Raw genomic sequence first — 57,169 nt, forward strand, 5'->3', positions numbered from 1 at the left:
GCTTTGCGGAGATGTACTGCCAGGCGCTGGATCACGACCTCGCAGCCGGGGCGCACGGCGCCAAGCCGCCGATGCGGCTGATCTCGGTCCGGTTCGGCAACGTCCTGGCTTCGAACGGCTCGGTGGTTCCGAAATTCAAGGCCCAGATCGAGGCCGGCGGCCCGGTGACGGTGACGCATCCCGACATGGTCCGCTACTTCATGACCATCCGCGAGGCCTGCGATCTCGTCATCACCGCGGCCACGCATGCGCTCGGAACGCACCGTCCCGACGTCTCGGTCTACGTGCTCAACATGGGCCAGCCGGTGAAGATCGTCGATCTCGCCGAGCGCATGATCCGCCTTTCCGGGCTGCAGCCGGGCTACGATATCGAGATCGTGTTCACGGGTATGCGGCCGGGCGAGCGCCTGCACGAGATCCTGTTCGCCACCGAGGAGCCGACCCGCGAGATCGGCGTTGCCGGCATCATGGCCGCGCAGCCGAACGAGCCGCCGATGCAGACGTTGCGCAAATGGATTGCGGCGCTGGAGCAGGCGATCGCGCGCGACGATCGCGCCACCATCAGGACTATCCTGAAGGATGCGGTGCCCGAATTCGGGTCGACCGCGGCCTGACCATGCAGCCTCGGGGCAAGATCGTCGTCGCGAGCCAGCATTATCCGCCGGATACGAGCACGACGGCGGCGATCATGGCCGAGATCGCATGCCGTCTCGCCGCCGAGCACGAGGTGGTCGTGCTCTCGGGCTGGCCGGGCGCGTTGCCGGACTTGCAGACCGGTCCGGGCAAGCCGCGCGTCATCGCAATCAAGAACCGCATGGCGGGCAAGGCGGCGCTGGTGCGGCGCGGGGTCTCGGAGCTGCTGTTCGCGGCGCGCACGTTCTTCGCCTTGCTGCACGAGCTCAAGGCAGGCGACGTCGTGCTCACGGTCACCGCCCCGTTCATGCTGCCTTACGCGGTGGCGGCGGCAGCCAGGCTCAAGGGCGCACGCTCGGCGCTGATCATGCACGACCTCTTTCCCGACGTGCTGGTGATGGCGGGCCTGCTGAAGCCGGGCTCGTTCGTGACGCGGACGATGCGCGCCGCCAACGGCCTGATGTTCCGCGCGCTCAATGCCGTCATCACCATCGGCCGCGACGCGGAGCGGCCGCTGCTGAGCTATGCCGGAATGACGCGGAACAAGATCCGCTTCATCCCGAACTGGGCAACGCTCGTGCCCGCGCCGCGGCCGGTCGATTCGGACAACCCGTTCCGTAAGGTGCTTTCCGCGCGCTTCATCGTCGGCCTGTCGGGCAATCTCGGTTTCACCCACGATCCGGAGATCGTGTTCGAGGCGGCGCGGCTTCTGAAGGACGAGGCCGACATTCACTTCCTTTTGTCCGGCTGGGGCATCGGCTTCGAACGGCTGAAGCAGTTGCAGGCGGCGGCGAACCTGCGCAATGTCTCCTTTGTCGGGCGGGTCGAGGATGCCGAGCTCGAGGCATTCCTGGCGTCCGCCGATCTCTGGATCATTCCATACAGGAAGGACGTTGCGGGGGTGTCGGTGCCGAGCCGGTTCTACAATCTGCTGGCGGTCGGCCGTCCCGTGGTGCTGGTGTCTGAGCCGGAGTCCGAGGCTGCCTTGACGGTGGTGGAGAACGGGCTCGGCTGGGTCGTGACGCCGGGCCGCCCGGACCGGCTCGCCGCGGCGATCCGCGCGGCGTCCCGTTCCAACGACGATGCGATGACGGAGCGCGCGGTGAGGACGGCATTGCGATTCGACCGGACGACGGCGATGAACGCCTATTCCCGTGTGATCGACGAATTGTTGCACACCGCGAACCTTTCGGAGCAACGATGAGCGAGAAGAAACCGGTCGTGCTGGTGACGGGAGCGAGCGGCTTCGTCGGCCGTCATGTCGTGCCGGCGCTCCAGCGCGAGGGATGGTCGGTCCGCCGCGCGGTCCGTCGCGCGGAAGGTGCCGACGACGAGGTGGTGATCGAGACGATCGGTCCCGAGACCGATTGGCAAGCCGCGCTGGAAGGCGTCGACGCCGTCGTCCATCTCGCCGCGCGCGTGCATCACAAGCACGAGGAGCATGCGGTCCAGCTCTACCGCAACGTCAACATCGCCGGCACGCTGCATCTGGCGCTCTGCTCGGCGACGGCCGGCGTGCGCCAGTTCGTCTTCATCAGCACCGTGCTGGTGCACGGCCGCAGTAACGAGGGCCGCGCCCCATTCAGCGAGAGCGATATCCTGACGCCGCGCGGCCTCTACGGCATGTCCAAGGCTGCGGCCGAAGCGGGCTTGAGGACGCTGGCGCGCGACAACGACATGAAGATCTCGGTGATCCGGCCGCCGCTGGTCTATGGCGCGGGCGCCAAGGGCAATTTTGCGCTGCTGACGCGCGCGGTCCAGCTCGGGTTGCCGCTGCCCGTTGCCGCGATCCGCAACCAGCGCGCCTTCCTTGCCGTGCAGAACCTGTCGTCGTTCATCCTGCGCCGGCTCGGCCATCCCGATCCCGCCAGCAATTTCGAGATATTCCTCGTCGCCGATAGGGAGCAGGTCTCGACACCCGAATTCATCACCCGTCTGGCCGAAGCGTCCGGCAAGAGCCTGCGGCTGTTCGGCATGCCGCCGGGCCTGCTCAGCACGCTGCTCAGCGTCATGGGCCGGCAGGATACGCATGACAGCCTGATCGGCTCGCTCGAGCTCAACATCTCCAAGGCGCTCGCGACCGGCTGGCAGCCGCAGGTGTCCCTCGACGAGGGGTTGCGGCTGGCGCTGTCGGCTCAGGATGCCTGAGGGCGGGAGAAGCGCCGCAGCACGAAGGCGACCGCGACCGCGCCCGCGAACAGGGTGACGATCGCGACCGGCATCGAGCCGGCGCGAACGCTGACGATGGCAAGCAGTGCCAGCACGAGATTGAGCGCGAACACCTCGCCGATCACCTGCTTGACCTTAAAGCCGTTGTCGGTGGCGCGCTGATAGAAGTGCGTGCGGTGTGCCGACCAGAATGGTTCGCGCCTGATGATGCGGCGAAACAGCGTGATGGTGGAATCCGCAAGGTAATAGGCCGGCAGCAGCAGCGCCGCAGCGGGCTGTCCGTGCCAGGCGAGCTCCAGCAGGCACCAGCCGAGCAAGAGGCCGATCGGCAGGCTGCCGACATCGCCCAGGAAGACCTTTGCGGCTGGGCGGTTGAACGGCGCAAAGCCAAGCATGGCCCCGCACAGCGCCGTGGCGAGCAGCGCCGCGGATGGCGAGAGGTCGCCATACCATCCGAGCAATCCGAGCGCGGCCGTGACAGGCACCACCTCCGCCACGGTCATGAGGTCGAGCCCGTCCATGAAATTGACGAGGTTCACGAACCAGATGCCGGCGAGCAGGATGAGGCCGCGCTCGAGCGCGAGCGGCAGCGCCGGCACGATGCGCGCGGTCTCCGGTGTCGTGAATACGACGGCGGCCACGGCTCCAGCCTGAAGCACGAGGCGGAGCAGCACGGGCAGGGGCCTGATGTCATCGACAAGTCCGACCATCGCGATCACGACGGCGGAGCCGATCAGAGGCAAGGGAATCGCGCCGTACGTCCAGGCCGCCCAGGACGCAGCCACCAGCAGCGTGGCTGCGACAACCGCGATGCCCGCACCTTGCGGGGTCGGTATCTTGTGCGACGAGCGTGCGTTCGGACGCGCCAGTGCATAACGCTGCAGCAGCGGCATGCTGCACCAGATGATGCAGGCGGAGATCAGTGCAGCCAGCACGGCCGGCGCAAGCGCAAACAGCACCAGCCCGGCCGCATGGTCCGGACCCGCGACGAGGGTTGTCACTCCGGCACTCCGATCGGCGCCGACCCCTGCGCGGCTTTCTCCGCGCTGAGGATCCAGACCAGGCCGCCGAACGCGCCGACGATGAAGGACACGGCGCCGAACAGCAGCGAGACGTTGACGCCCTCGTTGGCGGCCAGGCCGGCGAAGCCGAACGCCAGGCTCATCGTGGCTTCACGCACGCCCCAGCCGGCGATCGAGATCGGCATCATCGTGATCAGCATCACGGGTGGCACCAGCAGGAACACGTCGCTGAAGCGAACCGGGGCCGCAATCGACTGCACGACGCACCAGGCGATGACGACGGCGAGCACGTGAACGAGCACCGACAGGATTGCGATGATCGGTCCGCGGCTGCGGCTGAAGATCACGCGGTTCGCGATCACGGCACAGGCGTGAATGTGATGCGTGGCCCACCAGGTCTTCAGCCAGCGCCATTTCAGCGCGCCGAAAACCAGGAAGCCGAGGCCGCCGGCGAGCGCCAGGAAATCGATGAGCAGCAGCGCCGAGCGCCCGTGCGGATCGGTGATGAGGGTGTAGCTCCAGGGCAGGCTCGCGACGATCAGAATCGCGAGCGCGATCAAGCCGATCGCGCGGTCGACGAAGATCGAGTAGGTCGCCGCACGCCAGCCGGCACCGGCGCGCGCGACCAGCCAGAGCCGGACCGCGTCGCCGCCGATCGCCGACGGCAGGGTCTGGTTGAAGAAGGAGCCGATCACGTTGTAGCGCATGGCGCGGCCGAGCTCGAGCGGCGCGCCGCAGACGGCGCTGATCTCGCGCCAGCGCAGCACGCCGACGAAGATCTGCAGGAAGGTGACCGTGATCGCGGCGCCGATCCAGAACAGGCTGGTCACGGTGAAGCGCGAAAACAATTCGGACAGATCGACCTTGCGCAGCGCCAGATAGAGCAGCGCCGCGGAGATCAGGATTTTGGCCGTCGACAGCAGGATTCGGCGCATCTCGCCCGCATGAACAGGGTTTGCGAAGATTTGAGGCAACCCGACGCGAGCGCCGAATTCGGCCGCTTTGGTATGGTTTTGGCGCCGATCTTGCAATAGCTCTCGTGGGCTCTCGTGGAGGGGCATTATGGAGCGCATGAGCCGCGGCGGGCCTATTGCGATCACCTTGAGGTGACGGCTAAACAGGATCGGGCTAAGGATCCCCGGGGAACAGGATGACGGATCAGGCGATTTTGGTCACCGGGGCCGCCGGCTTTATCGGCTTTCACGTCGCCCGGCAGCTCCTGGGCGAAGGCCGCACCGTCGTCGGGCTCGACAATCTCAACAGCTATTACGATCCAGCACTGAAGCGGGCGCGCCTGGCGCTGTTGCAGAGCGACCCCCGCTTCTCCTTCGTCGAGGCCGATCTTGCCGACCGCGAGACGATGGCGGCGCTGTTTGCGCAACATCGTTTTACGGAGGTCGTGCATCTCGCGGCGCAGGCCGGCGTGCGCTACTCGATCGAGCAGCCGCACGCCTACGCCGATTCCAATCTGGTGGGCTTTCTCAACGTCCTCGAGGGTTGCCGCAACAGCGGTTGTCGTCATCTCGTCTACGCCTCGTCATCCTCCGTTTACGGCGCCAACACAAAATTGCCATTTGCGGTTGCGGACCGCACCGACCATCCCGTGAGCTTCTACGCCGCGACCAAGAAGGCGAACGAGGTGATGGCGCAGTCCTACAGCCATCTCTATCGCCTGCCGGTCACGGGACTGCGCTTCTTTACCATTTACGGGCCATGGGGACGGCCCGACATGGCCATGTTTCTGTTCGTAAACGCCATCATGGCGGGCAAGCCGATCCGGCTGTTTAACCATGGCCGAATGCGTCGCGACTTCACCTATGTTGATGATGTCACACGTGTAGTATCCAAGCTGATCAATCTTGTGCCTGCGGACGATCCGGCTGCCGCAAATGCGCCGTTTAAGCTCTACAATGTCGGCAATCACCATCCGGAGGAACTGATGCACGTCGTCGGGCTTCTGGAGCGGGAGCTGGGCCGGACGGCGATCAAAGAATTGCTGCCGATGCAGCCGGGAGATGTGCTGGAAACGTTCGCGGATGTCGAGGACCTGATGCGCGACACCGGCTTTGCACCGTCAACGCCGATCGAGCATGGGGTCCATAATTTTGTCACCTGGTATCGGGACTACTTCAAGGTTTGAGATGACGATGGACAAACGCATTATCCCCCTGATCATGTGCGGCGGCGCCGGCACGCGGCTGTGGCCGGCTTCGCGCGAGGTGCGGCCAAAACAGTTCCTGCCGCTGTTCGGCACCCGCTCGACCTTCCAGGACACGCTGCTGCGCGTTTCCGATCCCTCCCTGTTCGACCGGCCGATCGTCATCACCAATGCGTCCTATCGCTTCATGGTGCTGGAGCAGCTCGCCGAGATCGGCATCGAGGCCGACGTGATCCTCGAGCCGATGCGTCGCGATTCCGGACCTGCGATCGCGGCCGGCGCGGTGTTCGCGCAGAACCGCGCCAGTGAAGCCATCGTGCTTGCGCTCGCCGCCGACCACGTCGTGCAGGACAATTCCGCTTTCGTTGCCGCCTGCCGCGAGGGCCGTAACGCCGCGAGCACCGGGCGCATCGTCACCTTCGGCGTCAAGCCGGAGCGGCCGGCGACCGAATACGGCTACATCAACCCGGGCGAGGTGATCTCCGGTGAGGTGCATGCGGTCGCGCGCTTCGTCGAGAAGCCGGACGCGGTGAAGGCATCCGACTACGTCAATTCGGGCTATCTCTGGAACAGCGGCAATTTCATGTTCCCGGCCAGCGTGCTGCTCGACGAATATCGCAGGGTCGATGCAGGAAGCGTCGAGGCCGTCACCAACGCGGTCAACAATGCCGGCCGCGATCTCGGCTTCGTCACGCTGGAGCCCGAGGCGTTCGGCGCGGCCAAGGCGATCTCGATCGACTATGCCGTGATGGAGAAGACTTCGCGCGCCGCGGTCGTGCCGGTGTCGTGCGGCTGGTCCGACGTCGGCTCCTGGCACGCGGTGTGGGAGCTCTCCGACAAGGACGCACAAGGCAATGCGTCGCACGGCGCTGCGGTGTTCGAGGATTCCCGCAACTGCAACGTCACCACCGATTCCGCGCTGGTCGCGCTCGAAGGCGTCGACGATCTCGTCGTGGTCGCGACTGCTGATGCGGTTCTGGTCTCGCGCCAGAAGGATGCCAACGGCCTGAAACGTCTCGTCACGAAGCTGAAGTCGGTCGCGCCGAAGGTCACCGAGGAGCATCTCAAGGTGCACCGGCCCTGGGGCAGCTATCAGTCGGTCGACAATGGCGAGCGCCACCAGGTCAAGCGCATCGTGGTGAAGCCGGGCGGGCGACTATCGCTGCAGAAGCACCATCATCGCGCCGAGCACTGGATCGTGGTCCGCGGCGCCGCCCGCGTCACCGTCAACGAGGCCGTGAAGACGGTGCACGAGAACGAGTCGATCTACATCCCGATGGGCGCCGTGCACCGGATGGAGAACCCCGGTAAAATCATGCTGGAACTGATCGAGGTCCAGACTGGAAGCTATCTCGGGGAAGACGACATCATCCGGATTGAAGACGACTATCAAAGGTCGTAACCAGCAAACTCCGAATCACGCGACCCGGGCCAAAGAGGCGATATTTTTCGGCTTAAGGCCCGGGGAACGTGTAACTTTTTGAATCAAATCGTGTCCGGGCCGCCAAGGCGGCATTCGCCACAAATGTGGCGTCCGTGCTAGAAGCGCGCCGGGGATTTGCGTTGAATCGGGGTTTGCTCAAATGAGTTCCAAAGGATCTGCACCGGCAAAGGCCGGCTTGCGCGTTGGCGTCATTGGCGCCGGCGTGATGGGCAGCAACCATGCGCGCGTGCTTGCGGGTCTTCCCGGCGTCAGCCTCGTCGGCGTCGTCGATCCTTCGCCGGCACATCGCACACGCGCGACGGAACTTGCCAATTGCGCGAGTTTCGAGACGCTCGACCAGCTCTTCGCCGAAGGCATCGACGCCGTCACCATCGCAGCTCCCACCCACCTGCATCACGAGGTCGCGCTCGCCTGCATCGCCAAGAACATTCATGTTCTGGTCGAGAAGCCGATCGCATCCACGGTGGAGGAGGGCCGCGAGATCGTCGCTGCCGCGCAAAAGGCCGGCGTCACGCTGATGGTCGGCCATGTCGAGCGCTTCAATCCGGCGGTTGCCGCCGTCAAGCAGGCGATCGCGGGCGAAGACATTCTTTCCATCGCGATCACGCGCGTCGGCCCGTTCCCGCCGCGCATGTCCAATGTCGGCGTCGTCATCGACCTCGCCGTGCACGACATTGACCTGATCCGCTGGTTTACCGAATCCGACATCGTCGAGGTGCAGCCGCAATTGTCGAGCGCCGTCGCCGAGCGCGAGGACATCGCGCTGCTGCAGTTCCGCACCGAGAGCGGCGTGCTCGCGCACATCAACACCAACTGGCTGACGCCGTTCAAGGCGCGCAGCGTCACGGTCGCGACCCGCGGCAAATACGTGATGGGCGATCTGCTCACGCGCCAGGTCACCGAGTGCTTCGGCTTCAAGCCCGACGGCAGCTATTCGATGCGGCATCTGCCGGTCGGACATGACGAGCCGCTCCGCGCCGAGCTGATCGCGTTCCTCAAGGCGGTGCGCAACGGCGAGACGCCGGCGGTCACCGGCGACGAAGGTGTCGCCAGCCTCGAGATCGCGACGCAGTGCCTGGAGACGCCGTCGCGGCCCGCGGCCAAATCGCCCGCCCTCAAAGGCCCGCGCCGCGTCGCCGGCTAAACCCGTCATCCATGTCGACCATTCAAGAAGGCGCCAAGAGCCAGGTCATGAACCAGCATCTGCGTTCCGAACCCATTCCCTTCATCGACGTCGGCTCGCAGCGCCGCCGGCTCGGCGCTTCGCTGGATGCCGCGGTCAAGCGCGTTCTCGACCATTGCCAGTTCGTCAATGGCCCTGAAGTCGCCGAGCTCGAGAAGCAGCTCGCGGCCTACAGTGGTGCCAAGCATGTCATCGGCTGCGCCAGCGGCACCGACGCGCTTCTGATGGTGCTGATGGCAAAGAACGTCGGGCCCGGCGATGCCGTGCTGTGTCCGTCCTTCACCTTCATCGCGACCGCGTCGCCGGCCGCACGGATGGGCGCGACCCCTGTCTACGTCGATGTCGACGAGACGACCTTCAACATGAGCCCTGAGTCCCTGAAGCGCGGCATCGCGACCGCTCGCAAGGCGGGCCTGAGGCCGGTTGCGGTCATTCCGGTCGATCTGTTCGGTCAGCCCGCCGATCACGATGCGATCGCCGAGATCGCCAGGGCCGAAGGCCTGTTCGTGATCGACGACGCCGCGCAAGGGTTCGGTGCAAGCTATAAGGGCCGCAAGCTCGGCACCTTCGGGCTCGCCACCACGACCAGCTTCTTCCCGGCAAAGCCGCTCGGCTGCTTCGGCGACGGCGGCGCGATCTTCACCGATGACGACGAGCTCGCGGCCACCTTGCGCAGCATCCGCGTGCACGGGCAGGGCGTCGACAAATACGACAACGTCCGCCTCGGCCTGACCGGCCGGCTCGACACCATGCAGGCTGCGATCCTGATCGAGAAGCTGAAGATCTTCGACGACGAGATCGCAGCCCGCAACAAGGTCGCGGAGCGCTACGCGCGTGGGCTGTCCAACGTGGTCACCGTGCCGCGTCTCAGCCCGGGCAATACCTCGGTCTGGGCGCAATACACCATCCGCCTGCCTGAGGGCACCGACCGCGACGGCTTCGCTGCCGCGCTAAAAGCCCAGGGCGTGCCGACCGCGATCTATTACGGCAAGTCGATGCATCAGCAGACCGCCTACAAGCAATATCCGGTGGCCGGGGGCGGCCTGCCCGGTTGCGAAAGCCTGTCGCAGGATGTCATCAGCCTGCCGATGCACGCCTATTTGACCGAAGCCGACCAGGAGCGGATCATCGCCGCCGTCCGCGGCGCGCTGGGGGGGTGATCTTGCGCTTTTCTTCCCTCTCCCCTTGTGGGAGAGGGTGGCTCGTCGCGAAGCGGCGAGACGGGTGAGGGGTCTCTCTCCGCACTGAATGCAAGGAGAGAAACCCCTCACCCGATTGAGTTTATATCTACTTGCGGCGCTGCCCTCTCCCACAAGGGGAGAGGGCACAGCAATGCGCATCGCAGGCCGAGCGGCCGTCTTTTTTCATCACGTCAAACTTCAAAGCCTTATCGTTAGACTGATTAGTCTCTAGAACAGTCCACATGCTCGGACGCATCTTCACGGTCGGTGGTTACACGCTGCTCTCGCGGCTGACGGGGTTTGCCCGCGACATCATGCTCGCGGCGATCCTCGGTGCCGGCCCCGTGGCCGATGCCTTTTTCGTGGCGCTGCGGCTGCCCAATCATTTCCGCGCGATCTTCGCCGAGGGCGCCTTCAACGCCGCCTGGGTGCCGGCCTATGCGCATGTCCATGGCGAGAAGGGGGAGGGGGCGGCAAAGCTGTTCGCCGACCGCATCTTCACGCTGCTGTTGGCCTCGCAGGTGGTGTTGCTCATCGTCGCCTGGCTGTTCATGCCGCAGGCCATGCGCATCCTGGCGCCGGGCTTCAGTGACGATGCCGAGCAGCGCAAGCTCGCGATCGAGCTGACCCGGATCACCTTTCCCTATCTGCTGCTGATCACGCTGGTGACGCTCTATGGCGGCATGCTCAACGTGATGCAGCGCTTTGCCAGCGCCGCGGCCGCCTCGATCTTCCTGAACGTTTCGATGATGATGACGCTGGCGGTCGCCGTCTGGTTTCCGAGCGCGGGCCATGCGGCTGCCTGGGGCGTCCTGATCTCCGGTTTCCTGCAATATTTCCTGCTGGCCGGCGATCTCGCCCGCCATGGCGGCCTGCCGCGCTTTGCGCCGCTGAAGCTCGACGAAGACGTCCGCGGTTTCTTCAAGGCACTCGGGCCTGCGACGCTGGGATCGATGGGCACGCAGGTGGCGCTGTTCGCCGATACCATCATCGCGACCTTCCTGCCTGCCGGCGCGCTGTCGGCGCTTTATTATGCCGACCGGCTCAACCAGCTCCCGATCGGCGTGATCGGCATCGCCATCGGCACCGTGCTGCTGCCGGAGATGTCGCGCCGGATCACGGCCAACGACCATGACGGCGCGATGAAGGCGCAGCGCCGCGCCTTCGACTTCACGCTGCTGTTCTCAATCCCGTTCGTCGCGGCCTTCCTCACCGTGCCGGACGAGATCATGCGCGCGCTGTTCGCGCGCGGCGCGTTCTCCAAGGCCGACGCTGTCGCCGCGGGCGGCACGCTCGCGGCCTACGCCATCGGCCTGATCCCCTTCGTGCTGATCCGCAGCGCGGTTGCGACCTTCTATGCGCGCAAGGACACCGCAACGCCGGTTCGCGCGTCGCTGACCGGCATTGCGGTCAATGTCGCGCTGAAGGTCGCCTTGATGGGATCGCTGGCCCAGGTCGGCCTTGCGCTCGCAACCGCCGTCGGTGTCTGGACCAATCTGTTGCTGGTGCTGTTCTTCGCCGTGCGGCGCGGCTTTCTCGTGCTGGACCGCGCCTGGCTGATGTCGCTGGCCAAATTCCTGCTGACCGGCTTGATCCTCGCCGCAGCGTTCTGGCTGATCGCGCACTTCAGCGCTTCAGCTCTCGCCTCGATGCGCTTCCACGACGAGTTGACGCTGGTTCTGCTCGCGATCGGGGGTACAATCGTCTACGCGCTTGCGATCCTCATCCTGTTCGGCCGCAGCTGGCTGGTTTCGCTGGTGCGCGGCTAGGCGCGTGCCGAAAGCCAACACGCCTACCCCGCCTTCACCGCGCCGAAGAATCGCTTTGAACGCGGACAACGCCGTGAGCGGATGGACCGTTTGTTGGGCCTCGGAGGCACCAGGGGTCTACAGCGCGTCATGCCCGCCGGGCGGCCTTCATGCGGTTCGCCAATCGTGATACGATCTCGACATTCAGGTGCCGTCCTCAGGCAGCAACGCGATGAGGCAGTGACCATGTCATTTCGCTCTTCCTGGTCCACATCTCGGATCGACCAGTTCGCCACCGGCAATGCCGACCTGCTGATCCTGATCGGCCGCATCCTGCTTGCATGGGTGTTTGTTGGCAGCGCGTATGGAGCACTTGGCAACTTCAGTGGCTCAGTGGGCTATTTTCGGTCGCTCAACCTTCCAGTGCCGCAGCTGTTCACGACGACCACCGTCATCCTGGAAATACTGATATCGGTTGGTTTGATACTCGGCGTTGGTACGCGCTACTGCGCAATTTTGATGTTTCTATTTGTATTGTCGGCTACTGCAATCGCACATCGTTACTGGGAATATCCCGCCGGTCCGCAACAGTTCGGGCAGTACAACAATTTCCTGAAGAACATCTCGATCTCAGGAGGCGCTCTGTTGATCCTGGTCACCGGAGGGGGCCGGTTCTCCCTCGATCGGAGGCTGGCAGGCTAGCAGCGTTGTTCGTTTCAGCCGCTTCTTCGGCCTGATAGCCGATAACTTGATTCGAGTGAGCATCGTCGGCCCCGGCAGAGTTGCGACAGGTTGCAGCCGCACGATGTGCCGTTTGGTCCGTTCGTCTGACGCCATCAACGCGACGCGCAGCTCTGCCAGCTCGGCAGCTGCCAAGCCGTGCCTTTGCGGCCGTTTACTGCGTCACTTCGCCTTGTGCCTGAAAGCAACCTCGAGCAGATGGCTGACGAGATTCGAGAGCGGCTTCAGGCGCTCGCTTATTATCCTGAAGGAAAGCATCAGCCACGTCGCGAGCGCGGCACACCACAACAAGGTTTCCAATGTTTCGGGCATGAGGACACCCATGAAAGCGATTACTGGAAATCCGAGCAGTGTTGCCGATCTGAACCCACGCGACAAGTCCTCCTAAAAGTGGCAACATGCTGAAACACTCGGAAGAACCGTAGCTCGCCATGACAATCGCCTCAGCACGGCGTCTGAGTGTACGCCGGGAAGCTGGACCATTTTGCTGCTGGTGCTCTTCTTTGCCGCGCGGCGCGGCTTTCTCGTGCTGGACCGTGCCTGGCTGATGTCGCTCGGCAAATTCCTGCTGACCGTGATCATAGCCGCAGCGTTCTGGCTATCGCGCGCTTCGGCGGTTCAGCTTTCGCCTCGATGCATTTCCATGACGAGTTGACGCTCGTCCTGCTCGCCGTCCGCGGCACGATTGTCCATGCTCTCGCGATCTCATCCTGTTCGGCCGCAGCTGGCTTGTCTCGCTCGTGCGCGGCTAGGCAAGCAGGTGCTCGCCCCCAGGATGCAGCGGACATCGGCACATCTCTTGATTTTGCGCGTTTGGCGTGCTACACGCGCTGCATGATTAAATGCTCGCGCACCGTCAACCGCAACCACATGACCCGCTTCGGCTGGGCCGTGGAAGGAGTCGTGCGCTAGGAATTCGACGACGACATCTTTTCCACCAGGCCCCGCCGGCATCGGACGGGGCCTTTTGTTTGGCCACGCTCCCTGCCGGCTCAACAGCAGGAGCGTCCGATGCCACCCCAACAGACGAACATCTCACCCGAAATTGAGGTCGATGCCGCAAGGCGTGGCCTCGACCTTTCCATCGTCCTGAGCCTGCTCAGGCGCTACTGGCGTGCATTTCAGGAGTGGCGGCCGCGCGCAGGGGTCACCTTGCAGGACCTCAGTGACAGGGAGCTGATGGACATCGGTCTGACGCGCGGCGATATCGATTGCATCGCGCCTGAGCGCGCCATCGAGAGATTGAGAGACAGCACGAGGACTCTGTGTGGCCGCGGTGGGATGTGACGGACACAATTCCTGCCGTTCCTCACTGCGACAAGGAGAGGAGGCGATCATGATATCGCATGCTGCCGGTGCTCAGGCGGACGTGGAAATCCGACGATTGAATGTCGATGATCTCGATCTTTTTCGCGACATTCGTGCGGAGGCGCTTCAGATGCACCCTCAAACGTTTGGGTCTCCTGAAGAGGACGACGGCGGGGAGCCGATGATGGCGGCTTATCGCCGTTGGCTGGATGGAATGATCCTCGGCGCATTTCGATGCGGGAGCTTGATGGGCGTCGCGGGCTTCTATGTATCGCCAGATCGGCGATCGCAGCACAGGGGCAACATCTTCACGGTTTACGTGAGGGAGGAGGGCCGAGGTAAAGGGGTCGGAGATCGGCTCATCAAGGAGCTTCTTGCCCATGCCGAGGCACGCGTCGAGCAGGTGCATCTCGCCGTCCTGCTCGAATCGACCGCTGCAATCAACACCTACAAGCGTAACGGCTTTGAAATCTACGGCACCGATCCCGCTGCCGTCCGCATAGGAGAGGCCACCTACGACAAGTACTTTATGGTCAGGAAATTCAGCCGCTAAGGCCGTCCCGCACGGCTGTCCGGCCTGGTCGCGCCAGAACCGTCGGGGGTGGCTTCGAATCATCGGCCTCAATGGGGGAACGGCCCGCCTAAACCCGTTTGCCTTGCCAGTTTTTCCACGGCAATATGCCGGCAAAACAACCATGAGAACGGGAAGATAAAATGGCGGCTCCCATCAAGTTCGGCGTTGGCCAAAGCGTGCTGCGCAAGGAGGATGACGCGCTCATCCGCGGCAAGGGCCGCTATACCGACGATTACGCGCCGCAGGCTGCGCTGCGCTGCCTGATGCTGCGCTCGCCGCACGCGCATGCCAAATACACCATCGATGTGAGCCGCGCCCGCGGGCTGCCCGGCGTCGCGCTGATCCTGACCGCCGACGACGTCAAGGATCTCGGCAATCTGCCCTGCCTGTTCAACCTCGAGACCGATCCGTTCACCGGCCCGCCATACCCGATCCTGGCCAAGGACGAGGTACGCCACGTCGGCGATGCCGTCGCCTTCGTCGTCGCCGAGACCATCGACCAGGCCCGCGACGCGATCGAGGCGATCGACGTCAAATGGTCGCCCCTGCCGGCGGTGACCGGCGTCGTCAATGCTGTGAAGAAGGGCGCGCCGCAGGTCTGGCCCGACAAGGCCGGCAATGTGCTGTTCGACGTCTCGATCGGCGACAAGGCGGCGACGGAAGCTGCCTTTGCCAAGGCGCATGCGGTGGCGGAAATCTCGATCATCAATCCGCGTGTGGTCGCGAGCTTCCTGGAGACGCGTGCGGCGGTCTGCGAATACGATTCCAAGCGCGACCATCTGACGCTGACGGTCGGCAGCCAGGGCAGCCACCGCCTGCGCGACATCCTGTGCCAGAACGTGCTCAACATCCCGACTGACAAGATGCGGGTGATCTGCCCCGATGTCGGCGGCGGGTTCGGCACGAAGCTGTTTCCGTATCGGGAATACGCCTTGATGGCGGTCGCCGCGCGAAAATTGAAGAAGGCGGTGAAGTGGGCGGCAGATCGCTCCGAGCATTTCCTGGGCGATGCGCAGGGCCGCGACAACGTCACCACCGCGAAGATGGCGCTGGCCGAGGACGGCAAATTCCTCGCGATGGATTGCGACCTGATGGGCGACATGGGCGCGTATCTGTCGACCTTCGGCCCCTACATTCCCCATGGCGGCGCCGGCATGCTGCCGGGCCTCTACGACATCCAGGCCTTCCACTGCCGGGTGCGCACCATCTTCACGCACAGCGTGCCGGTCGATGCCTATCGCGGCGCCGGGCGGCCTGAAGCTGCCTATGTCATCGAGCGCCTCGTGGACGCCTGCGCACGAAAACTCGACACGACGCCGGACGCCATCCGCCGCAAGAACTTCATCCCGCCGAAGGCGCTGCCGTACAAGACGGCCACGGGCAAGGTCTATGATTCCGGCGATTTCGCCGCGCATCTCAAGCGCGCGATGGAGATCGGGGAATGGAAGGAGTTTGCAAAGCGCGCCAAGGCGGCCAAGAAGGAGGGCCTGATCCGCGGCATCGGCCTTGCGAGCTATGTCGAGATCTGCGGCGTGATGGGTGAGGAGACGGCCAATGTCCGCCTCGATCCGAGTGGCGACGTCACCGTGCTGATCGGCACGCAATCGAGCGGGCAGGGCCATCAGACCGCCTATGCGCAGATCGTCGCCGAGCAATTCGGCCTGCCACCGGAGCGCGTGCATATCCGCCAGGGCGACACCGAGGAGATCGCGACCGGCCTCGGCACCGGCGGCTCGGCCTCGATTCCCACCGGCGGCGTCTGCGTGGAGCGTGCTGCGGGCGATCTCGGCAAGAAGCTGAAGGAGTTCGCAGCTCAGGCGCTCGAAGCGAGCGCGGGCGACCTCGAGATCACCGACGGCATGATCCGGATCGCCGGCACCGACCGCTCGATCTCCTTTGCTGACCTCGCCAAGCGCCCCGGCGCCGATCCCACGAAGCTGAACGGCAGCGCGACCTTCGCCAGTGCCGACGGCACCTATCCCAACGGCACGCATCTGGCGGAGGTCGAGATCGATCCGGCCACCGGCATCATCAAGATCGTCAACTACGTGATCGTCGATGATTTCGGCAAGACGCTCAATCCGCTGCTTTTGGCCGGCCAGGTGCATGGCGGCGCCATGCAGGGCATCGGCCAGGCGCTGATGGAGCAGGTGGTCTATGGCGCGGGCGACGGCCAGCTCATTACCGCGACCTTCATGGACTACGCGCTGCCGCGCGCAGCGGACGGGCCGGCCTTCGTGTTCGAGACTGCCAACGTTCCCTGCAAGACCAATCCGCTGGGGGTGAAGGGCGCGGGCGAGGCCGGCGCGATCGGCTCCTGTCCGGCCGTCGTTAATGCCATCGTCGATGCGCTCTGGCGCGAATACAAGATCGACCATATCGACATGCCGGCAACGCCTGAGCGGGTCTGGATCGCCATCAACGAGCACCATCGCCGTCACAGCCTCTAGGCGGCGATTCTTCCGCGGCGGGAATAAACGCTCGCTGCGGGGTTTCTATCCTTGAATGGGCCCATCCTCACCTCTGCGAGCCGGAGACATTTTCAATGAAACGAACGATGATTGTCGCGGGGACCATCCTGCTGGGTGCGGGCGCCGTGATGGCGCAGCAGGAGATCGCCGTTCAGCAGGACAATCTGATGCGCGCGATCGCCAAGAACCAGTATGGCGTGATCCAGAAGATGACCAAGGGCGACATCCCCTTCGACAAGAAAGCTGCCGATCAGGCCATCGCCAGCATCGAGGCCGATGTTGCCAAGATCGCCAAGACCTTCGAGGTCAATCCCAAGCAGGATGTCGTCGACGCGACCTATGGCGCCTCGCAAAAGGTCTGGCAGAACAAGGCCGATTTCGACTCCAAGATCCCGCCGGTGCAGAAGGCGATCGCCGATGTCAAGGGCAAGATCAAGGATGTCGCCAGCCTGAAGGCGGCCTATACCGCAATCAATGACCGCTGCAGCGATTGCCACGAGACGTATCGGGTCAAGCTGAAGTAGCGAGGCGCAATTCTCGCTCCATCCGGGCTACGGCGCCGATAAGGAATCGAAAAGGCGGTTGCGAAAGCAGCCGCTTTTTTGCGCCGGCGCGAAGCGCGGCAGGAATTTATGTCCGCAAGGCCTGACGGATCGCTGTGAGAGCAGCTATCTTGGCTGCAGTCGCCGCGGAATTGACGTGAGCTGTTGGAAATTGGCGCATCTCGCTCCCGACGGCCTCATCAGGAGTTCCATGGCGCGGCTTCAAGCAGAACAGCGAGACAGGCCATGGCAAAACCGTTTCCGTCGAAGACCCACATCGGCAACCATATGCTGCATCCCGAAACCTTGATGCTGACCTATGGCTATGATCCGCAATTGTCGGAAGGCGCCATCAAGCCGCCGGTCTTCCTGACCTCCACCTTCGTGTTCAGGACCGCCGATGACGGGCAGGACTTTTTCGATTTCGTCTCCGGCCGGCGCGAGCCGCCGGAAGGCATGGGCGCGGGCCTGGTCTATTCGCGCTTCAATCATCCCAACAGCGAGATCGTCGAGGACAGGCTCTCGATCTACGAGCGCACCGAGAGCTGCGCGCTGTTCTCGTCCGGCATGGCGGCGATCGCCACCACGATCCTGGCTTTCGTTCGCCCGGGCGACGTCATCCTGCATTCCCAGCCGCTCTATGGCGGGACGGAAACGCTGCTGACGAACACGCTGGCCCGCCTGTCGATCGGCGCCGTCGGCTTCGCCGATGGGATCGACGAAGCCGCGGTCAAGCAGGCCTCGGAGGAGGCCATGGGCAAGGGTCGCGTTTCGATGATCCTGATCGAAACCCCGGCCAATCCGACCAACGGCCTGGTCGATGTCGCCATGATCCGCCGCATGGCCGATTCCATCGGAAAGGCCCAGGGACACACGCCGATCATCGCCTGCGACAACACGCTGCTCGGCCCGGTGTTTCAGCGGCCGATCGAGCACGGCGCCGACATTTCCCTATACTCGCTCACGAAATATGTCGGCGGTCATTCGGACCTGATCGCGGGCGCCGCGCTCGGCTCGAAGGCGCTGATGAAAGGCATCAAGGCGCTCCGGGGCGCCATCGGGACCCAGCTCGATCCGCATTCCTGCTGGATGATCAATCGCTCGCTCGAGACGCTGAGCCTGCGCATGGAAAAAGCCGATGCCAATGCGCGCCTCGTGGCGGATTATTTGCGCGACCACCCCAAGGTCGCCAAGGTCCACTACCTCGGTCATCACGAGGAGGACTCGCCGGCCGGGCGTGTGTTCGCGCGGCAATGCCTGGGGGCGGGATCCACCTTCTCGTTCGACATCGTCGGCGGCAAGGATGCTGCGGTCAAATTCCTCAACGCGCTGCAGATCCTCAAGCTGGCGGTGAGCCTCGGCGGCACGGAGTCGCTCGCGAGCCTGCCCGCGACCATGACCCATTCCGGCGTTCCCGCCGACATCCGCCGGAAAATCGGCGTGCTCGATTCCACGATCCGGCTGTCCATCGGCATCGAGAATCCCTCCGACCTGATTGCCGACCTCACGCAGGCGCTGAACGCGGCTTAAAGCATGATCCGGAAAAGTGCGCAGCGGTTTTCCGAAAAGATCATGCTTGAACAACAACCTAGAGCGCGATGACGATTCATCCTGATCGCATCGCGCTTTAAGCGCGGCCGGAATCGAAAAGGCCGGACGCCCCTCCTGCGCCCGGCCTTCACGCAACGAAGCAGCGTCGCGGCTTACTTCGTCACCTGACCGCGGATCTCGCCGCCCGGGTTGGCCGCGGTGTGGATGTTGACGTAGAGCTTGCCGCCGAGCAGATCGGCAGCCTGCGCGTCGGTCAGCGTCGCTTCGCCCTTCACGGGGCTGGCGGTCGCATTCGGGATCGCGAGCGCGACGCCGGCGTTCTTGCCGGCCTCCGCGGGGCCGTGGAAATGGGCGGCGGTAGCAGGGCCGGACAGCCCGGAATAGGTGACCGTCCACGAAAGCTTCTTGCTGGCGGCATCATAGTCCAGATCGGCGGTTCCGGTGGCGCTGCTGGTCGTTGCCGGCACCTCGGACTTGCCGTCGAGCGTTGCTTTCAGCTTTTCGGCGCTGGCCGGAGCTGCAAAAGCAACGGCACCGAGTGCTAAGGCGGCAATGACGGTCTTGTTCATGACATTCTCCCTGCTGAACCCGTTCGGGCTGCCAAACTTTCAACAGCCGGCATTTCAGTTTATTCCCGTTTCCGGCCAAGGCGGGCTAAATTCTTCGTGGCTGGAGCCGCGGCGACATTGGTCTTAGGTTCGCCGTGTCGAGTGAATGGATACCCATGTTGCAACGAACAATTCTCGGGGGGCTGCTCGCCGCGGTCGCCGCCGGCGTCGTCTATTGGTGGCTCAGCGCGCCGGTGGTGGCGGCTGTGGGCAACGCGCCGGCGCATGTGGCAAACCTCGCCAACGGCGAGGCCATGTTCAACGCCGGGGGCTGCGCCTCGTGCCACGCCACGCCCGACCAGCCCGACCGTGTCAGGCTCGGTGGCGGCCTCGCGATCAAGTCGCCGTTCGGAACGTTCTACGCGCCGAACATCTCCCCCGATCCGAACGACGGCATCGGCAAATGGACCGACGCCGACTTCGTCAACGCGGTGATGCACGGGGTTTCGCCAGGCGGGCAGCATTATTTTCCCGCCTTCCCCTATACGTCCTATCAGCACGCAAGGCGCGAGGACGTGCTCGATCTCTTCGCCTATCTGAAGACGCTGCCGCCCGTTGCAGGCAAAGTGCGAGACCACGACGTCGGCTTTCCGTTCAACATCCGCCGCAACATCGGCGTCTGGAAATTCCTGTTTCTGCACGACAAGCCTTTTGTCGCCGACGGCACCAAGTCGCCGCAATGGAGTCGCGGCGCCTATCTCGTCAATAGTTTTGGCCATTGCGCCGAATGCCACAGCCCGCGCAACGCGCTCGGCGGCATCATCCGGGGCCAGCGCTTTGCCGGCGGGCCCAATCCGGAAGGCGAGGGCTGGGTGCCGAATATCACGCAGAAGCGCCTCGGCGAGTGGAGCGCGAAGGATCTTGCCTACTTCCTCAAGACCGGGGAATTGCCCGACGGCGACAGCGCCGGCGGCGCGATGAAGCGTGTGATCAAGAACACCTCGCAATTGTCCGAGGCGGATATTGCGGCGATGGCGGACTATCTCAAATCGCTGCCGCCGGTCGACGGTCCGCCGCGGCCCAAGCGCAAGGAAGCTGGTTAGCTCAGCTGGCGCCGAACGCCTTGAAGGTGATGATGGTGAGGGTGTCCTGGATGCCCGGCAGCACCTGCACCTTCTCGTTGACGAAATGGCCGATGTCGGTGTCCTTGTCGACGTAGAACTTCACCAGGAGGTCGTATTGGCCGGCCGTGGAGTAGATCTCGGAAGCGATCTCGGCTTCGGCAAGCGCATTGGCGACCGTATAGGACTGGCCGAGCTTGCATTTGATCTGGACGAAAAAAGGAACCATCGCGGGCACTCCGAAAGCGTATCTGGCGGCTAATAGGCCAAACCCGGCACCATTTAGCAAGCGGACTTGCCGGCCACCAGATGTCGGTCCGGCGCCTAGGAGGTCACCACGGCCGCGGCGAATGCGTCTCTGAGCCGCTGGGCAAGCTCGACCTTGCGATAGGGCTTGGTCAGCACGATCGCCTGCGCATGCGCGTGGCCCTGCTCGACCAGGGTCTCCAGCGCGTAGCCCGAGGTGAACAGGACCGGCAGACCGGGGCGAATCCGCCGCGCCTGGTCGGCGAGCTCCCAGCCGCTCATGCCGCCGGGCATCACGATGTCGGTGAACAGCATGTCGATACCGGGCTCGGTGCGCAGCTGCTGCAAGGCCTCCTTGCCGTTGACCGCGGCAACGACGCGATATCCGAGAGCTTCCACCCTCCGAATGGCGGAGGAGCGAACGAACGGATCGTCCTCGGCGATCAGGATCGTCTCGTATCCTCGGGGCGCCGCGTCCTCGCCATCGGAAAGCTCGGCGTGCGATGATCCGATGTCCGCGCGCGGCAAATAGATCCGGACCGTCGTCCCCAGGCCCGGCTCGCTGTAGATCGAGACGTGGCCATTGGATTGCTTGGCGAAGCCATAGACCATGCTGAGCCCGAGGCCCGAGCCCTTGCCGACCTCCTTGGTGGTGAAGAACGGCTCGAAGGCGCGCCGGGTGACCTCGGGCATCATGCCTTCGCCGTCGTCGGTGATCGAGATCAACACGTAGCTGCCGGATGCGACTTCGGGGTGAAGGGCGCGATAGTCGTCGTCGAGTGTCGTCAACTCCGTGCTCAGGGTCAGGTGGCCACCGGCCGGCATGGCATCCTGCGCATTGAGCGCAAGGTTGAGCACGGCGGATTCGAGCTGGGCCCGATCCGCGAAGGCCACGATCGTGCCGGGCCTGGAGGCCGTCCTGATCTCGATGTCCTCGCGCAAGGTGCGCTTGAGCAGCTTGAACATGGACTCGAGCAGGCCGCGGCAAGCGATCGTCTGGGGCTGCAGCAACTGGCGGCGACTGAATGCGAGCAGGCGCTGCGTCAGCTCGGCACCCCGTTCGCCCGACTGGCAGATGTCCTCGGAAAAGCGGCGCAGATCGGGCCTCGCCTTGAGCTGCTCGCTCAGGTGCTCGGCGTTGCCGATGATGACGGTGAGCAGGTTGTTGAAGTCGTGGGCGATGCCGCCGGAGAGCTGACCGACCGTCTCCATTTTCTGCGCCTGCTGGAGCTGCTGCTCAGTCAGCTTGCGCGCGGTCAGGTCGTGGACGATGCCGACGAAGATCAATTCGCCGTCCTGCCGGGTCCGGCCGACCGACACGTCCATCGGAAAGGTCGATCCGTCCTTGCGCAGGCCGATGGCCTCGCCGGCGGTCGCGAAATGCCTTGCGTGGCTGTCGGGCGCGGTGCCCGCCTCGGGCATCAGCATCCTGACGTTCCGGCCCATGACCTCGTCGGCAGAGTAGCCGAACAAGCGCTCGCAGGCCGGATTGAACAGCAGAATATGGTCCTGCGCGTCGAGCAGGATGACCCCGTCGACCGCGGTCTCGACGATCGCGGTGAGGCGCGCCACGCTCTCGCGCATGGCGCGCTGGGCGTCGCTGACCTGCTGGAGCAGGAGCGTCGCGTCCCGGCTCTTGATTTCCTCCTCCTCGAGCGCGGCCTGGACCTGCCGCAGCTCGAACGGCGAGGGGATCGTCAGGATCTTCGGCAGCAGCGGCCAGAGCGCGCCCGCCGTGACCACGGATGCCACCGCGGTCGCCGCCTTGACCATGCCCTCGATGCCATAGACCGGGACCCAGAGCGTGTAGATCGACAATACGTGGGTCAGGCCGCACGCCATGATGAAGATCGCGAAGGCCCAATAGACCCAGCCGAACTTGAGGTCGCGCCGCTTGGTGACCAGAATCGCAAGGGCAAACGGAATCGAGAAATAGGCGGCGGCGATGCAGGCGTCGGAAACGACGTGAAGCCAGATCAGCTCAGGCTCCCACAACAGGCAGATGCCGTGCGGCGACAGCATGGACGAGTCGAGGAGACGTTCAAAAAAGGCCCACATCATTCCACCCCAAGATTCCGTTCCAGGCGGCTTGCGGGCCGGGAGCCCGCAACATGGGTGTCGCTGGACAGTTCCACTCTCACCTCGCGCTCCGGCGAAGCAGGTAAGGTTCGAGACTATACCAAGGGTCCGGCGCGGTTGCATTTTCAAGTCCGCACGATTGCGGGGCGTGCCGGCCCGCCGCTTGCCTGATTCGCAGGGAATACACGGCGTCGCGAATCACTGTCGGACACGGCTCGGCGCGCTTGCCGGTGTTCCACGGCCGCGCTAGGACAGGCCATGGCGGTGTCCTTATCCAGCAAAGGTGCCCGGCGATGACGACCCCAGTCGCACTCACCATCGCCGGCTCCGATTCGAGCGGCGGTGCCGGCATCCAGGCCGACCTGAAGACCTTTGCCGCGCTCGGCGTCTATGGTGCCTCCGCCATCACGGCGCTGACGGCGCAGAACACGCGTGGCGTTACCGGCATTCACCCGGTCCCGGCCGAATTCGTCACCGCGCAGATCGATGCGGTGTTCTCCGATCTCGACATTGGCGCGGTGAAGATCGGCATGGTGGCTGAGGTCGCCGGCATCGATGCGGTCGCGGCCGCGCTGTCGCGCTGGTCGCCGCGGCATGTCGTGCTCGATCCCGTGATGGTGGCAACCTCCGGCGACCGCCTGCTGGCATCCGAGGCCGTCGACGCGCTCCGCACAAAACTGATATCGCTGGCGTCGGTGATCACGCCCAATCTGCCGGAAGCCGCGGCTCTGCTCGACGAGCCGGTCGCGGCAAGCGAGGCCGAGATCGAAAGCCAGGGGCATCGCCTGCTGGCGCTCGGCTGCCGTGCGGTCCTGATCAAGGGCGGACACGGCGAGGGCGCCGAGAGCATCGATTATCTCGTCGATGCCCAAAACACGATCGCGCTCGCCGCGCCGCGCGTTGCGACCCGCAACACCCATGGCACCGGCTGCTCGCTGTCCTCGGCGGTCGCGGCTGGACTGGCCAAGGGCGAAGATCTGGAGCTTGCCGTGCGCAACGCCAAGGCCTGGATCAGCGCGGCCATCGCAGCCGCCGACCGCTTCAGCGTCGGGCACGGCCACGGCCCGGTCCATCATTTCCACAGGTTCTACTGAGGCGGGCCGTCCGCGGAAGCGCGGCCATCGATCCGTTGAGCGCTGGCTTCATCGTCCCCAATGCCTTGTGGCGACATCGAGCAAGCGCCTCTCCTTCGAGACGGACCGCTTCGCGGTCTCCTCAGGATGAGGCTGAACTGCGTCGGTCCGCTTTGAATTTGCAGCCGCGCACTCCGCCCTCATCCTGAAGGCCCGCCAACGGCGGGCGTCTCGAAGGATGTGCCGCGGGGGAGATGGCCTCAGGGAAGAGTAGGGTCCCGGCGCCTCCTGCGGCGCCATGTCGCCTGATTGTCGCATGCGGCTGATATTCGCAGGCAGGCGAGGCAAGGCGTGATTCGTATCTGAGGGTGCCTCAAAAGTTCAATTGGTCATCCCCCTGTCACGGGACATTGTTACAGGCTGGCGCATGGGAAGTTACGATGTGAGTGACGAGAGCCCGGAGCGGCGCTTTCGCACGTTGTTCATCTCCGACGTTCATCTCGGAGCCCGCGGTTCTCAAGCCGATCTTCTGCTCGACTTCCTACGCTACCATGATGCCGACACGATCTATCTCGTCGGCGACATCGTCGACGGCTGGGCGCTGAAATCGAGCTGGAACTGGCCGCAATCCCACAACGACCTCGTGCAGAAGCTGCTGCGCAAGGCGCGCAAGGGCGCCAAGGTCGTCTACATCCCCGGCAATCACGACGAGTTCCTGCGCAACTATTACGGCACGCATTTCGGCGGCATCGACGTCGTCGAGAACACGGTCCACACCGGCGTGGACGGCAAGCGTTATCTCGTCATCCATGGCGACATCTTCGACCTCGTGGTGCAAAACGCGCGCTGGCTCGCCCATCTCGGCGACAAGGCCTACGACTTCGCGATCCAGATGAATCGCTTCGTCAACTTCTTCCGCCGCTTGTTCAAGGTGCCCTATTGGTCGCTGTCGCAATGGGCCAAGCAGAAGGTCAAGAACGCCGTCAATTACATCGGCGCGTTCGAGCAGGCGCTCGCCGCCGAGGCGCGGCGCCACGACGCCGACGGCGTGATCTGCGGCCACATCCATTACGCCGTGATCCGCGACGAGGGCGGCATTCGCTACATGAATTGCGGCGACTGGGTCGAGAGCTGCACGGCGCTGGTCGAGCACGACGACGGTCATTTCGAGATCATCACCTGGGCGGATCATTTGCAGAAGCCGGCAGCCGTCCCGCAGGTTGCAGCCAGAGCTGCATAACAGAGGCCGCCTGATGCGCATCCTGGTCGCGACCGACGCCTGGCACCCGCAAGTCAACGGTGTGGTTCGGACGCTGACCAAGCTCGCCGACGCCGGCAAAAGCCTCGGCGTCGAATTCACGTTCCTGACGCCGCAATCCTTCCGCACCTTTGCAATGCCGAGCTATCGCGATGTGCGGCTGGCGATGCCCCGTCCCGCACGAATCGCCAAGCTGATCGAGGAGGCGCGCCCCGACAGCATCCACATTGCGACCGAAGGGCCGATCGGCCTGATGGTCCGCCGCTATTGCCGCCAGCGCAAGCTGCCGTTCACGACCAGCTTCCACACCCGCTTTCCCGAATATGTCCGTGCCCGCGTGCCGGTGCCGGGCTCGCTGATCTGGCGGGCACTGCGCCGCTTCCACGCGCCCAGCCGCGCCGTGATGGCGGCAACGCCTGCGCTCGCCCGCGAGCTGACCGAGCGTGGTTTCGACAATGTCGTGCTGTGGCCGCGCGGCGTCGACACCCATCTGTTCCACCCCCGCGCCATCGACCTTTGCCTGCCGGGACCGGTGTTCCTATCGGTCGGCCGCGTCGCGGTGGAGAAAAATCTCGAGGCCTTCCTCGATCTCGAGCTGCCCGGGACCAAGGTCATCGTTGGTGACGGCCCCGCGCGCGCCTCGCTCGAAGAGGCCTATCCCGACGCGATCTTCCTCGGCGAGAAGCACGGCGAGGAACTGGCGGATATCTATGCGGCCGCCGACGTCTTCGTGTTTCCGAGCAAGACCGACACGTTCGGCCTGGTGCTGCTGGAAGCGCTCGCGAGCGGCCTGCCGGTGGCCGCTTTCCCGGTGAAGGGTCCTCGCGACGTCATCGGCGATGCCCCGGTCGGCGCCCTCGATCACGACCTGCGCAGCGCCTGCTTCGCGGCGCTGGACATCTCCCGGCAGGACTGCGTCGCGTTCGCCGCCAATTACACCTGGGAAGCCTCGACGAGGGCCTTTGTGGCCAGCATTGAGGCGGTCGGCGCGGTGCTGCCTGGCCGGAACGCCGCGGAACAGCCGCGCTTCGTCGCCTGAAGAGAAAAATCCTCGCGCGGAGGTGTCTTGCCCGCGCTGCGGTGGCCGCGATAAGATCTGACATGACCGAACAGCTCCTCCCGATCGGCCCTGCCGATATCGACGCCGCAGCGCGCGTGATCGCGCCCTACGCCATCCGCACCCCGCTGTTGTCCTTTCCCGTGCTCAACGAGCGCGTCGGCGCCAAGGTCTTCCTGAAGCCGGAGATGCTCCAGCGCACCGGCTCGTTCAAGTTCCGCGGCGCCTTCAACAAGGTGTTCTCGATCCCGCAGGACAAGCGCGCCGGCGGTGTCGTCGCGTTCTCGTCCGGCAACCACGCCCAGGGTGTGGCGGCGGCGGCAAAGATTCTCGACATGCAGGCGACCATCGTGATGCCGGCGGATGCGCCGCTGTCGAAGCGCGAGCGCACCAAATCCTACGGCGCCGAGGTCGTGCTCTATGATCGCGACAAGGACGACCGTGAGGCGATCTCGCGCGGCATCGCCGAGAAGCGCGGCGCGACGCTGGTCAGGCCTTACGACGATCCCTTCGTGATCGCAGGGCAGGGCACTGCCGGCCGCGAGATCGCGGAAGACATGGCAACGCTCGGTCTCAGCCCCGACATCGTGGTGGCACCGGCGTCCGGCGGCGGCCTGATCGCGGGCGTCGCGACCGCCGTGAAGGCGCGCTATCCGCTAGCCGAAATCGTGGTGGCCGAGCCCGAGGCGTTCGACGATCACGGCATTTCGCTGAGCGCAGGCCATCGCGAGCCGCATCCGCCGGCGGGCCGCACCATCTGCGATGCGCTGATGGCCCTGATCCCCGGCGAGATGACCTTCGCGATCAATAGCAAGCTGCTGGCGCGCGGCGTCACCGCCTCGGACAAGGAAGTCGGCGCCGCCGTTGCCTTCGCCTATCGCGAGCTGAAGCTCGTGGTCGAGCCGGGCGGCGCGGTGGGGCTCGCAGCGCTGCTGGCGGGGCGTCTCGATGTGGCCGGCAAGAACGTCGTGATCGTGCTCTCCGGCGGCAATGTCGATGCGGATTTGTTTGCGGAGTTGGTCGCCTAGCCGCCATTCCGGGGCTCGCGAAGCAAGAACCCGGAATCCACTTCTCCGCCGTCTCTGCCGCACAATGGATTCCGGGCCTGCGCCTCACGGCGCATCCCGGAATGACGATCGTCGAGGGTCGACATGAAGAAGGGGCAGAGCGCTTCCGCTCTGCCCCTTCTTCGTTGTGTGGCTCGCTGCGATCAGCGCATGAAGCCGCGGTGGTTATTGCCGCCGCCCGTGCTCGGGGCCTGGTTCATCGACTGGCGGAAGTTGTTGCCGCCGCTGTTGACCATGCGGTTGGTCGTGTTGAACTGCGGGCGATTGTTGTTCTGCACCTGCACCTTGTTCACCGGGTTGTTGTTGGGCTTCACGATGCCGGTGTTACCGTTGTTGACGCGGATCGGGTTGTTCTGCGTCTGGACGTTGACCGGCTTCGTCTCGATCTTCGGGCCGCCCTTGCCGACATTCACCGGCACGCTGACGATCTTGCCGGGGGTGCCGTTGCCGGCGTCCGGCTTGTTGTTGGTCGCGGGCAGGGTCACGATCTTGCCGATGCCGCCATTGCTGGTGGTCGTGTTGGTCGGCGCAGGCAGGGTGACGATCTTGCCCGGGGTCTGCGACGGCGTGCCGTTCGGCTGGTTGTTGCCTAAGGGCAGATTGCCGATCTGGCCGCCATTGCCGAGCTTGCCGATCACGTTACCGTCGACCGGCTTCTGCACGATCGGCAGATTGCCGTTGATCTGGTTGCCATTACCCTGCTGCAGCGGCATGTATTTGGGCTGGCCGAGATTGCCGATCTTGAAGGTCGGAGCAATGTTCTGCGGAGCCAGGAACTTGGTCGCCTGCATCAAGGGGATCTGCTTCGGCTGCGTCTGCAGCTTCAGCGCCATTTGCGCATAAGGGCTGTTGCCGTAGCTGTCGTAGAAGCTCTTGTAGGCAACCGGCGAATTCACCAGCACCGCCTTGTGCCAGGCCTGCGAGAGCAGGATGTTGTTGAGCAGCCAACGGACGTGGTCGCACAGCGGGTCGTGCGGGTACATCTGGATGAACTCCTGATAATATTCCGGCCGGCCCTCGGACACGACGTAGTCATAGGCCTGACGCGTCGAGCGGCTCGGCAGGTTGGAGGCCATCTGCACCACCGGCGCCCTGACGGGCGCGCGGTTGGCGGCAACCGCGGTGTCGCCGAAGAAGGTGAAGTCCGAGGTCAGCGAGGAACTCTCCCACGGGATCTGCGCGCCGCTGGTGGATTGGTTCACCTGCAGGCGGACGCGCTTGAACAACTGCTCGATCGGCACGTTGGGTTCGCGCGCGACGTTCAGGAACGCCTGCGTGTAGGGGCTGTGACCGCCGGTGCCGTCGAGCGCTTCGGCGCCCGGCGCGGTCGAGTAACCGACGATCGAGCCGTTCGGCGCATCGACGATGGCGAGGCCGCGGCCGGCGTCATTGACATCAGGGAACGGGTTGTTGCGGCAGGCATCGAGGATGACGATGCGCATGCGGCTCGGGATCGTCTCCAGCGTCGACATCACGTCGACCAGCCGCACCGAATTATTGACGAGCTCGGTCTGGCTCGACACCTTGGCGTCGACGGGAACGAGATAGTTCTCGCCGGCGAGTTGCACGCCGTGACCGGCGTAATAGACCATCGCCACCGTGTTCGGACCGCGCGCGGACACCTTGGCGGAGAAGTCCTGGACCACACGGAGCATGTCGTTCTGGGTCAGGTCGGTCGCGGCAACCACCTCGAACCCCGCCGAGTTCAGGAACTTCGCCATCGACTCGGCGTCATTGTCGGGATTGGCGAGTTGCGGCGCGTTCTTATAGTTCGAATTCCCGATCACCAGCGCCACCCGCTGCTCCGGGCCCTGCAGCGCGGTGGGGGCCGGCTCGACCGGGGCAACTTGCGCGGAAACGGGGCCGCAGGCGAAGCCGAACAGGCTTCCCACAAGGCTGGCTGTCATCAGGAAAGGCTTTAGGCGGAACATGGCGTGCTCCTTTGGCACTGATCTCGATGCGAGATTGGTTGCCGGGGAGCCTCGCCGCGTTCGAGCTTGAGGTCCGTGATCCCCCTCACCATGGTGGCCTTGCGTGATCTGAATCACGCTCGGAACCTGCTATGGTGAGCGATCGATAAGGGGAACTGCCGTCACATGCTGAAATCGATCGATCCGATCCTGACGCCCGACCTGCTCTGGCTGCTGGCCTCCATGGGCCACGGCGACGACCTCGTGGTCGTCGACGCCAACCACCCGGCCACGCACATCGCCCGCAGCACCTCGTCGCAGCGCCTGATCCAGCTGCCGGGCATGACGATGGAGACGGCCGTCCGAGCCATCATGACGCTCTATCCGCTCGACGATTTCGATCCCGACCCGGTGCGCGTGATGGCGCCGGTCGACGATCCCGACCGCGTGCCCGACGTGCAGCGCGCCGTGCTGGCCGAGATCGAGCGTGCGGTCGGACGCGCCGTTGCTCCCGGCAAGCTCTCGCGTCCGGATTTTTACCGCGCGGCGGCGGCGGGGTTTGGTGTCGTGCAGGTGGGGGACAGCAGAGGTTACGGCTGCTTCCTGATCAGGAAGGGCGTGATCGGCTAGCCGGATTGGCGCATCAGCTCCGACGGCCAGCCAACCCGGACGAGAAGGCCGTCGGGGCCGTTGATGCCGACTTCATACATGCCCCATTCGCGGTGGCGCAGCACGCCGCCGGGCCGGATGATGAGATCGTCCACGCGCGCGGCAATGGCCTCGACCTCGGGCGTGCGAATGAAAATGCCAAAGGGATTGTGCTCCGGCACGCGCCACGGGCCATCGCCGGCTTGCGTGAGATGCACCTCGCATCCCCAGCCGCTCATGATGACATAGCGGGCATCGCCGCCGATGCGCGCAAAGCCGAGCCGTTCCCAGAACGGAATTGCGGCGGGAAGATCGTTGCTGGGAACGATCGCAAAGGCGCCGACGCGCGGGCTCTCAGGCATTCGGTCACTCCGGCACATGCAAGCGGTCCGCGCCGCGTTCACGCTGCGCGTTGCGAGCTTATCGAGAGCGGCCGCTCGGCAGAAGCGGCGAAACGTCCCGCACTCGAATTTGAATGGCGCGGCGGGAACTGACTGTCTATGGTTTCTCCATGTCCCGCTTTGTGTGTCTATTCGTTGCCATCATCCTATCGCTGCTGCCGACTGTGGCGTCCGCTGAGCCCGTTCAAAAGCGTCCCAAGCCCGTCTGGAAGGGCTACGGCTTCCTGCCGGGCTATCGTCAGCCGCTGAGCAACAGCATTCCGCTCTACAAGCAAAAGGAAGCGATGCGCCGAATGTCGCGCGCCGACCGGCGCCATTGGTACATCGACCCGGTGCCGCAATATTACCGCTGGGACGGCGAGTGGCACTATTTCGGCCGCCCCGGCTTCAACGGCGGCCGCTACAATGGCGGCAGTTTTGGTCCGTGCTGGACGCGCACGCCGATTGGGGCGGTGTGGAATTGCGGGTGACCAGCTGATCGCGTCGTCGCTGCGCTCGCAATGACGATGCGGAGAAAGTGTGCGCGCCTTCTCGCTTACTCGTGCCCCGGACGCAGCGCAGCGCTTCTTCAGCGGTGCGCTGCTGAGCCGGGGCCCATGTGGCAGCGGAGAGCATAGCCTCTGGGTCCCGGCTCTGCGCTGCAACGCTGGCGCGTTGCAGCTTGTCCGGGACACGATGCTCCCCCTTACGAGAAGAACGCGATCTTCTCGGCCTGGGTCATGCGGCGGATCGGGGCGAGGGGATCGTTGGCCGGCGCGCGGGGCTTTTGCAGGATGCCGCTGGCGAGGATGGTGGCGCCGAGCGAGGTCTCGGGCAAGGAAGCAGACAAGGGCGTGGGCGTGGGCAGCGACGTTGTCGGCGCTGCGGCGAAATTCGCCGTCGCGGCCATGGCCGGGGCCTGCTGCTCCATCACCTCGGCGGCGGCCTCCGCAATGGCGTCGGTGAGGCGCGCGAGCGAATCCATGGCGATCGGCGCGTCGGCGGCGGGCTCCTCCGCCACCGCTGCGACGACCGGCTCTTCCGCGATCGGTTCGGAAAGCTCCGCGGCATCGGGCGCTGCGGCCTCCGCCACCATCAACTCCGCAATGGCCGCTTCCATCTCGACCGGCGCGATGATCTCGTCGAAATCAGGATCGGGCGCGGCCATCTCGAGCGCGATGGCCTCGAGCACGGCGTCGTCCTCGGCTTGCGCGGCTGCATCGAGCGCGAACGCGTCAGCGACTTCCGCGAAGCCGACGGGTTCAGGGGCCGGCTCTTCGAACGAGACGGCTTCGGGCGCGACGTCTTCAGGCGCGACTTGGTCGAGCGCGGTGCTCTCGACAGCCATCTGGCTCTCGGCCGCAATCTCCGGCGTAACAGCCGCGTCCATTGCCTGTTCCGCCTCGGCGAACGCTTCGGTGGCGACGGTCGCGTCAGCGGCTGCTTCGGGCTCGGCAGCCGCGGCGAGATCCTGCGGTGGCTCCGTAAAAGCCACGGGTGCTTCGCTCGCCATCGCAGCGGGCGCGGTCTCGGCAGGCGGAGCTTCGGCGGCGAATGACGGCGCCTCCTGCACCGGAGCGGACGCGGGAGCCGCCGCCTGCGGCGTTGCGTCGCCGTCGGTCTGCTCGACCCGATCCCTGAGCAGATCGAATGCGGCCTTGAGCTCGACGCGGGGATCGATGGTCGAAATCTGTCCGCAGGCGGCCTCGATCGAGGCGAGCTGCGAATCAATGAGGTCGCAGATTCGCCCGTCGGCACCGATCTCGCGCCAGCGCCAGGAGATCTCCTTGATGATGCGCACGCCGCGCGGAATCGCGGCGAGGCTCGTCTCGATCGCGGCGGGATCGAAGGCGGCGATGGCGATCGTCTCGGCCTCGCGGATCGCGCGGCGAATCTCGATCAGGGCTTCGGGCAGGCGGTCCTCGACGACGGGTTGCCGCTGTGCCGCAAGGGTTTCTTCGATTTTCGCGACCGCGTCGAGCACCATGCTCGTGTCGGCGTTGCGGTTGCGCTTGGCGTATTCGCCGAGGAACCAGCGGCCGCGCGCCGTCTCCATGAAGGCTTCGCGGATCGCGTCGTAATCCTGCTCGTTCGGCTCGGCCGCGCGGGCAGACATGGGCGAAAGGGCGAATGCTTCGTTGGCCATTGCGATCTCGTCGCGCAAATCACCGCGCGTTACAGTAACGATCACCACGATATCGACCGAATCGCAATTGGTTTGATGGCACCCGAATCACAAATCCCCACGCCAGCATCGGCGAAACGGCGATTCGCCGTCAGCCTCGCCCTGTTCTATTCGGCCGTCTTCGCGGTCTCGGGCACGCATCTGCCGTTCTTTCCGGTGTGGCTGAAGGCGATCGGCATCGACGCGGCCTGGATCGGCCTCATCAACGCGCTGCCGGCGATCACGCGCTTCACCACGCTGCCGCAAGTGACGTCCTTCGCCGAAAAGCGACATGCCATTCGCGCCGGCATGATGGTGTCGGTGCTGGCGACCGCGATCGGTTTTACGGCGGTCGGCCTGCAGCAGCAGCCGCTGGCGCTGTTCCTGATCTACGCGCTGACCTGCATGATGTGGACGCCGACGATGCCGCTGACCGATGCCTATGCGTTGCGCGGCGTCGCTCGTTACGGGCTCGATTACGGACCCTTGCGGCTGTGGGGCTCGGCGGCCTTCGCCGCCGGCTCGCTCGCCTGCGGCTATCTCGTAGACCACATCGCCGCGCGCGACCTGATCTGGGTCATCGTCGCATGGGCCGTCGTTGCGGTCGCCGCCGGCCTGCTGCTTCAGCCGCTGGACGATGTCAGACGCAAAACCACGGAGAGGCATGCCGGCAAGGCGCTGCTGCGCGATGCCGGCTTCTGGGCCGTCATCGTCTCGGCCGCGCTGATTCAGGGCAGCCACGTCGCCTACTACACCTTCTCCGCCATCAACTGGCAGCTCCATGGGATCAGTGGGCTGACGATCGCGGGCCTGTGGACGTTGGGCGTGATCGCGGAGATCGTGGTGTTCGCGCTGTCGCCGCGCTTCTCGCTGCATCCGTCCACCATGATCGCGATCGGGGGTCTCAGCGCCGTGCTGCGCTGGATCGTCACTGCCAATGAGCCGCCGCTCGCGCTGTTGGCGATCGTCCAGCTCGGCCACGGCCTCAGCTTCGGCATGACCATCGTCGGCACGATGAATCTCCTGGTGCAGCGCGTGCCCTCGCATCAGATCGCGCGGGGGCAGGGCTATTACGCCGCGTGCAACGGACTGCTCGGCGCCGCGACATCGATCGCGTCAGGTGCGATCTACGCCCGCATCGGCGATGGATTGTACTACGCGATGGCTGCGATGGCGGCGGCCGGCGCGCTTCTGATCTGGTCGGCGCGGCACCGGCTCAAGCCTCAGCCCCAGAGCGAAACGTCCGGCGGATAGACGAGGCTGTCATCGTAACGCAGGCCGTGATCGCGGTCGCGCGCCAGCAGCAAGGGGCCGTCGAGATCGACGAAGCGCGCCTGTGGCGTCACCAGCATCGCGGGGGCCATCGACAGCGAGGTTGCGACCATGCAGCCGATCATGATCTCGAAGCCGAGCGCCTGCGCGGCGTCCGCCATCGCGAGGGCCTCGGTGAGGCCGCCGGTCTTGTCGAGCTTGATGTTCACGGCGTCGTAGCGGTCGCGCAAGGGGACCAGCGAGGAGCGGTCATGCACGCTCTCGTCGGCGCAGACCGCGAGCGGGCGCTTGATCCGTGCCAGCGCTTCGTCCCGGCCGGCCGGCAGCGGCTGCTCCACCAGGGTGACGCCGGCGGCATCGCAGGCGGCGAGATTGTGCGCCAGATTGGCCTCGGTCCAGGCCTCGTTGGCATCGACGATCAGCTCGGATTCGGGAGCGGCCTTGCGCACCGCGGCGATCCGCTCGGGATCGCCGTCGCCGCCGAGCTTGATCTTGAGCAGCGGCCGGTGCGCCGCCTTGGCGGTGGCGGCCGCCATGGCCTCGGGGGTCCCTAACGAGATCGTGTACGCCGTGGTGCGCTCGCCCGGCACCGGCCGGTCGAGCAGGTTCCAGGCCCGCAGGCCCGCCGCCTTGGCCTCCAGGTCGATCAGGGCGCAGTCCAGGGCATTGCGGGCCGCACCGGGCGCCATGGCGGCCTGCAGGGCTTGCCGCGTCAGCCCGTCCGCGACGGCCTGCTGCATGGCCTGGATGGCCGCCAGCGTCGCCTCGGGCGTCTCGCCATAGCGGGGATAGGGCACGCACTCGCCGCGGCCGGTCAGCCCGTCCCGGGTTACCTCCGCTACGATAGTCACGGCCTCGGTCTTGGCGCCCCGGCTGATGGTAAAGCTGCCCGCGATCGGGAAGCGCTCGATTCGCGCCGCCAGGGCAGCAAATTTCATGGAAGTCATTTTGAACTCTGGCGAAATCTGAACCTGCTAGTTACCTCTAGCAACTAACATTAACCACTTGGGGATACCTTCTCTGGGTAAGGGCGCGTGCGCAACTATCTGATTTTCTCCGCCCCGGCACGGGAGCGGACATCTTGAATAGCGATCCGAAGCTGGAACGGATTGCCAAGGGCAACGCGCTGGCACTCTGCGCCACCGGGACGTGGACGGCCAGCTTCGCGCCGGTCCTGGAGCGGATGGTGGCCGACGCCGAGAAGCTCGCCGGCGGCCAGCAAAGCATCTTCATCGACGTCTCCGAAGTCGCCAAGCTCGACACGTTCGGCGCCTGGCTGATCGAGCGGCTGCGCCGCAGCCTGACCCAAGGCGCCGTCGAGGCGCAGATCGCGGGTCTCTCGGCCAATTATTCCAGCCTCGTGGACGAGGTGCGGCGGGTCAGGGCGACGGCCGTGGTCGACGGCGGCACCGTGACCATCACCGGCATGCTGGAGCAGATCGGCCGGGCCGTGGCCGGCGTGGGCGGCACGGTCGCGGGTCTCGTCGACATGCTCGGCGCCGTGCTCGCGGCAGGATTTCGCGTCCTGATCCATCCGCGCTCGTTTCGCCTGACCTCGACCGTGCATCACATGGAGCAGGTCTGCTGGCGCGCGGTGCCGATCATCGTGCTGATCACCTTCCTGATCGGCTGCATCATCGCCCAACAGGGCATCTTTCATTTCCGCCGCTTCGGCGCCGACATCTTCGTGGTCGACATGCTGGGCGTGCTGGTGCTGCGCGAGATCGGCGTGCTGCTGGTCGCGATCATGGTCGCGGGCCGCTCGGGCAGCGCCTACACCGCCGAACTCGGCTCGATGAAGATGCGCGAGGAGATCGACGCGTTGCGCACCATGGGCTTCGACCCGATCGAGGTGCTGGTGCTGCCGCGCATGATGGCGCTGGTGCTGGCGTTGCCGATCCTGGCCTTCCTCGGCGCGATGGCCGCGCTCTATGGCGGCGGTCTCGTCGCCTGGCTCTATGGCGGGGTCGAGCCCGAGGCCTTCCTGCTTCGTTTGCGCGACGCCATCTCGATCGACCATTTCATCGTCGGCATCGTCAAGGCGCCGGTCATGGCGGCCGTGATCGGCATCGTCGCCTGTGTCGAGGGCCTCGCCGTGCAGGGCAGCGCGGAATCGCTGGGCCAGCACACCACGGCCTCGGTGGTGAAGGGCATCTTCTTCGTCATCGTCATGGATGGCGTGTTCGCCATCTTCTTCGCCTCGATCGGGATGTGACGATGGCTCCCGAGATCCAAAATCCGATCATCCGCGTGCGCGACATCACCGTGCAGTTCGGCTCCACGCGCGTGCTCGACGGCCTCAACCTCGACGTCAAGCGCGGCGAGATCTTGGGCTTCGTCGGTCCTTCCGGCGCGGGCAAGTCGGTGCTGACGCGCACCATCATCGGTCTCGTGCCGAAGGTCGCGGGCTCCATCGAGGTGTTCGGCGTCGACCTGGATTCCTCCAACACGTCGCAGCGCCGCAACGTGGAGCGGCGCTGGGGCGTCTTGTTTCAGCAGGGGGCGCTGTTCTCCTCGCTGACCGTGCGGCAGAACATCCAGTTTCCGATGCGCGAATATCTTCGGGTCTCGCAGCGGCTGATGGACGAGATCACCATGGCCAAGCTCACCATGGTCGGCCTCAAGCCCGAGGTTGCCGAGCGCTTCCCGTCCGAGCTCTCCGGCGGCATGATCAAGCGCGTCGCGCTGGCGCGCGCGCTGTCGCTCGATCCGGACCTCGTCTTCCTGGACGAGCCGACCTCGGGCCTCGATCCGATCGGCGCTGGCGACTTCGACGAGCTGGTCAGGACGCTCCAGCGCACTTTGGGGCTCACCGTTTTCATGGTAACCCACGACCTCGACAGCCTTTACACAGCGTGTGACCGCATCGCCGTTTTAGGGAACGGTAAGATCATAGCGGCAGGGTCGATCGCCGACATGCAGGCCTCGCAGCATCCCTGGCTGAGGCAATATTTCCATGGCAAGCGCGCCCGCGCGGTCATGGGTTGAGTGGCGGGGTTGAGTAGCTGTGATGAGTAGCCGGAGCACCTGATGGAAACGCGGGCAAACTACGTCTTGATCGGGTCGTTCACGCTGGCGGTAATCGCCGCGGCGATCGGCTTCGTGCTCTGGTTCCAGTCGCTGCACACCACCAAGCAGCGCAGCCCGCTGCGCGTCGTGTTCGAGGGCCCGGCGGCGGGCCTGCGCAACGGCGGCAGTGTCAATTTCAACGGTATCCGGGTAGGCGAGGTGGTCTCGGTGAAGCTCGACAACCCGCGGCGGGTTGTCGCACTCGCCATGATCGAGAACAACGCCCCGATCCGCAAGGACACCCTGGTCGGCCTCGAATTCCAAGGGCTCACGGGCGTTGCCGCGATCTCGCTCAAGGGCGGAGACGAAGCCGCGGCCCCGCCGCCGCTCGACCAGGACGGCATCCCGACGCTGACGGCCGACCCCAACAAGCTCCAGGACGTCACCGAGGCGATCCGCGGCACGCTGCAGAACATCAACAAGATCGTCGCCGACAATCAGGAATCGGTGAAGAACTCGCTGAAGAATCTGGAGACCTTCACCAACTCGCTCGCGCGCAATTCCGAGAAGATCGACGGCGTCATGGCCAAGGTCGACGGCGTCATGCTCAAGGCCGACAACCTCATGCTCGGCCTCAACACGCTCGCCGGCGGCAAGGACGGCGGCGAGCTGTTCCAGGCGGTGAAGTCGATCCGCGAGCTGGCCGACGATTTCGACAAGCGCTCCGGCGCGTTGATGAGCGACGGCCGCCGCACCCTCGGCGACATCAGCCGCGCCGTGAACAATTTCGACCGCAACCCCACCCGCGTGCTGTTCGGCGCCAGCAACAGCAGCGCCCCACCGCCTCCGCCGCCCGAGCCGCCGAGGCCGGCCGCGCCGGAGCGCAGGCGGTAGCAGCGCGTCGTCCACGGACCTCTCCACTCGTCATTGCGAGCCAACGGGTTCGCGTAGCGCGGACCGATGACAGGCTCCGCGAAGCAATCCGGACTGTCTCTGCGGGACGATCTGGATTGCTTCGTCGCTTCGCTCCTCGCAACGACGATTGGCGTGTCCGCCCCGTTATCGATTCCGTCATCCCTCAATCAGGGTGACGGGTTAGACCTCTCTTCGCAATGACAGGGCCGATACGAAAGTATGGGGGTCTGGCCGAGCCAAGGTAGGGGGAGGGGCTGGCCGTCATTGTCCGCTATATCGCGCTCAAGTCGCGCTCACGAAAAAGCGCGTCGACTTCACACACAGGGAGGAGAGCGCGTGGTACGCCTGTTGCTGTTGTTGCCGTTCATCGGCCTGATGATCGTGCCGTTCTACAATATCGGGGAGCCGCATCTGTTCGGCTTTCCCTTCTTCTACTGGTATCAGCTCGCCTGGGTGCCGCTGACCTCGCTCCTCACCTACATCGTTTACAGGAGCGCGCGCCGTGCTGACTAATGTCGATAGCGCGGCATTCGCCGTATTCCTCGCACTGTTCGTCCTCGTCACCGGCATGGGCTTCGTCGCCTCGCGCTGGCGCAAGCCGGAGACGCTCGCCCATCTCGACGAGTGGGGCCTCGGCGGCCGCAAGTTCGGGACCTGGATCACCTGGTTCCTGGTCGGCGGCGACTTCTACACCGCCTACACCGTGATCGCCGTTCCCGCGCTGGTCTACGCGGTCGGCGCCTACGGCTTCTTCGCGCTTCCCTACACCATCATCGTCTATCCCTTCGTGTTCGCGGTGATGCCGGTGCTGTGGAAGGTCGCCAAGGAGCGCGGCTACGTCACAGCCGGCGACGTGGTGCGCGGCGCCTACGGATCGCGTGGGCTCGAGCTTGCCGTTGCCGCCACCGGCGTGCTGGCGACGATGCCCTACATCGCGCTCCAGCTCATCGGCATGGAGGTGGCGATCAAGGCGCTGGGCCTGCACGGCGAAGTGCCGCTCGTTCTCGCCTTCCTGGTGCTGGCGCTCTACACCTATTCGTCGGGCCTGCGCGCGCCGGCGCTGATCGCCTTCGTCAAGGATATCATGATCTACATCGTGGTGATCGCCGCGATCGCGATCGTGCCGTCCAAGCTCGGCGGCTACGGTGCGATCTTCACCGCGGCGGATGCGGCCTTCGCCAAGAAGGGTTCGGGCGGCATCCTGCTGTCGCCGGCGCAGATCGTGCCCTATGCCTCGCTGGCGCTGGGCTCGGCGCTCGCCGCCTTCATGTACCCGCACACGCTGACCGGCATCTTCGCGTCGTCCGGCGGCAACACGATCCGCAAGAATGCGATGTTGTTGCCGGCCTACACGCTGCTGCTCGGCCTGCTCGCGCTGCTGGGCTACATGGGCCATGCTGCGGGCCTCAAGCTCGCCAGCAACAACGACGTCGTGCCCGAGCTGTTCAAGATGCTGTTCCCGAGCTGGTTCGCGGGCTTTGCCTTCGCCGCGATTGCGATCGGCGCACTGGTGCCGGCCGCGGTCATGAGCATCGGCGCGGCCAATCTGTTCACCCGCAACTTCTGGAAGGTGTGGGTCGATCCGAAGGTGACGCCGGCAGGTGAGGCGAAGGTCGCCAAGATCACCTCCATGCTGGTGAAGGTCGGCGCGCTGCTCGCCATCCTCCTGATGCCGACGCAGTTCGCGCTCGACCTGCAGCTGCTCGGAGGCCTCTGGATCCTGCAGACGCTGCCGGCGCTGGTGTTCGGTCTCTATCTGAACTGGTTCTCGAGCACGGCGCTGCTGGCCGGCTGGGCGGTCGGCCTTGCAGGCGGATCCTGGCTGGCATGGTCGGACGGCTTGAAGCCGCTGCACAGCATTGACCTCGGTGCTGGCCCGGTTGCGATCTACACCGGTCTGCTGGCGCTCGCGCTCAACATCGTGGTGGCCGTCGCGGTCAATTTGGTGCTCAAGCGCACGCCGCAGGAGCGGCTCTCCCGCGAGGCGGCCTGAGGTGACCTGCGAGCGGCGGCCGGCGATCCTCCGGCCGCCGCTCTCGTTCGGAATGAATAGTCTTTCATGCGATTGAAAACGTTTTAGTATCTGCCCTTGCTCCGACTCCGCTCGTCGCGGGCGGATCTGACGGTCTCGGGTGAGGATGTCTTGCAGGCGTGGTTCGTTCTTGCGGTCGCTGCCGGCTATGTGACCACGCTGTTCCTGGTGGCCTGGTGGGGCGACCGGCGGAGCGCCGGTGGGCCGCTGGTCTTGCCAAACTCCTGGACGGCCGCGATCAGCTATTGTCTGACGCTTGCGGTCTATAACACCTCGTGGAGCTTTTACGGATCGGTCGGGCGTGCCGCCACCAGCGGGCTGGACTTCGCCACGATCTATATCGGCCCGACGCTGGTGCTGCTGTTCGGCCAGAGGCTCCTGTCCAAGGTGATCGCGATCGCCAAGGCGCAGAACGTCACCTCGATCTCGGACTTCATCGCCGCGCGCTACGGCAAGAGCCAGGTGCTGGCGGCCTTCGTGACCCTCGCATCGGTGCTTGGCGTGCTTCCCTATATCGCGCTCCAGCTCAAGGCCGTCGGCAAGAGCTTCGACTATCTGATCCTCCAGCCTGAGCGCGCAGGCGGCGAGGCCCTGCGGTTCTGGCAGGATTCGGCGTTCGGCGTGGCGGCGTCGATGGCGTTGTTTGCGATCGTGTTCGGCGTCCGGCACGTCCATGCCAGCGAGCATCATCGCGGCCTGATGCTCGCGATCGCCTTCGAGAGCGTCGTCAAGCTGCTCGCCTTCCTGATCGTCGCGCTGTTCGTGCTGTTCGGACTATCGGGCGGGCCGGCCGCACTGCTGTCGCAATTTCAATCCGAGCCGCAACTGGCGGGGATTCTGAGCTTCGATCCGACGCAGCCGGTGTGGCCAGCGACGATCATCATCTCAGGCATCGCCTTTCTGTGCCTGCCGCAGGCGTTCCATGTCGCCGTCGTCGAGAACGAGAGCCCGAGCCACACGCGCACCGCAGCGTGGCTTTATCCGGCCTATCTCGCGCTGTTCAGCCTGCTGATCCTGCCGATCGCTGCGACCGGGCTGACCCGGTTCGGCGCAATGATGGACCCCGACACCTACGTCATCTCGCTGCCGATCGCGGCGGATGCGAGCGCCGTCAGCCTGATTGCCTTCCTCGGCGGTCTCTCGGCCGCAACCGGCATGGTGATCATGACATCCGTCGCGCTCAGCACCATGCTCTGCAACGACGTCATCATGCCGCTGCTGCTGCGCTCGCGCGTCTTCGGCCTGCGCGCGCGGAGCCGGCCGATGACCTCGGTCCTGGTCGCGGTGCGCCGGTTCTCGATCCTCGGCATCCTGCTGCTCGCCTATCTGATGCATCGTCTGGTCAACCAGTCCTATCCGCTCACCGTGATCGGTCTGCTGTCGTTCGTCGCGGTCGCGCAATTCGGCCCGGCATTCGTCGGAGGGCTGTTCTGGCCGCGGGCCAACAAGGCCGGCGCCTCGCTCGGGATCGCGGCGGGTTTCTGCATCTGGGCCTATACGCTGCTGCTGCCCTCGGCCGCGCCGCTCTGGCCTGGGATCGCGGAGATCGTTCGCAACGGCCCCTGGCAACTCGGCTGGCTCAAGCCGAACGCGCTGTTCGGTCTCGAAGGTATCGATCCGATCTCGCACGCCACGCTCTGGAGTCTCGGTGCCAATCTCGTCTGCTTCCTGGTGTTTTCGGCGTTCGGACGGCAATCGACCGTCGAGCGCAACCAGGCTGCCGCGTTCGCCGACGGTGTCGTTCGCGAAACGATCCCGAAGCTGTCCTCGCGCGTGCTGGTCCGTCTCGACGATCTCCGGGCGCTGGCGCTGCGTTTTGTCGGCGCCGAGCGCGGTGCGGCGTCCTTTGACAGCTATCTTGCCGCTCGTGTCTCCGGCACCGGGCCGCGCCTCGATCCGTCGGGGCTCGTCGATCTCGACTCGATCCGGTTCACCGAAAACCTGCTCGCTGGCGCGATCGGTGCGGCATCCGCGCGGGTGGTGATCGCGGCGTCGCTCGAAGGGCACTCGCTGTCGCGGCGGGAGGCGATGGCGATGCTCGACGAAGCCTCGGAGGCGCTGCGTTTCAACCGCAGCCTCTTGCAGAGCACGCTCGAGAGCGTGCCGCAGGGCATTTGCGCGTTCGACGCCGATTTCAACATCACGGCCTGGAACGGCCGTTTCATCGCGCTCTTGGACCTGCCGCCGGATTTCGTGCGCGTGGGGCTTCCGCTGGCGGAGCTGATCGCCTTCAACGTCGAGCGGGGGGAGTATGCCGCCTCCGAATTCGCAGCGCTCCTGGTCAACCGTGACGTCGCCACGCAGATCTGGCCCTATCTCTACGAGCGCAAGCGGCCGGACGGCACGGTGCTCGAAATCGTCTATGACCGCACCCCCGAGGGCGGCTATGTCTCGACCTATACCGACGTGACCGAGCGCCACCGGGCCGCCGAAGCCCTGCGACGCGCCAATGAGGGGCTCGAGCTGCGCGTCCGCGAGCGGACCGAGGCGCTCGAACAGGCCAAGGCAGAGGCCGAGCAGGCCAATCTCGGCAAGACCCGTTTTCTGGCCGCGGCCAGCCACGATCTGCTGCAGCCGCTGAACGCGGCCCGTCTGTTCCTGTCAGCGCTCGACGAGAGCCTGAGTGTTTCGTCGCGCACGGCTGACGCCGACAAGGAGCGCGCCCTGGCGAGCAGCGCGGTCACGGCGCTGCGCTCCACCGAGCATGTGCTCGACAGGCTGCTCGACATCTCCTCCTACGATGCCGGTGCCGTTCGCGCCGAGGTCTTCGACTTCCCGATTGCCGATCTCTTCGTGCAGTTGAACGTCGAGTTCTCGGCGATGGCACGGGAACGCGGGCTCGTTCTTCGTGTCGTCGATTGCGGCCTCGCCGTGCGCAGCGATCCGCATCTGTTGCGCCGGATCTTGCAGAACCTGCTGTCCAATGCGCTTCGCTACACGCCGAGGGGGCGCATCTTGCTCGGCTGCCGGAGGCGGGGCAGCGCGCTGCGCATCGAGATCTGGGACACCGGTGTCGGGATCGCGGCGGAGGACCAGAAGCGCATCTTCGAGGAGTTCCAGCGCCTCGCGCCCGGATCGGAGAAGGGATTGGGCCTCGGGCTCGCCATCGTCGATCGCGTGTCGCGGCTGCTGGGCCATGCGGTCGATGTCCGTTCGCGTCCGGGACATGGCTCGTGCTTTGCCGTCGCGGTGCCGCTTGCGCGCGGACCGGGCCAGCCGCTTCAGCGCGGTCCGGCAATTGCCGCGCCGGTGGCGGCGGAGCGGCCTCTGACGATCCTGTGCCTGGACAATGACGCGACCATCCTCGACGGCCTCACGGCGCTGCTCGGTGATTGGGGACATCGCGTGCTGGTCGCACCAGACGCCGCCGGGGCGATGGAAGCGGCGGCGGCCGACGTGCCGGACGTCGTGCTGCTCGATTACCATCTCGATGGCGGCCGCAACGGCTTGGACTTTCTCGACGAACTCAGGCAGAAGGCGGGCCGCGAGGTTCGCGCCCTGGTCGTCACCGGTGATCGCAGCGAAGCGGTCCGCAAGGAGGCGAGGGCGCGCGGCTGCGAGATCCTGTCAAAGCCGGTCAAGCCGGCGGCGCTGCGGCGCTTCCTCGGCAGCGAAGCCTTGAGCCGGCAGCTCGGGACGAAACAGAGGACTTCCTGACGATGCGCATCCTGATCGGCGATGATCATCCGCTGGTGCAGGCCGCCTTGCGCAGCGCGCTGTCGGCCGTGCTGCCCGATCTCGACGTCATTGCCTGCCAGTCACTGGACGAGGCGATCGGCGTGCTGACGGCCCAGTCGGGCGAGATCGACCTGATCCTCTGGGACCTGACCATGCCGGGCATCCAGGGATTTGCCGCGCTGTTCATCCTGTCGGCGCAATTCCCGACTGTGCCGGTGGCGATCATCTCGGCTCGGCAGGACGCCACCACGATCCGCCGCGCCATCGCCTATGGCGCCTCAGGCTACATCCCGAAATCGCTCGGCCTGCCCGAGATGGCCGAGGCGATCACCAGGATTCTCGCCGGCGAGATCTGGATGCCGCCCAATGTCGGCGGCCGCGGCTCGATCCAGAGCGCCGATGTCGAACTCGCCGCGCGCATGGCCTCGCTGTCGGCGCAGCAGCTGCGCATTCTCGCGATGATCGTGGAGGGCAAGCTCAACAAGCAGATCGCGGGCGAGCTCGACATCGCCGAGCAGACCGTGAAGGGCCACGTCTCGACGATCCTGCGCAAGCTCGGTGTCGGCTCGCGCACCCAGGCCGCCGTCCTCGCCGAGCGGCTGTCGTTCGGCCAGCCCAACGCGACCTGAGCTCTTCCCGCAAAACAAAACAGAGGCCGCGAGGCCTCCGTTTTTCGTCGTGCGATTGGCGAGTCTTGTCGCTTACCCCAGCCGTCCCGCCGCATGCGCCAGCAGCGTGTACACCAGCCCCGTCTCCGAGGTCAGGTGGCTGCGCAGTTCCTGCGGGCCGCGGCCGTCGCGGGCGACTTCGTCGAGCAGGCGCTCGAACTCGGCGACGTAGCGGTCCACCGTGCCCTTGAAGTTGCGGTCGGCGCGGTACTTGCGGGCGACCTCGTCGAAGGCCTTCTGGCCGGCGGGCGTGTAGAGGCGCTTGGTGAAGGCCTTGTTCTCGCCGCGCTGGTAGCGGTCCCACATTTCGGCGGCGAGGTTGCGGTCCATCAGCCGGCCGATGTCGAGCGACAGCGATTCCAGCGGATTGCCGCTTGCCTGCGGCGCCTGCGGCTGCGGCGCGGGTGCGGCGCGGCCACGCGGAGCCTCACGGCCGGTCGGGGCGCCCTGATTGGCGTCCGTGCGGTTGAGGAGGTCCGACAGCCAGCCGTCACGGCCCTGGTCGTTACCGGCGGGCGCGACCGGCGGAGCGTCGGTGCGGCGCGCGGCCGGCATGCCGAGGTCCGGCGGCGGCAGCGTGGAAGCGCTGCCGGTGTCGCGCATGCGGGTCTCGGCGCTACGTCCGCCCGCAGCTGCCATGATCGGCTCCTCCTGGCGCTGGACCGCGACGGACGCACGGCCCGTCGTGGTGACGTCGAGGCCGCGGCCATGCTGGGCCACGATGCGGTTGAGCTCGGCGAGGGCCTCGATCTGGTCGACGATCACCTTGCGCATCTGCGCAGTGCTCTCGGCGGCCTCCTGCGGCATCTCGAGCACCCCGCGGCGCAGCTCGTTGCGGGTGGCTTCGAGCTCGTTGTGCATCTCGAAGGCCATCTGCTTCATGCTGGAGACGAGGTTGGTGAACTTCTCGGTCGACTGCTTGAACATCGTGTCCGCCTCATCCGTGGTCTGGCGGTAGATGTCGTGCATGGCCTCGATGGTCTGCCGGTGCTCTTCCTCGGATGCGACGCGCACCGCCTCGAACTGGCGGGTGATCGCCGCGGAGCCTGCGCCGGCGGTCTCGGCGACGACGCGGGCGATGTCGCGGGCGCGCTCTTCGGCGGCCGCCAGCGATTCATCGAGCAGGCCGGTGAAGCGCGACAGGCGCTGGTCGAGATCGGCCGTGCGCAGGTCGATCGTGGTGACGAGCGATTCCAGCGCCTGCTTGCGCTCGGCGAGCGAGGCGGTGGTGTTCTTGTTGCTCTGCTCGACGACCTGCGCGGCATCGACCAGGGCCTTGCCGTGCGCGTCGAACTGGGTCGACAGCTCGCCGAGATCCTGCAGCGCCTTCGTGGTCTTGCTGTTGAAGACGTTGAGCTGCTCTTCCAGGTTCTGCGTCGCCGCGCCGTTGCGCGAGGTGACGTCGTTCATCGCCGAGACGAAGTCGGCGACGCGCGTCACCAGCGCCCGCTCGAGCGAGTTGAGGTTGTCGTGCGCACCGGTCAGCACCTCCTGAAGCAGGATGTTGCCTTCGCGCAGACGCTCGAACAGCGCCACCGTGTCGGTTCGCAGGATCTTGCTGGTCTCCTGCATCTCGGTGACGGCCGCGATCGAGACCTGGCGCGACTGGTCGATCGCCGCGCGCGAGGCCTGCTCGAGGTCCTTGAGCGACTTGCCGACCGCGCCGGTGGCGATCTCGCTCGCCGCGTTGATGGTGCGCGCGACTTCCGAGCCGTTGCCCATCATGGTCTGCGAGAAGGCCTGGCCGCGCGTCTCGATCGACTTGAGCGCGTCCGAGGTGACGCGGTCGATGTCGAGCGTGAGCTGGCTGGTCTTGGAGCCGATCGCGTCGACCAGGGCGCCGCGCTTGGCGTCGATCATGTTCGACAGGCGGTCGGCCTGCTGCTGCACGTAGGTGACGATCTCGTCGGTCTTGCCGGTCATGGCCTGGCCGAAGCTGGAGCTGGCGGCGAGCACCGAACGCTCGACGTCGGACGAGCTCGACTTGACCCGCGAGCTCGCCTCGTTGGAGGCCGAGATCAGCGCGTTCTGGGCGTTGAGCGCGCTGGTCTGGATGTCGTTGGTCGCGTTCGCGGTGGCCGCGCTCAGCGTCCGCTCGATCTCGGTCGAGATCGTGCGGATCTGGCTCGCGGCGTCTGCCGAGGTCGAGGTCAGCGAGGTCTGGGCCTCACGCGCGCTGTTGAGGATGGTTGAGGCGGTGTCGGCACCGACCGCGGTCAGCGTGCGCTCGATGTCCGTGGTCAGCGACTTGATCTGGCTGGCCGCATCGGTCGAGGCGGAGATCAGCGAGCCCTGGGCCTCGCGCACGCCGCTGGTGAGCGCCTCGATGGTGGCGCCGCCGGCGGTTGCCAGTGCGCGCTGCATCTCGGCCGCGAGCGAACGGACCTGGCTGGTCTGCTCGGCCGAGACGGAGAGCAGGGTGGTCTGAGCGTCGCGGGCGCTGGTGGTGATCGTCTCGGCGGTGGACTGGCCGACCTGCGATAGCGAACGATGCACTTCGGCCGCGAGCGACTTGACCTGGCTGGCCGCCTCGGAAGACGCCGTGACCAGCATGTTCTGCGCCTCTCGCGCGCCGGCGGTGATGGTCTCGGCGGTCGAGGTGCCGGCCATCGAGAGCGAGCGCTGCACATCGGCGGTGAGCGACTTGACCTGGGCCGCCGCATCCGAGGACCCGGCAACCAGCGTGTTCTGCGCCTCGCGCGCGCCGCTGGTGAGGATCTCGGCGGTCGAGGTGCCGGCCATCGTGAGCGAACGCTGCACGTCGGAGGAGAGCGCCTTGATCTGATTGGCGGTCTCGCTCGAGGCCGCGATCAACGCGCTCTGCGCATCGCGAGCGCCGGCGGTGATCGATTCCGCCGTGGTGGTGCCGGCCATCGACAGCGAGCGCTGCACGTCGGCGGTGAGCGTCTTGACGTGGTTGGCCGCGTCCGAGGACGCCGTGACGAGGGTGGTCTGCACCTCGCGGGCGCCGGCCAGGATCGAGGCTGCGGTGGCAGAACCTGCCGCCGACAGCGTACGCTCGACGTCGGCCGCAAGCCCCTTGATCTGGTTGGAGGCCTCGCCCGAGGCTGCGACCAGCGTCGACTGCGCCTCGCGGGCGCTGCTCAGGATCGAGTTCGCCGAACCGGTGCCGACCGCGGTCAGCGCGCGCTCGACCTCGGCAGAGGTCATCTTGAGCTGGGCGTTGACGTCGGAGGAGACCGTCATCAGCGACTGCTGGGCGGTGCGCGCACCGGTCTGGATCGTCTCGCTGGTGTTGACGACGAGGTTGGTGAGCGAGCGCTCGGCGTCCTCGACATGCGAGCGGATCGCGGTCGAGATCATCTCGGCGCGGGACATCATGTCCTCGCTGGCCTGGCGGCCGCTGCTTTCGATGCGGCCGGCGACGGCCTCGACGCGCGAGCCGAGCAGGTCCTCGAACTGCGCCACGCGCACGTCGATGTCGCTGGCGACCGAGCCGACCCGGGTCTCGATGACCTGATGGATCTCCTGGAAGCGCGCCGTCACCGTATCGGTCAGGTGCGTGCTGCGGCCGTCGATGATCTCGGTGACGCCGGTGATGCGGCGGTCGACCGCCTCGATTGCCTGCGCGGTGCCGTCCGTGAGGGTGGAGGTCAGGAGCGTCAGGCGCGTGTCGATCGACTGCACGGCCTGCGAGGCGCCGTTGGTGACCGCGGTGGTCAGGTAGGTGAGGCGGGAGTCGATGGACTCGAGCGCCTGCGTCGCGCCGCCGGTGAGCGTCGAGGTGAGATGGGTCAGCCGCGTATCGATCGACTGGATGGTCTGCGAGGCGCCATCGGTCAGCGAGCTCGTGAGGTGGTTGAGGCGCGCATCGATGGTTTCGATGGCCTGCGTAGCGCCGCCGGTCAGCGACGTCGTGAGGTGGGTGAGGCGGGAGTCGATCGACTGGATCGCCTGCGCGGCGCCATCCGTCAGCGAGGTCGCGAGCGTGTTGATGCGCCCGTCGATGGTCTCGGTCATTGATTGCGCGCGGGTGTCGAACGACTGTTCGAGCGCGGCGACGCGGCCGACGAGCTGCTCGTCGAAGGTCTTGATGTGACCATCGATCGTGCCGTCGAGGCTGGCGATCTTGCTGTTCAGCGAGGCGTCGAGGTGGTTGACGCGTTCGCCGACCGTGGTCTCGAACTGCACCAGGCGCTGGTCGAGCACGGCCGTGATCTCGCCGCCGTTCGCGGTGAAGCGGGTGTCGAAATTCTCGACATAGGTCTTCAGCGACTCGTGGATGTCCTGCGTGCGCTGGCCCATGCGCTCGACGATCTCGCCGCCGAAGGTCTTCACGGTGCGGTCGAACTCGGAGATGTGGCGCGTGATCAGCGCGCCCAGCGTGCCGGAGTCGCGGGCGAACTTCTCGACCAGTTCGGTGCCCTGGTTCCTGACCAGCTCGTCGAACGCGCTCATCTGCAGCGACAGCGAATCGTGCGCGGTCTCGGTCTGGCTGACGACCTTGGCGACGAGGGTGTTGACGGTGGCGTCGAGCGCCTCGCTCGCCTTGTCGCCGCTCGTCAGGATTTGGCCGGCGAGGCGGTTGCCGGCGTCGTCGATCTTGGCGGAGAGGTCGTTGGAGCGCAGCTCGAGCTCGAGCAGCAGCGAGTCCGAGGAATTCTTCAGGCTGTCGTGCACCTGCTCGGTGCGCTCGGAGATGCCGTCGACGATCGCGGCGGAGCGCTGCTCGAACTCGCCGGTGATGCGGTCGATGCGCTCGTTCAGCATCTCGTGGACGCGGTCGGCGAGGTCGACGAATTCGTCGTGGACGTGGCCGGTCTTGAAGTTGAGGCTGGTGGTCAGCCGCTCGCTGGCATCGAGCACGGCGCGCGTGGTCTCGTTGCTGGCTTCCTCGAGACGGTCGAGCAGGTCGCCGCCGCGCTCGCCGAGCGCCAGGATCATGTTGTCGCCGGCATTGCTCAGCGCGCTGGTGATGTGGGCGCCGCGCTCTTCCAGCGCGCCGGTGATGGACTTGGCGACCTCGTCGACGCGCGAGGCGATCGCATCAGAGATCAGCGCGATGTCGTGGCGCAAATCGATCTGCACGCCGGAGATGGCGCTGCGGACCTGCTCGGCCTGGCCGACCAGATTGTCGCGCTGATGCGCGATGTCCTGGAGCAGGGCGCGGATGCGCACTTCGTTGTCGGAATAGGCGCGTTCGAGCGCGGCGACCTCGTTGGCGACCAGCGTCTCGAGCTCGCCGGCGCGCGCGATGGCGCGCTCGATGCCGTCGCCCATCGCCGCGACCTCGCGGCGGATGGCCTGGCCGACGGTGACCATGGAATCGGAGGCCGAACCCTCGGGCTCGGAGAAGCGGATCGCGACCTGCGCCATCGCCTGCGCGATCATGCGCATTTCCTGGCCGCGCCAGACGAGGCTCGCAAGGAAGTAGAACAGCATGATCGGCGCGAAGAACATCGCGATCAGGCCGGCGATGACGAGCACGCCGCCGCTCTGGCCCATGGCGGCCTGGATCGAGGGCAGGAAGCCGAACGTCAGCGCGGCGCAGGCGGCGAGCCAGACGCCGGCGAAGATGGTGGCGAAGGTGTAGACGCTGCGGGCAGGGCGGCCCTTCTGAAGCGCCTGGAGCAGCTGGCCGATGGTTTCGCGGTCGTCATTGGCGGCGCGGCGCGAAGAGCGCGGCTCCTCGACCGGGTCGAACACGGTCGAGCGTTCGTTGGCGGCAGGGCGCGGTTCGAAGCTCGGCTCGTCGAAGATCGGGGGCGGCGGGGCCACCGAAGGCGCGGTTTCGTTGCGCATCGCGGCGTTGCGGCTGGTGTCGGCAGCCGTGTCGCTGATGTTCAGGGCTTCCTGGATCGCAGAAAGCGCAACTTCTGTGGGGTCTTTGACCTTTTTCGGAGTGTTCGCCATGTTCAGTCCGAGCCCTCGTTACTTGTACGCGTCCCCCCGCGAGCCCTGCGCGCTACGCAAGCCCACAGACCGGATCATGCCGCTTGCGCGGATCTCCGAGCCGTCCCCACCCGGACGGCTTGTCCGCCAATTTCCGCAACATCCTATTGGCAGAGCGTCGCGAATGAAATGCCCGCGATTAAGACAATCTTAATCATCGTTAACAGGATCGCGCCGTAACGCCTTAGCAATAAATGCAATTCTCCACTGGACTCGGCCGATTGCGGCAACTTTTCGTCAATAATCCGGCGGAACTGCGTTCAAGACCCCCAACATTTCGTTAACCATTTCCATGCTTGGGTGAGGCGAACTCACCGCCGAACCGGCGGAACCGTCGCGCGATGCCGGGGCCTGCGCCATGACGCCTGAACTGCAACGGATGGACTGGATGCCCTCGCCGCCGCTTGCACCCATCGACAGCCCGCTCGACCTCGACCATCTCTCCCGGATGACGCTCGGCGATGCGGATCTGGAACAGGAAGTGCTCGCCATGTTCGCCGAGCAGGCTGTCCGCCTGATCGCGGCGATGGCGGCGTTGCCGGCCGAGACCGGCGCATTGGCCCACAAGCTCAAGGGCTCGGCCCGCGGGGTCGGCGCCTTTGCGGTGGCTGATGCCGCAGCAAGCCTGGAGATCGCGGTCCAGACCGGCCATGACCAGCGCCACGCCCTCGCCGCGCTGAAGGAGGCAGTGACCGAGGCCCGTGCCGCCATCGAGGCGATGCTGAAGCCTTGAGGCCACGCGGCCGAGCCGGACTCTAGTCTCTTGTTTTGACGCGTTTTCTTCCCGCAAAGCGGGATTCACTTCGGCTGAAAACCCTATGGCGCCGGGCTGATCGACCCGTTATAGGACAGCCCGGACCCTCCTTCATTCCCAGCACCGCGGCAGCACGAGCACACATGGCCAAGATTCACTTTGTCGACCACAAGGGCGAAACCCGCACGGTGGAAATCGAGAACGGCGCAACCGTGATGGAAGCCGCGATCCGCAACAGCATTCCCGGCGTCGAGGCCGAATGCGGCGGCGCCTGCGCCTGCGCGACCTGCCATGTCTATGTCGACGAAGCCTGGCGTGAGAAGGTCGGCAGCCCGACGCCGATGGAAGAGGACATGCTCGATTTCGGCTTCGATGTGCGCCCGAATTCGCGCCTGTCCTGCCAGATCAAGGTCTCCGACGATCTCGACGGTCTCGTCGTGACGACACCGGAACGCCAGGCCTGATCTTTCAAGCCTGCTCCTTCTTGCGATTTACGAAGCGCTCGGCGGCGCGACTTCGATGCCGCGCTTGTGCCAGGGTCTGAATTTCTCGATCACCTCCGCGGTCAGCGGGGCCGGCCGGCGCGTCGCCTCGTCGAGCAAGACGCCGACCGAAATCGCCGAGGCGATGCATGTTCCCTCCGAGAACACGACCTGCTCGAAGGTCACTGACGTCCGTCCGAGCTTCACTACGCCGAGGCCGAGCTCGATCGTGTTTGGCCAGTGCAGTTCGGCGCGGAAATGCATGTCGAGCCGCACCATGATCCAGGCGAGGCCCGGCGGGGTCAGACCGTACTGGGGAAGCTTCATCAGCGTGACGCGGCCGGTCTCGAAATAGGTGGCGTAGACAGCGTTGTTGACGTGCTGGTTGGGGTCGAGATCGCCAAAGCGGACATTGTCGCTGAGGCGGAAGGGGAAGTCCTCCAGACGCGGCGTCGTGTCGAGGCGGCTTGGTGCGTTCACCGATTGATCTCCGTCATATCCATCCTCGTTACAACCCAGTTATCCTGACCCGGCAAGTGGGCGCGGCTGCGGGGCGCTCCCGCTTTTATGCCTTCCCTGATCCATCCCCGTTGGCTAGACAGGCAGGGTCACCTCTGCCCGCCGGGCGCCGTCCAACCGATAACGACCGATAAAGAGACGACATGAGCGACGTGATCAAAACCGATGTGCTGATTATTGGCGCCGGCCCGTGCGGTCTGTTCGCCGCCTTCGAGCTTGGCCTTCTCGACATGAAGACGCATTTCGTCGACATCCTCGACAAGGTCGGCGGCCAGTGCGCCGAGCTCTATCCGGAAAAGCCGATCTACGACATTCCCGGCATTCCGCAGGTTTCGGGGCAGGGCCTCACCGACGCGTTGATGGAGCAGATCAAGCCGTTCCATCCGACCTTCCATCTCGGCGAGATGGTCGAGACCGTGGAGAAGATCGGCGATCCCGCCTTTCGTTGCATCACCGACGCGGGCAAGGTGTTCGAATGCAAGGTGCTGGTGATCGCGGCCGGCGGCGGCTCGTTCCAGCCCAAGCGTCCGCCGGTGCCGGGCATCGAGGCCTATGAAGGCACTTCAGTCCATTACGCCGTGCGCAAGATGGAGACGTTCCGTGACAAGAACGTGCTGGTCGTCGGCGGCGGCGATTCCGCGCTCGACTGGACGCTCAATCTGCATCCGATCGCGAAGCGCATCACGCTGTTGCACCGGCGTGACGAATTTCGCGCCGCGCCCCACAGCGTCGAGCAGATGCGTGCGCTGGTCGCCGGCGGCAAGATGGATCTCCGGCTCGGCCAGGTCACCGCTCTCTCAGGCACCGAGGGCAAGCTCACGGGCGCTACCATCAAGGGCAACGACAACAGCGTCACGGAGATTTCCTGCGACACCATGCTGCCGTTCTTCGGGCTGACCATGAAGCTCGGCCCGGTCGCGAACTGGGGCATCGCGCTGGAGAACAATCTGGTACCGGTCGAGACGTCCGCGTTCGAGACCAATGTTCCCGGCATCTTCGCGATCGGCGACATCAACACCTATCCCGGCAAGATCAAGCTGATCCTGTGCGGCTTCCACGAGGGCGCGCTGATGTCGCAAAAAGCCCATCGCTACGTCTATCCGGAGAAGCGGCTCGTGTTCCAGTACACGACCTCGTCCTCCAGCCTGCAAAAGAAGCTCGGTGTCAACTGACGGCGGCGGGGTGGGGAGGGGATGCCCCATGTTTCTGGCGCTGGAACCGTTCGCGAAATCGCCGTAGTCTGCGGCCATTCCGGTCGTGGAATAACAAGGTGACCTAATGCGGATTTTTTCCAGCTCTCGGCTGCTCCCCTTCCTCGCGCTCGCATTGTCGCTCGCGACGGTGACGCCGTCTGCGGCACAAATCGCCGAGCCCACGGCGGCGGGCCTCTGGCAGAAGGTCGAGGACGGCAAGACGGTCGGATGGTTCCTCTTCATCGACCATAACGGCATCTTCGAAGGCGTGATCGCAAAGACCTTCCCGCGGCCCGGCGATGATCCGAACGAGATCTGCGCCAAGTGCACCGACGATCGCAAGAACGCACCGGTGCTCGGCATCTCCTTCGTCCGCAACATGAAGCGCGACGGATTGAAGTACGAAGGCGGCAACGTTCTCAATCCGCGCGACGGCCAGATCTGGAAGGCCAACATGAAGGTCAGTCCTGATGGCCAGACCCTGACCCTGCGCGGCTATCTCGGCATCGCGCTGCTCGGCAAGGACGAGGCCTGGACGCGCCTGCCTGACACCAACATCGCCCAGGTCGATCCCGCCATCGTCGCAAAATATCTGCCCGCGCAGGCTGCGGCCACCAAGCCGCCGGCGCCGACGAAGAAGAGTGGCGGCACGATGATGGCGCCGGCGCCCAAGCAGTAAGGGTGTCCGTCGCGCGCTGGGCCGCCTGATCGGCAGTAGCTCCGCACATTGTCGTCATTCCTCGCGCAGGCGGGACGACGGAGAGTCGGCGGGGGCCATATCCGCCGAAAGACCAATGCGCCGCGGGCCCGCTCCAGTAGTTGCCCGGAATGCATGCTGGCGCCGGATTTGCATAGCTATCCGCAGAGCTGCTGGGGGAATGAGTCGCTGCCCTCCGCGCCTTTCGCGCAAGCTGCGGAAGGCGGGCGGCGTGCGTTGTCCCACGCGGCGATCACGTCGACCCGCGGAGACGATATGCGACCTCCAAGATTGCGACTTGCAAGATTGCGACCTGCAAGATTGTATGCGGCGCCCTTGCTGGGCCTGGCCGCGCTCGTGACGACATCGGCGCAGGCGCGCGATGACGGACGCTATGCCAACTCGCCGTTGAAGCCCTGGTTCGAGAGCCTGTACAGCGAATACGGGCAATGCTGCACGGATGCGGACGGCTACGTCATTGCCGACGTCGATTGGGAGTCCGATCACGGCCGCTTCCGCGTCCGCATCGACAACGAGTGGGTCGTGGTGCCCGACGGTGCCGTCATCACCGTGCCGAACAAGATCGGTCGCACCATGGTGTGGAAGCACTATATCGACGGCCATCCGCGGGTGCGTTGCTTCATGCCGGGCAGCATGACCTGAAAACGCTGACGGCGCCCGCATCGGATGCAGGCGCCGAAGGCGAAGGGGAGGCTTAGCGCGCTTCGCTTCCCGAGCCGGCGCTCGCAAGCTGCTTCACGCGCGGCGACAACACCGAGACCTGTGCGGGCGAGGCGGGCATGCCGGCGACGGTCATCGCCGGCGCGGTCGACTGCTCCTCGACGCCGGCGCCGCCGAGCACCTGCACCTGCATCGCCGAGATCGGCAGCGACTTCACTTCGTAAGAGGGAAGCTCACTGGCGAAAGCACCGGTCGAGCTCGCAATCGCGGCACTGGCGACGGCAATCATTGTGAGAACACGCATTGGAAAATCTCCGTTGAAGATGTCAATCGGAGGTTTGGTCGTGGCGATGCCGGGCCAGGTTCGCTTGTGAGAGAACATTCCCGTGGCCGTCGACGAACATATTGATTGCTTGATGCGCAACGACGAAACGAGGAAGAAGTTTTTGGCGCCAGTGTTTCCGGACGGTTTCGCCGCATCGATCGAAGCAGCTCGCCGCTAGCTTGTCTGCAACTCCAGCTGCGCAGATATGGTCGGCGCGGCGGCGACGGGAAAGCGCAGGCTCATGCTCGTGCCGCGGCCAGGCGTGGAGGAGATGATCAGCTCGCCGCCGTGGGCCGCCATGATCTCGCGGACGATCGACAAGCCGAGGCCCGCGCCGTCGCCGGCGGTGTTGCCGGTCTGAAACGGCTCGAGCAGTTTGTGTTCCGCGCCATCGGGCAGGCCCGCGCCGTCGTCGTCGATCGAGACGCCGTCGCGGCCGAGCGTGGCGACGATGCGTCGCGCGCCATGGGCGTGGATGAGCGCGTTGCCGACGAGATTGGCAAGCGCGCTGCGAATCGCGGCATCCACGCCCTGCACAAGGAGCGGACCTTTCTCGGCCTGTTCCAGCGCGAGCTCGATGCCGGCGTCCAGTGCCGAGGGGCCGAAATCGGCCAGCACGTCCAGCGTGATCTGGGCGAGATCGATCGGCCGTTTTTCGATCGCATGATTTTGCAGCCGCGCCAGGTCCAGCATGGCGGAGACCAGCGACGTCAGGCGCCTGATGTCGCGCACCAGCTCGACCTTCAGGGCCGGCTCGGACACGTCCTCGACCTTCGCGCGCAGCAGCGTCAGCGGCGTGCGCAGCTGGTGGGCGGCATTGCCGAGGAAGCGGCGCTGCATCCTGATATAGGCATCGATCTCGCCGAAGGCGCGGTTCAGCGCCTCGACCAATGGCTTCAATTCGCGAGGGACCTCGGACAGGGAGATCAGACCTTGCGGTGCCGACGGGTCGATCGCGAGCGCGCGAAGCGCCACCCGTTCGATCCCGCGCGAGACGAAACGTGCAGCAAGCGCCGAACCGATGGCGACGGTCGCCGCAAAGGCCAGCGCCACCAGGATGATCGAAAAAATCCTGTTGACGAGGAAGTTCCCGGCCATTCGTCCGAAGCGGACCTGAGGCTCGCCGACCATCATCGCGAGCTGCAATGAGCCCCTTTGCGCGACGGCGAGGCAGAAGGTGCTCTTCTGGTCGAGTGTGTTGAAGACCGATGAGCCGACAGGCCCGTGATAGGGAAAGGCGAAGGGCAGGGCCGGCCGGCGTTCGCTGCCGTACTCGCTGACCATGTCGCCTGCGGACACGACGTACCAGAGGTTCGGGCTGTCGGCCTTCAACTCCGCGAGTGCGGAAGTCGGGCGTATCGTCAGGTTTCGCCCATCGATCTCGGTAGCGCGATCGAGAACAGCGGCGACGACCCGGCAGGCCCTGAACTCGCGTTCCTCCAGCGGGTACCTCGAGACGAAGATCGCGACCATGATCAGGAAGATCATTGTCGCGGCGATGCCGAGCGACAGCGCAAACGTTCGGGCGATCGACGTCATCGCGGCGGCGCCAGCCGCAGGATGTAGCCGATGCCTCGCATGCTGCGGATCTCGACATCGCCGCCGAGTTCGAGCAATTTCTTCCTTAGCCGGGAGACCTGAGCTTCCAGCGTGTTGGATTCGATCTCGTCGTCGAAGCCATAGATCTCCTCGATTAGGGCGGCGCGGGTGATGACGCGGTCGCGCCGCATCAGGAGCGCCCCCAAGATCAGCGCCTCGCGCCGCCGCAGTAGGATCTTGGTGTCGGCAACCACCGCCTCGTTGCTGCCGAGATGCAGCTCCACATTGCCGAGCGACAGCACCGAAGGGGCGAGCAGCCGGGGTCGCCGCAGCACCGCGCGCACCCGCGCGATCAGCTCCTGCGGCTCGAACGGCTTGCCGAGATAATCGTCGGCGCCGCTGTTGAGGCCATCGACGACATCCTCCTTGGCGTCCTTGGAGGTCAACATGATGATGGCGGGGCGTTCCGGCGATCGGCTCAGCGCCGTGACCACCTGGAGCGCATCGCCGTCGGGCAGCATGCGGTCGACGATCGCGAGATCATATTTGAAATTGTCCAGCGCCTGGCGGGCATCGGCAATCGAGCCGACGAGATCGACGATCCCGTGCAATTGCCCGAGCAGGCGGCTGACATAGGCGCCGATCTGCGGTTCGTCTTCGATTACGAGGGAACGCACGCGGGTCGTCCTTGACTCTGCTGGGCAACAAAACCCCGAGCGTGACGCTCCCTGGCCGAAGTCTGGCGTTTCGGCTCCTGCGCAGGGTTCCCATAAAGGCAGCGAGCTTGGCGAATAAAAGGCAGCGGTGACGGCGCTGGCCGGCACCGGCGGTCAAAGTTTGGCGGCGTGAGCGCCGCGCGGCAATGTTCGGGCAATGTTGGTTCGGCGGCCGTCGCCAGGTGCGCGCCGGGAGCATGGTGGGGCGGCGGTTTTCGGCTTGCAATCTTGGGGCAATTTTGCCGGACCACATACTGGAGCTCCAACCACACGAGTCGACCAGGCCAGGAAGGCCGGTCCGGGGCCCTGTAATGAAGCATTTTGACGACGCCGCTCTTCGCCTCACGGTGAATGTGCGGCTCACGACCACCTTGCTCACCGCACTCGGCGCGATCATGGCGATCCCTCAATCCGCATCGGCGCAGACCGCGTTCACGCTGCCGGCGCCGCCCTTCGAGCTGCCGATGCTGCCTTCGCCTTCCGGCAACTGGACGGTCATG

The 57,169-nt window shown here is 65.4% G+C and carries 51 protein-coding genes (1 of these 51 cut by a window edge); 36 read left to right on the forward strand and 15 right to left on the reverse strand.

Going from position 1 to position 57,169, the window contains the following annotated elements:
• The 3 genes from IC66_RS0121850 to IC66_RS0121860 all read left to right on the forward strand — a co-directional run.
• Positions 1-614: polysaccharide biosynthesis protein (locus IC66_RS0121850; protein ID WP_038949046.1), on the forward strand; the 614-nt coding region annotated here is incomplete at its 5' end.
• A gap of 2 nt (positions 615-616) precedes the next feature.
• The gene (locus IC66_RS0121855) at positions 617-1,837 is read left to right on the forward strand and encodes a glycosyltransferase family 4 protein (protein WP_038949047.1); all 1,221 of its coding nucleotides are present in this window, start codon (positions 617-619) and stop codon (positions 1,835-1,837) included.
• Positions 1,834-2,781, forward strand: coding sequence for an NAD-dependent epimerase/dehydratase family protein (locus IC66_RS0121860; RefSeq protein ID WP_038949048.1), 948 nt, complete (start codon positions 1,834-1,836; stop codon positions 2,779-2,781). The genes IC66_RS0121855 and IC66_RS0121860 overlap by 4 nt, the downstream gene beginning before the upstream one ends.
• On the opposite strand, the gene IC66_RS0121865 is transcribed toward IC66_RS0121860, so the two are convergent.
• Together IC66_RS0121865 and IC66_RS0121870 are read right to left on the reverse strand one after the other, a co-directional pair.
• A complete protein-coding gene (locus IC66_RS0121865) occupies positions 2,769-3,764 on the reverse strand; it encodes an MraY family glycosyltransferase (protein ID WP_038949050.1) in 996 nt (331 codons plus the stop codon). The two genes, IC66_RS0121860 and IC66_RS0121865, sit on opposite strands and share 13 nt — an antisense overlap.
• 35 nt (positions 3,765-3,799) lie before the next feature.
• The gene (locus tag IC66_RS0121870) at positions 3,800-4,759 is read right to left on the reverse strand and encodes a lysylphosphatidylglycerol synthase transmembrane domain-containing protein (protein ID WP_028143323.1); all 960 of its coding nucleotides are present in this window, start codon (positions 4,757-4,759) and stop codon (positions 3,800-3,802) included.
• A 215-nt stretch (positions 4,760-4,974) separates the two neighbouring features.
• Between IC66_RS0121870 and IC66_RS0121875 the strand changes: the two genes are divergently transcribed.
• The 6 genes from IC66_RS0121875 to IC66_RS0121900 all read left to right on the forward strand — a co-directional run bounded on the left by IC66_RS0121875 (position 4,975) and on the right by IC66_RS0121900 (position 12,240).
• A complete protein-coding gene (locus tag IC66_RS0121875; RefSeq protein WP_038949051.1) occupies positions 4,975-5,964 on the forward strand; it encodes an NAD-dependent epimerase in 990 nt (329 codons plus the stop codon).
• A gap of 7 nt (positions 5,965-5,971) precedes the next feature.
• Positions 5,972-7,384 carry a mannose-1-phosphate guanylyltransferase/mannose-6-phosphate isomerase gene (locus IC66_RS0121880; RefSeq protein ID WP_028143321.1) on the forward strand — a complete coding sequence of 471 codons (1,413 nt, stop codon included), beginning with the start codon at positions 5,972-5,974 and terminating at the stop codon, positions 7,382-7,384.
• Positions 7,385-7,565: 181 nt separating this feature from the next.
• On the forward strand, positions 7,566-8,570 hold the full coding sequence (locus tag IC66_RS0121885; RefSeq protein ID WP_038949052.1) for a Gfo/Idh/MocA family protein: 1,005 nt from the start codon (positions 7,566-7,568) through the stop codon (positions 8,568-8,570).
• Between the two features lie 11 nt (positions 8,571-8,581).
• Positions 8,582-9,769, forward strand: coding sequence for a DegT/DnrJ/EryC1/StrS family aminotransferase (locus tag IC66_RS0121890; protein ID WP_028143319.1), 1,188 nt, complete (start codon positions 8,582-8,584; stop codon positions 9,767-9,769).
• 263 nt (positions 9,770-10,032) lie between these two features.
• Positions 10,033-11,559 carry a murein biosynthesis integral membrane protein MurJ gene (gene murJ, locus IC66_RS0121895; RefSeq protein WP_028143318.1) on the forward strand — a complete coding sequence of 509 codons (1,527 nt, stop codon included), beginning with the start codon at positions 10,033-10,035 and terminating at the stop codon, positions 11,557-11,559.
• Positions 11,560-11,784: 225 nt separating this feature from the next.
• Positions 11,785-12,240, forward strand: coding sequence for a DoxX family protein (locus tag IC66_RS0121900; protein WP_049801770.1), 456 nt, complete (start codon positions 11,785-11,787; stop codon positions 12,238-12,240).
• A 201-nt stretch (positions 12,241-12,441) separates the two neighbouring features.
• On the opposite strand, the gene IC66_RS47150 is transcribed toward IC66_RS0121900, so the two are convergent.
• Positions 12,442-12,591, reverse strand: coding sequence for a hypothetical protein (locus tag IC66_RS47150; RefSeq protein ID WP_162130954.1), 150 nt, complete (start codon positions 12,589-12,591; stop codon positions 12,442-12,444).
• Between the two features lie 172 nt (positions 12,592-12,763).
• On the opposite strand from IC66_RS47150, the gene IC66_RS48395 reads away from it, so the two are divergent.
• From IC66_RS48395 to IC66_RS0121935, 6 genes are all read left to right on the forward strand, one after another.
• Positions 12,764-12,934, forward strand: a complete 171-nt coding sequence (locus IC66_RS48395) for a hypothetical protein (protein WP_240536405.1) — start codon at positions 12,764-12,766, stop codon at positions 12,932-12,934.
• Between the two features lie 356 nt (positions 12,935-13,290).
• Positions 13,291-13,566 (forward strand): DUF1127 domain-containing protein, encoded by a 276-nt coding sequence (locus IC66_RS0121915; RefSeq protein ID WP_038949053.1) that lies wholly within the window; start codon positions 13,291-13,293, stop codon positions 13,564-13,566.
• A gap of 49 nt (positions 13,567-13,615) precedes the next feature.
• A complete protein-coding gene (locus IC66_RS0121920; protein WP_063712064.1) occupies positions 13,616-14,140 on the forward strand; it encodes a GNAT family N-acetyltransferase in 525 nt (174 codons plus the stop codon).
• Between the two features lie 161 nt (positions 14,141-14,301).
• On the forward strand, positions 14,302-16,611 hold the full coding sequence (locus IC66_RS0121925; RefSeq protein WP_038949055.1) for a xanthine dehydrogenase family protein molybdopterin-binding subunit: 2,310 nt from the start codon (positions 14,302-14,304) through the stop codon (positions 16,609-16,611).
• A 95-nt stretch (positions 16,612-16,706) separates the two neighbouring features.
• A complete protein-coding gene (locus IC66_RS0121930) occupies positions 16,707-17,156 on the forward strand; it encodes a cytochrome c (RefSeq protein ID WP_028143313.1) in 450 nt (149 codons plus the stop codon).
• A gap of 264 nt (positions 17,157-17,420) precedes the next feature.
• Complete coding sequence (locus IC66_RS0121935) at positions 17,421-18,704, forward strand: cystathionine gamma-synthase family protein (protein ID WP_038949056.1); 1,284 nt, start codon at positions 17,421-17,423, stop codon at positions 18,702-18,704.
• A gap of 173 nt (positions 18,705-18,877) precedes the next feature.
• Here the strand turns inward: IC66_RS0121935 and IC66_RS0121940 are convergent, their stop codons facing one another.
• Positions 18,878-19,294 (reverse strand): CHRD domain-containing protein, encoded by a 417-nt coding sequence (locus tag IC66_RS0121940; protein WP_038949057.1) that lies wholly within the window; start codon positions 19,292-19,294, stop codon positions 18,878-18,880.
• A 155-nt stretch (positions 19,295-19,449) separates the two neighbouring features.
• On the opposite strand from IC66_RS0121940, the gene IC66_RS0121945 reads away from it, so the two are divergent.
• Positions 19,450-20,376, forward strand: coding sequence for a cytochrome c (locus IC66_RS0121945; RefSeq protein ID WP_038949058.1), 927 nt, complete (start codon positions 19,450-19,452; stop codon positions 20,374-20,376).
• Position 20,377: 1 nt separating this feature from the next.
• On the opposite strand, the gene IC66_RS0121950 is transcribed toward IC66_RS0121945, so the two are convergent.
• The gene (locus IC66_RS0121950; RefSeq protein ID WP_018317369.1) at positions 20,378-20,623 is read right to left on the reverse strand and encodes an Lrp/AsnC ligand binding domain-containing protein; all 246 of its coding nucleotides are present in this window, start codon (positions 20,621-20,623) and stop codon (positions 20,378-20,380) included.
• A gap of 95 nt (positions 20,624-20,718) precedes the next feature.
• Positions 20,719-22,701 (reverse strand): PAS domain S-box protein, encoded by a 1,983-nt coding sequence (locus IC66_RS0121955; RefSeq protein WP_049806600.1) that lies wholly within the window; start codon positions 22,699-22,701, stop codon positions 20,719-20,721.
• A 311-nt stretch (positions 22,702-23,012) separates the two neighbouring features.
• Here IC66_RS0121955 and thiD point away from each other — a divergent pair, with 311 nt between their 5' ends.
• The 4 genes from thiD to IC66_RS0121975 all read left to right on the forward strand — a co-directional run bounded on the left by thiD (position 23,013) and on the right by IC66_RS0121975 (position 27,135).
• Positions 23,013-23,813 (forward strand): bifunctional hydroxymethylpyrimidine kinase/phosphomethylpyrimidine kinase, encoded by an 801-nt coding sequence (gene thiD / locus IC66_RS0121960; protein WP_038949060.1) that lies wholly within the window; start codon positions 23,013-23,015, stop codon positions 23,811-23,813.
• Between the two features lie 406 nt (positions 23,814-24,219).
• A complete protein-coding gene (locus IC66_RS0121965) occupies positions 24,220-25,032 on the forward strand; it encodes a UDP-2,3-diacylglucosamine diphosphatase (RefSeq protein ID WP_028143308.1) in 813 nt (270 codons plus the stop codon).
• A 13-nt stretch (positions 25,033-25,045) separates the two neighbouring features.
• Complete coding sequence (locus IC66_RS0121970; protein WP_038949062.1) at positions 25,046-26,089, forward strand: glycosyltransferase family 4 protein; 1,044 nt, start codon at positions 25,046-25,048, stop codon at positions 26,087-26,089.
• Between the two features lie 62 nt (positions 26,090-26,151).
• Positions 26,152-27,135 carry a threonine/serine dehydratase gene (locus tag IC66_RS0121975; RefSeq protein WP_028143306.1) on the forward strand — a complete coding sequence of 328 codons (984 nt, stop codon included), beginning with the start codon at positions 26,152-26,154 and terminating at the stop codon, positions 27,133-27,135.
• A gap of 182 nt (positions 27,136-27,317) precedes the next feature.
• On the opposite strand, the gene IC66_RS0121980 is transcribed toward IC66_RS0121975, so the two are convergent.
• Positions 27,318-29,105: a caspase family protein gene (locus IC66_RS0121980; protein WP_038949063.1), complete on the reverse strand. Its 1,788-nt coding sequence runs from the start codon at positions 29,103-29,105 to the stop codon at positions 27,318-27,320.
• Between the two features lie 165 nt (positions 29,106-29,270).
• On the opposite strand from IC66_RS0121980, the gene IC66_RS0121985 reads away from it, so the two are divergent.
• On the forward strand, positions 29,271-29,714 hold the full coding sequence (locus tag IC66_RS0121985) for an RbsD/FucU family protein (protein ID WP_028143304.1): 444 nt from the start codon (positions 29,271-29,273) through the stop codon (positions 29,712-29,714).
• Here IC66_RS0121985 and IC66_RS0121990 read toward each other — a convergent pair.
• The gene (locus IC66_RS0121990) at positions 29,711-30,094 is read right to left on the reverse strand and encodes a VOC family protein (RefSeq protein WP_038949064.1); all 384 of its coding nucleotides are present in this window, start codon (positions 30,092-30,094) and stop codon (positions 29,711-29,713) included. The two genes, IC66_RS0121985 and IC66_RS0121990, sit on opposite strands and share 4 nt — an antisense overlap.
• Before the next feature lie 149 nt (positions 30,095-30,243).
• Here IC66_RS0121990 and IC66_RS0121995 point away from each other — a divergent pair, with 149 nt between their 5' ends.
• Positions 30,244-30,603 carry a hypothetical protein gene (locus IC66_RS0121995; RefSeq protein ID WP_038971722.1) on the forward strand — a complete coding sequence of 120 codons (360 nt, stop codon included), beginning with the start codon at positions 30,244-30,246 and terminating at the stop codon, positions 30,601-30,603.
• A 215-nt stretch (positions 30,604-30,818) separates the two neighbouring features.
• Here IC66_RS0121995 and IC66_RS0122000 read toward each other — a convergent pair whose 3' ends face one another.
• A complete protein-coding gene (locus tag IC66_RS0122000; RefSeq protein ID WP_038949066.1) occupies positions 30,819-32,258 on the reverse strand; it encodes a hypothetical protein in 1,440 nt (479 codons plus the stop codon).
• 75 nt (positions 32,259-32,333) lie between these two features.
• Between IC66_RS0122000 and IC66_RS0122005 the strand changes: the two genes are divergently transcribed.
• The gene (locus IC66_RS0122005; RefSeq protein ID WP_038949067.1) at positions 32,334-33,530 is read left to right on the forward strand and encodes an MFS transporter; all 1,197 of its coding nucleotides are present in this window, start codon (positions 32,334-32,336) and stop codon (positions 33,528-33,530) included.
• On the opposite strand, the gene dgcA is transcribed toward IC66_RS0122005, so the two are convergent.
• On the reverse strand, positions 33,500-34,495 hold the full coding sequence (gene dgcA / locus IC66_RS0122010) for an N-acetyl-D-Glu racemase DgcA (RefSeq protein ID WP_038949068.1): 996 nt from the start codon (positions 34,493-34,495) through the stop codon (positions 33,500-33,502). The genes IC66_RS0122005 and dgcA overlap by 31 nt on opposite strands.
• A gap of 134 nt (positions 34,496-34,629) precedes the next feature.
• Here dgcA and IC66_RS0122015 point away from each other — a divergent pair, with 134 nt between their 5' ends.
• From IC66_RS0122015 to IC66_RS0122045, 7 genes are all read left to right on the forward strand, one after another.
• Positions 34,630-35,763 (forward strand): MlaE family ABC transporter permease, encoded by a 1,134-nt coding sequence (locus IC66_RS0122015; RefSeq protein WP_028143298.1) that lies wholly within the window; start codon positions 34,630-34,632, stop codon positions 35,761-35,763.
• A 2-nt stretch (positions 35,764-35,765) separates the two neighbouring features.
• Entirely contained in the window at positions 35,766-36,536 is a 771-nt protein-coding gene (locus tag IC66_RS0122020) for an ABC transporter ATP-binding protein (RefSeq protein ID WP_028143297.1), read from the forward strand.
• 42 nt (positions 36,537-36,578) lie between these two features.
• On the forward strand, positions 36,579-37,451 hold the full coding sequence (locus IC66_RS0122025) for an MlaD family protein (RefSeq protein ID WP_028143296.1): 873 nt from the start codon (positions 36,579-36,581) through the stop codon (positions 37,449-37,451).
• A 357-nt stretch (positions 37,452-37,808) separates the two neighbouring features.
• A complete protein-coding gene (locus IC66_RS43550) occupies positions 37,809-37,985 on the forward strand; it encodes a DUF3311 domain-containing protein (RefSeq protein ID WP_028143295.1) in 177 nt (58 codons plus the stop codon).
• Entirely contained in the window at positions 37,975-39,465 is a 1,491-nt protein-coding gene (gene mctP / locus IC66_RS0122035; RefSeq protein ID WP_038949069.1) for a monocarboxylate uptake permease MctP, read from the forward strand. The genes IC66_RS43550 and mctP overlap by 11 nt, the downstream gene beginning before the upstream one ends.
• Positions 39,466-39,615: 150 nt before the next feature.
• Positions 39,616-43,161, forward strand: a complete 3,546-nt coding sequence (locus IC66_RS0122040) for a hybrid sensor histidine kinase/response regulator (protein WP_038949070.1) — start codon at positions 39,616-39,618, stop codon at positions 43,159-43,161.
• Positions 43,158-43,811 (forward strand): response regulator, encoded by a 654-nt coding sequence (locus IC66_RS0122045; protein WP_038949071.1) that lies wholly within the window; start codon positions 43,158-43,160, stop codon positions 43,809-43,811. The genes IC66_RS0122040 and IC66_RS0122045 overlap by 4 nt, the downstream gene beginning before the upstream one ends.
• A 72-nt stretch (positions 43,812-43,883) precedes the next feature.
• Here the strand turns inward: IC66_RS0122045 and IC66_RS0122050 are convergent, their stop codons facing one another.
• Positions 43,884-49,724: a negative regulator of septation ring formation gene (locus IC66_RS0122050; RefSeq protein WP_038949073.1), complete on the reverse strand. Its 5,841-nt coding sequence runs from the start codon at positions 49,722-49,724 to the stop codon at positions 43,884-43,886.
• 397 nt (positions 49,725-50,121) lie between these two features.
• Here IC66_RS0122050 and IC66_RS0122055 point away from each other — a divergent pair, with 397 nt between their 5' ends.
• Together IC66_RS0122055 and IC66_RS0122060 are read left to right on the forward strand one after the other, a co-directional pair.
• Positions 50,122-50,496, forward strand: a complete 375-nt coding sequence (locus tag IC66_RS0122055) for an Hpt domain-containing protein (RefSeq protein WP_038949074.1) — start codon at positions 50,122-50,124, stop codon at positions 50,494-50,496.
• Between the two features lie 164 nt (positions 50,497-50,660).
• Positions 50,661-50,981 carry a 2Fe-2S iron-sulfur cluster-binding protein gene (locus IC66_RS0122060; RefSeq protein WP_018317347.1) on the forward strand — a complete coding sequence of 107 codons (321 nt, stop codon included), beginning with the start codon at positions 50,661-50,663 and terminating at the stop codon, positions 50,979-50,981.
• A 27-nt stretch (positions 50,982-51,008) separates the two neighbouring features.
• Here the strand turns inward: IC66_RS0122060 and IC66_RS0122065 are convergent, their stop codons facing one another.
• Positions 51,009-51,479, reverse strand: a complete 471-nt coding sequence (locus IC66_RS0122065; RefSeq protein ID WP_028143289.1) for an acyl-CoA thioesterase — start codon at positions 51,477-51,479, stop codon at positions 51,009-51,011.
• A gap of 182 nt (positions 51,480-51,661) precedes the next feature.
• On the opposite strand from IC66_RS0122065, the gene IC66_RS0122070 reads away from it, so the two are divergent.
• From IC66_RS0122070 to IC66_RS0122080, 3 genes are all read left to right on the forward strand, one after another.
• A complete protein-coding gene (locus IC66_RS0122070; RefSeq protein WP_038949076.1) occupies positions 51,662-52,690 on the forward strand; it encodes an NAD(P)/FAD-dependent oxidoreductase in 1,029 nt (342 codons plus the stop codon).
• A gap of 106 nt (positions 52,691-52,796) precedes the next feature.
• Positions 52,797-53,390, forward strand: coding sequence for a DUF2147 domain-containing protein (locus IC66_RS0122075; RefSeq protein ID WP_028143287.1), 594 nt, complete (start codon positions 52,797-52,799; stop codon positions 53,388-53,390).
• A 294-nt stretch (positions 53,391-53,684) separates the two neighbouring features.
• Positions 53,685-54,071: a hypothetical protein gene (locus tag IC66_RS0122080; protein ID WP_081494309.1), complete on the forward strand. Its 387-nt coding sequence runs from the start codon at positions 53,685-53,687 to the stop codon at positions 54,069-54,071.
• Positions 54,072-54,123: 52 nt separating this feature from the next.
• Here IC66_RS0122080 and IC66_RS0122085 read toward each other — a convergent pair whose 3' ends face one another.
• From IC66_RS0122085 to IC66_RS0122100, 3 genes are all read right to left on the reverse strand, one after another.
• The gene (locus tag IC66_RS0122085; RefSeq protein WP_038949077.1) at positions 54,124-54,393 is read right to left on the reverse strand and encodes a hypothetical protein; all 270 of its coding nucleotides are present in this window, start codon (positions 54,391-54,393) and stop codon (positions 54,124-54,126) included.
• 195 nt (positions 54,394-54,588) lie between these two features.
• Positions 54,589-55,953, reverse strand: coding sequence for a sensor histidine kinase (locus tag IC66_RS0122095; protein ID WP_038949078.1), 1,365 nt, complete (start codon positions 55,951-55,953; stop codon positions 54,589-54,591).
• On the reverse strand, positions 55,950-56,630 hold the full coding sequence (locus tag IC66_RS0122100) for a response regulator transcription factor (protein WP_028143283.1): 681 nt from the start codon (positions 56,628-56,630) through the stop codon (positions 55,950-55,952). The genes IC66_RS0122095 and IC66_RS0122100 overlap by 4 nt, the downstream gene beginning before the upstream one ends.
• A gap of 350 nt (positions 56,631-56,980) precedes the next feature.
• Between IC66_RS0122100 and IC66_RS0122105 the strand changes: the two genes are divergently transcribed.
• A protein-coding gene (locus IC66_RS0122105; protein WP_038949079.1) for a MipA/OmpV family protein crosses the window boundary here: on the forward strand, positions 56,981-57,169 show its 5' portion. It continues 699 nt past the right edge of the window; the window shows 189 of its 888 coding nt (coding positions 1-189); it begins with the start codon at positions 56,981-56,983; its stop codon lies beyond the right edge, outside the window.

Source organism: Bradyrhizobium genomosp. III, assembly GCF_000261705.1.
GTDB lineage: Bacteria > Pseudomonadota > Alphaproteobacteria > Rhizobiales > Xanthobacteraceae > Bradyrhizobium > Bradyrhizobium ottawaense.

Bases quoted from the DNA above. Each gene is read 5' to 3' on its own strand.
- IC66_RS0121965 (WP_028143308.1), top strand. From the start codon at position 24,220: ATGGGAAGTTACGATGTGAGTGACGAGAGCCCGGAGCGGCGCTTTCGC.
- IC66_RS0122080 (WP_081494309.1), top strand. From the start codon at position 53,685: ATGCGACCTCCAAGATTGCGACTTGCAAGATTGCGACCTGCAAGATTG.
- IC66_RS0121950 (WP_018317369.1), bottom strand. From the start codon at position 20,623: ATGGTTCCTTTTTTCGTCCAGATCAAATGCAAGCTCGGCCAGTCCTAT.
- IC66_RS0122070 (WP_038949076.1), top strand. From the start codon at position 51,662: ATGAGCGACGTGATCAAAACCGATGTGCTGATTATTGGCGCCGGCCCG.
- IC66_RS0121995 (WP_038971722.1), top strand. From the start codon at position 30,244: ATGTCCCGCTTTGTGTGTCTATTCGTTGCCATCATCCTATCGCTGCTG.
- IC66_RS0121990 (WP_038949064.1), bottom strand. From the start codon at position 30,094: ATGCCTGAGAGCCCGCGCGTCGGCGCCTTTGCGATCGTTCCCAGCAAC.
- IC66_RS0121945 (WP_038949058.1), top strand. From the start codon at position 19,450: ATGTTGCAACGAACAATTCTCGGGGGGCTGCTCGCCGCGGTCGCCGCC.
- IC66_RS0121855 (WP_038949047.1), top strand. From the start codon at position 617: ATGCAGCCTCGGGGCAAGATCGTCGTCGCGAGCCAGCATTATCCGCCG.
- IC66_RS0121925 (WP_038949055.1), top strand. From the start codon at position 14,302: ATGGCGGCTCCCATCAAGTTCGGCGTTGGCCAAAGCGTGCTGCGCAAG.
- IC66_RS0121940 (WP_038949057.1), bottom strand. From the start codon at position 19,294: ATGAACAAGACCGTCATTGCCGCCTTAGCACTCGGTGCCGTTGCTTTT.
- IC66_RS0122085 (WP_038949077.1), bottom strand. From the start codon at position 54,393: ATGCGTGTTCTCACAATGATTGCCGTCGCCAGTGCCGCGATTGCGAGC.
- IC66_RS0121860 (WP_038949048.1), top strand. From the start codon at position 1,834: ATGAGCGAGAAGAAACCGGTCGTGCTGGTGACGGGAGCGAGCGGCTTC.
- IC66_RS0122095 (WP_038949078.1), bottom strand. From the start codon at position 55,953: ATGACGTCGATCGCCCGAACGTTTGCGCTGTCGCTCGGCATCGCCGCG.
- IC66_RS0121930 (WP_028143313.1), top strand. From the start codon at position 16,707: ATGAAACGAACGATGATTGTCGCGGGGACCATCCTGCTGGGTGCGGGC.
- IC66_RS0121870 (WP_028143323.1), bottom strand. From the start codon at position 4,759: ATGCGCCGAATCCTGCTGTCGACGGCCAAAATCCTGATCTCCGCGGCG.
- IC66_RS0121955 (WP_049806600.1), bottom strand. From the start codon at position 22,701: ATGATGTGGGCCTTTTTTGAACGTCTCCTCGACTCGTCCATGCTGTCG.
- IC66_RS0121935 (WP_038949056.1), top strand. From the start codon at position 17,421: ATGGCAAAACCGTTTCCGTCGAAGACCCACATCGGCAACCATATGCTG.
- IC66_RS0121880 (WP_028143321.1), top strand. From the start codon at position 5,972: ATGGACAAACGCATTATCCCCCTGATCATGTGCGGCGGCGCCGGCACG.
- dgcA (WP_038949068.1), bottom strand. From the start codon at position 34,495: ATGACTTCCATGAAATTTGCTGCCCTGGCGGCGCGAATCGAGCGCTTC.
- IC66_RS0122060 (WP_018317347.1), top strand. From the start codon at position 50,661: ATGGCCAAGATTCACTTTGTCGACCACAAGGGCGAAACCCGCACGGTG.
- IC66_RS0121975 (WP_028143306.1), top strand. From the start codon at position 26,152: ATGACCGAACAGCTCCTCCCGATCGGCCCTGCCGATATCGACGCCGCA.
- IC66_RS0121875 (WP_038949051.1), top strand. From the start codon at position 4,975: ATGACGGATCAGGCGATTTTGGTCACCGGGGCCGCCGGCTTTATCGGC.
- IC66_RS0122055 (WP_038949074.1), top strand. From the start codon at position 50,122: ATGACGCCTGAACTGCAACGGATGGACTGGATGCCCTCGCCGCCGCTT.
- IC66_RS0122005 (WP_038949067.1), top strand. From the start codon at position 32,334: ATGGCACCCGAATCACAAATCCCCACGCCAGCATCGGCGAAACGGCGA.
- IC66_RS0122020 (WP_028143297.1), top strand. From the start codon at position 35,766: ATGGCTCCCGAGATCCAAAATCCGATCATCCGCGTGCGCGACATCACC.
- IC66_RS0121890 (WP_028143319.1), top strand. From the start codon at position 8,582: ATGTCGACCATTCAAGAAGGCGCCAAGAGCCAGGTCATGAACCAGCAT.
- IC66_RS0121985 (WP_028143304.1), top strand. From the start codon at position 29,271: ATGCTGAAATCGATCGATCCGATCCTGACGCCCGACCTGCTCTGGCTG.
- IC66_RS0122000 (WP_038949066.1), bottom strand. From the start codon at position 32,258: ATGGCCAACGAAGCATTCGCCCTTTCGCCCATGTCTGCCCGCGCGGCC.
- IC66_RS0122050 (WP_038949073.1), bottom strand. From the start codon at position 49,724: ATGGCGAACACTCCGAAAAAGGTCAAAGACCCCACAGAAGTTGCGCTT.
- IC66_RS0122025 (WP_028143296.1), top strand. From the start codon at position 36,579: ATGGAAACGCGGGCAAACTACGTCTTGATCGGGTCGTTCACGCTGGCG.
- thiD (WP_038949060.1), top strand. From the start codon at position 23,013: ATGACGACCCCAGTCGCACTCACCATCGCCGGCTCCGATTCGAGCGGC.
- IC66_RS0121920 (WP_063712064.1), top strand. From the start codon at position 13,616: ATGATATCGCATGCTGCCGGTGCTCAGGCGGACGTGGAAATCCGACGA.
- IC66_RS0121980 (WP_038949063.1), bottom strand. From the start codon at position 29,105: ATGTTCCGCCTAAAGCCTTTCCTGATGACAGCCAGCCTTGTGGGAAGC.
- IC66_RS0121915 (WP_038949053.1), top strand. From the start codon at position 13,291: ATGCCACCCCAACAGACGAACATCTCACCCGAAATTGAGGTCGATGCC.
- IC66_RS0121885 (WP_038949052.1), top strand. From the start codon at position 7,566: ATGAGTTCCAAAGGATCTGCACCGGCAAAGGCCGGCTTGCGCGTTGGC.
- IC66_RS0122075 (WP_028143287.1), top strand. From the start codon at position 52,797: ATGCGGATTTTTTCCAGCTCTCGGCTGCTCCCCTTCCTCGCGCTCGCA.
- IC66_RS47150 (WP_162130954.1), bottom strand. From the start codon at position 12,591: ATGCCCGAAACATTGGAAACCTTGTTGTGGTGTGCCGCGCTCGCGACG.
- murJ (WP_028143318.1), top strand. From the start codon at position 10,033: ATGCTCGGACGCATCTTCACGGTCGGTGGTTACACGCTGCTCTCGCGG.
- IC66_RS0121970 (WP_038949062.1), top strand. From the start codon at position 25,046: ATGCGCATCCTGGTCGCGACCGACGCCTGGCACCCGCAAGTCAACGGT.
- IC66_RS0121900 (WP_049801770.1), top strand. From the start codon at position 11,785: ATGTCATTTCGCTCTTCCTGGTCCACATCTCGGATCGACCAGTTCGCC.